Genomic DNA, 57,671 nt, shown 5'->3' with positions numbered 1-57,671 from the left:
AGCGGATTCCGTGGAAGAAGCTGACGAGAAGACACTCGACGCAGCAAGCCGGCTGATGCCCCTGCTTCCACGGGAACTAATCGCGGAATACCTCCGGTTGGGCCCGCACCGCAGTGACGGAAGCGCCACATAGCGAAGGCTGAGCGGTGGCCGTTCCTTCGGGAACGGCCCAACTCTTAGGCTGTGCCGGTCTCCAGGCGTCCGAGTTGCCCGATCATGGATAGAACGGCTTCTCTGCTCGATGGAAGCAGCGCAAGGCACAGGCGAGCTATCTGCGACACCCCCTCATCCTGAAGCGCTTCGAGCACATCCGCTTGGCTCAGGGCGCGCGTGGCAGAAGCGATTTGCTCGTCGGTGAGTCCGGTGGTCGCTTCGACAAGGCCAACCGCGCGAGGGAGCGCGTCGAGTAGCGAAGGGTTACGCGCAATGTCGCCCAGGACGGTACGCTGCTCGGCCGTCAGCCGAGTCGCTTGCAGGGCAACCTTCCGGACGTCGGCGTCGCGCAGAATGTCGAGGGTCTGCAGTCGACCGAGAAGGTCGGTGACCGTCTCAGGAGTCGCGTCGCCTTCCACGTTCTCCAGTCGGACGTGCCGGACGCCCAGTCGACCCAACTGCTCCAGGAGCGCCAGCTGCGCCTGCGCGTCGTCCTCGAAGGCCACCTCGTCCTCGGCGAAGTAGGAGACGCGCCGACCGAAGAACTTGGCGAATGCCTTCAGGTGATTTAGGCGCACGTTTGTTCCCTGCTTGCCGGTCCCCAGCTCCCAGAGGTATGCGTGTGAGATCGCAACCCCGGTCTCTTCGGTGATGGCCTTCGCCAACGCCTCCCAGGACGGCGCCCTGCCGCCTTCGGGTGCACGTTCTTCGCGAAGTCGCGACAGCTTCTCCGCAAGCGTACGTGGCGGCTTGCTGGTGCCGTCACCGACGGTTCCGGGCATCGTCGGTCCCTTCTCCTCTCCCGTAGGGGCCTGATCGGCATGCGTGAGATGCGCGGATTGGTCGCGATCCACGCATGTGGATATCACTTCGAATGCAGGTCGCGTCAAGCGCTCCGGCAATGCAGCTCTGTGGACAAAAATTGGTCTAGTCCACCGATGTTGACCCCGTCTGTCGCAAGCCTCTCACGTGACAGCGAGGCGCAGGTAGGGTGCGTCATTTTCCCTACGAATGTTTATGCGAATCTAGTACGTATCGGGTCATTTATTCCCACTCCTTCCAGCGCAGCGGGAGGGTGTCGCTGTCGAGTGATCCGGCTTCCCTGGAGTGGGCTTCCCGTCGCTCTCGCAGCCTCCGGCGTCTTCATGTGTTTATGAAGGGGGTCGACGCATCGCGTGTCGACGACTATGGTCGGGACTTGTCATCTACGGGTGTTTATGGATGTGGGTGTCGGGAAGCCGTATGCCCGCCACCGAGCGTGCGAACTCGGTTGAGGCGCGCTCAGAGAAGGCCTCGTCCACGGATGCCTCCCGAGCAGCAGGAGGGGACCACCTTGATCGTCCTAAACCGCCCCAGCATCGCGGCAGGGGTATTCGGCCTGGCGCTCGCCGGTGGGTGCCTGGCCGCTGCGCCGGCAGCACAGGCCTACGACACGGCGACCATGAAGGTGTCGTGCAGCGCGGTGAAGTTCCACAAGAGCCCGAGCAAGAGCAGCGTGGTCGTCGGCATCGGATACAAGGGCGACAAGGTCCGAGTCGACCAGTTCGCCTACAAGGTCAAGGAGAAGACCTGGTACTCCCGCGGAACCGTGACGCGCCGATCTGACGGCAAGCGCGTCCGCGGTTACGCCGTCTACTACTGCGTCAATCCCTACGAAGTCTCCCCACCCCCGGCCTACCCGAAGCGTCCGTAACCCCGTCGGCGGTGTCACCCGCTCGGACTACGACAGTGCGATCCCCCCGTCGCAAGGGGCATGGACACCTTCGCCCCGGTACAGCTGCGCTTTCTACGGCAGCACAGACCAGTCGAGGACTCCACCCCCCCCCGTATGGTCCTCGACTCCCTGGAGGGGTGCCGCCGCAGGCTGCGGCGGCACCCCTCTGCCATCCGACTTGGCCCGGCGTCACGGTGCATAGCGCCGCGCGCTCGCCGAGCGGAATCACGGCTGGCTACGCCAGACCCGTATCAGCTACCGAGCGGCATTCTTCCTCTTCATGCGGAGATATCCATGGACGCCCTTCGGCAACGGCGCACCACACGTTTGAAGGTTTCCGCGGTGGCCGCCAGTTCGCCAGTGTTCGGAGCCCCTGTCGGTTCCGGACTGCCGAGCCTGCCCCCCAGGGATCGGCCGCCGGTGAGTGGCCCAGCCGTCGTCGCAGGCCTGCGGGAGTTGGCCCACTCGAAGCGTCAAACAGCGGCGCGCCAACGAAAGTTCGCCCCCAGGTATGTCACAGGCGCGCCGAAAGCGGCTGACCTGCCGACCGGTTCCAGTCTCCCGCCCCTGGAGCCGAGCGGCGCAGTTCTTCGGTTCCCTGGAGTATCGGTGCCCGCAACAGCCTCATCCCCGCAACCACTGTCCATGTCTCCCCTGGCTCCGGCCACAGCCTCGAATCGGTGGCCTCCGATCATCTGGGCACTGCTCGTCGCGACTTTCGTCGTGCGCGCCGCCGGCTTCTCTTACCCGTACCTGCCTTACCGCCTGAATGAGTTGCATCTGGATACGGCAGTTGTAAGCGCCGTCCTGGCGTTGTGGGGTGCTGGCTGGTTCGCCGGGCAACTGCTGTGCGGGTGGCTGGCCGACCGGGTCGGCCGCCGGGCCACCCTCGTCGGCGCCATGACGGTGGCAGCTGTGGCGTTTCCTCTCCTCGCCGAGGCCCACACCCCACAGGCCCTTGGCGTCGCGGCTGCTGTGGCCGGCCTTGTCTACGACGCTCCCCGCCCGATCGTGGCCGCCCTCGTTGCCGACACCGTCCCGGACGAACCGGGGCGCGCACGCATCACAGGCTGGCGGCACTTCGCGGTCAACCTGGGTGCCGCCACCACGGGGCTTGTCGGCGGAGCACTCGCAGAGCCGGTCGGTATCTCGGTCCTGTTCTGGAGCAATGCGGTGGTGTGTGGCGCATTCGCCGTCGTCGCACTTCGGGTTGTTCCACCACCTAGTTCGGGACTGTCTCTCAGGGGCGGGACGCACCGGCAGGCCTTCGCCGACCCGCTGCTGTGGCTGTTGTGGCTCGCGAGCCTGCTGATCCTGATCCCGGTCGCCGCTCTATTTTCCGTTCTGCCGATGATGATGGCCCAGGACGGCCTGCCGCCTTCGGCGTACGGGTGGACTCAAGCCGCCAGCGCCGCCGCCGTGATCGGACTGTCCCCCCTCCTCAATCCTCTGCTCGTGCGCCGCGCCAGGCATCCCGCCCCGATGGTGGGGCTTCTCAGCATGAGCGGGATCATCCTCGGCGCTGGGATGGGCTCCGCCGGACTGGCCTCTTCGACCGTCGGCTACGGCGTTGCCGCTGCGCTGGCGGTACCGGGGGAGATCATTGCCTTTGTCGCCGCCACCGACATCCTCAACCGGATTGCGCCGCAGCAGAGCCGGGGCGTGTACGCGGGCATCTGGGGCACGACGCTCGCGGCCGCGGTTGTGTGCGCCCCCGCCCTCGGCGGATGGGCTCTTGCCCAGGGCGGCCACCGCCTCGTCGCGGTGACCACCTTCATGACCGGTCTGCTCGGCGCGGCCTTCTGCCTGCCCTTGGCCGCGCTGCTGCACTCCTCAGCGCGAGCGTCCGCACGACAGAGCTCGTGAAAGACGGCCATCCCGCCTGCCCCCACCACCACCTCGCAGCCGGCCAAGAGCCACTTGCCGATCTCCCCGGCACACCTGAGCTGCCCCGCAACCCTCCTACCACGGAAGGCGACGACATGACACGCCGTGCCCTCACCACCGACCAGCCGCACTACCGTCTCAACCCCACCGGCACCGACATCCAGGGCGAGGCCGCCGCACTGCGCGAATACGGCCCGGCCACGCGGGTCCTGCTGCCCGGCGACATCCCCGCTTGGGCGGTGACCAGCCAGGACCTCGCCTGCCGGCTGTTGACCCGCACGGACGACATCTCCAAGGACGCCAGGCGGCACTGGCCGGCCCACATCGCCGGTGAGATACCGGCCGACTGGCCCCTGCGCGTGTGGACGGACGTCGTGAACGCCCTGACCGCGTACGGCCTCGACCACAAGCGGCTGCGTCTGCCCCTCGCCCAAGCGTTCCGACCGCGCCGCGTCCGCGCCCTCGTCCCTCACGTAGAGAACATCACCGAACAACTCCTCGACGACCTCCAGGCGACCGGCCCGGACGAGGAGGTCGACCTGAAGGAAGCCTTCACCTGGCGACTTCCGCTCCTGGTCATCGACCAGCTGTTCCACGTGCCCGGCCACCTCCGCAGCGCCTTCCGCGGCGCATGCGGCGACCTGTTCGCCACGAGCCTGTCCCCCGAGGAGATGAACGCCGCCCGGCTGCGGATCAACGCCCTCATCACCGAACTGATTGACTACAAGCGCGCCCGCCCCGGCGACGACCTCAGCACCGACCTGATCGCCGCACACGACGCCGGCGAACTCAACGGCCAGGAGTTGATCGACTCCTTCCTGCTGGTCATCGGCGCTGGCCACGAGACCACCGTCAACGCGCTGGGGCACGGTGTCGTCGGCCTGAGCACCCATCGCGACCAGCTGGCCCTCGCCATGAGCGAGCGGGTCCCCTGGGAACGGGTCGTCGAGGAGATCCTCCGCCACCAGGCTCCCGTTGCCACGGTCGTCGCGCGATTCGCGGTCCGGACGATCCATGATCAGCCCACCGGTCTGACGTTCGAGGAGGGCGACGTCATAGTGGTGAACTACGCGGCCGCCGGACGCGACCGGCTCGTCCACGGCGATACTGCCGACGACTTCGACGTCACCCGGTCCACGGCCCACCGGCACTTGGCATTCGGCGCCGGCGCGCACATGTGTGTCGGCGCCGAGCTGGCCCGCATCGAGGCCCGTATCGCACTGCGGACGCTCTTCGCCAGGTTCCCCCAACTGCGCCTCGTTGTGGAGCCCGTGGACCTGAAGCCCGTGTCCAGCTTCATCTCCAACGGCTACGCGAGCCTGCCCGTCGTCCTCGGCCCCAGCGCCAGCTGACTCCCCGTCGCGTCGCTGCCTCGTTGCGGCCGCCTGCCCCCTGCTCATCACCGGGGCTTCGAGCCCCGGGCCCACCCCATAGGAGTTGTCGTGCTGCGCCAGTCGATCGCGCTGCGTCTCACCACCCCGTTCGCCGTCGTCGCTCTCACCCTCACCGCCTGCGGAGGCAAGGGCGGCGACACCGGCGCCGCGCCGCTGGCCCCGACATCGGCCAAGCCGTCGCCGTCCAAGACCACCTCCACCGACCTCGTCGCCGGGAACAGCGTGAGCGGCAAAATCACGGAGGACGTCGGCACGATCACCTACGGTGTCTCCGCGCTGGAGCTCACGTTCGGTACGGAGGCCCAGGCCAAGGCGGCCGTGCAGGATCCGGCCGACGCCACGGGCAAAGTGATCGCCATCGCCCACGTCCGCTACACGCATCAGGCCGGACCCGCACTGACGAGCGCCACGAACGCCGACGACAGCACCACGGTGTGGGCGGGCGGGCGGGCAGCGCGGCGCGATCCTCCTCGGTTCCCCCACCAAAGCGCCCGGCTGCGACGACCCCTACGACATCCGCTCGTGGACGACGGGCCAGTCCCACACGGTCTGCGAGTGGTACCTGATCCCGGCCGACGCCAAGAAGGCGCAGGTGCACTGGTCGCCCGACGACGGAACTGCCTACGCCTGGACCTTCCCGGGCCCGGGTGCATAGCCCCCGGGCGTTCCGCAGCGACACAGTCCCGGTCCGCGGCCCTGAAGGCCGCGGAGCCGGACAGACGGCACATCACTCAGGCCCCGGCACACCAACCGCGCGAATCCGCATTGCCAGCGCGTCTTTGGCGGCTTGGTCCGCCCCTGTCCCCGTACGACTCGTCCTCCATGCACAGAAGCCTTCCGGAGGAAATCCCGCCATGTCCTTCTCCGCAGAGCGGTTTTCGCACAGACGCTCTCTGACCGTGACCGTCATCGGTGTCACCGCAGTGATCGCCCTCAACGGATGCAGCGGCACCGGCAACCCGGCCGCAGACACCACGACAGCGACGCGCACCGCTCCCCTCCCTCGGGGCGTGATAACCCGCACCGAGGCAGTGGCCGTAGTCGACCACTACGAAGAGGTCAACGCACAGGCAAACAAGACCCAAAACGCCGAACTGCTCGGCACTGTGGAAGGCGGCCAGCTCTACGAGCAGTCCAAGGCCGACTACCAGTTCCTCCCAACCTGGCCGAAGAGGGACCAGGCGTACTACAAGAAGGCCTTCAGCTACCGCGACCGCTCCTACTACATCCCCGAGGGCCAGAGCTGGTTCGCGGTCAAGGCCACTGCCAGCGGCTCGAGGGACCAGGCACTCCTCGTCTTCGACAAGACCACCGACCGGCACTTCAAGATGGTCGCCGCCGTCTACCGCGACTCCACGAGCCCGATCCCCGCCATCGACACCGGCAACCACGGCCTGGCGACCGCCGTCGCCCCTTCCACCCGGGTTGGCGCCCTCGCCCCCGACCAGATAGCCGGCGCGTTCGAGGACTTGTACACGACCGGCGGGAAGAACGCCGGCACCCAGCTCGCCTCCACCACAGCCACCCGGAGCGCCCTCAAGACCTACCGCGAGCGCACCAGCTACAGGAACGCCAAGTACGCCACGCTGCACTGGGAAACCGCCCAGCCTACGAAGCCGAGGGTCTACGCCCTGCGCCTGCGGGACGGCGGGGCGGTGGTGGTCTTCCCCACGGCGCACAACCGGATGGAGCAGCTCAAGGACGGCCACATCTACAAGGGCTATATCAAGCTCGTCCCTGGCGCCCAGCAGGCCGTCTTCGACAAGACCCCGCGCGTGGCGATCCTGGACGAACTCCAGGGCCAGGCCCTCGCCGCCCTCACGCCCTCCGGTAAAGCGGCGGTGCTCGGTGTCGAGTACCGGATGGTGGACTCCCGATGAGGGCGCAGTCCTCCAGGGCGGGGAGGAGCGGTCCCCGCATCCCGGGGCGAGATTACGCCCTGCAGGCCCCGGCGGTGGGGGAGTGGGAGAGCGAGCGTGACGCGCGCTTCGTCGGCTTCTTGGCTGGGCGTCTGGCCGAGGTGGAGGAGACCGGCTGTCTGGCCGAGCGCAAGCTCGCCGCCGGGATCCTCGACCTGCTCACCGCGTGGAACCAGCAACGCGCTCAGGCCCAGGCCGCATACCAGGACACCGGGCTCACCGTGGTCAACGGCATCGGCTGGGCGCTGCGCTGCCTGGCCCACAGCGCCTGGCGGAACACCCCTGGCTGGGAAGAGGCCTTCCACCCCGAGGCCACCGCGCCTGTCCCGCCCCTGGTCGGATGGGGAGGATACGCACCGGGTCGGCAGCAGCCATGACGCTGCGGCAGGCTGCCCGCTCGCCAGCCGGGGTACCGCCGCGGGCGATTCGGTACCGGGACGTGCTGAGGGTGCCGGGTGCGGCACAGATGCTGGCCGGAACGCTGACCGGCAGGCTGCCCTGCGGTATGGCGCCGCTGGCGGTATTCCTGGCCGCCGACGGTCCCGCCGCGGGCGCATCGCTGGCCGCCGTGTATCCGCTGGCCAGTGCCGTCGGTGGCCCGCTGAGTGCCCGCCTGGCCGACCGGATCGGGCAGCGCCGGGCGCTGAGCGCGGGCTGTGCCGTGAGTACCGGGGCGTTCCTACTGCTGGTGGCCGTGCACGGCAGCCTCTGGTGGTCGGTTGCTGCGGTCGCGGTCGCGGGGGCGGGCCGCCCGCCACTGGAGGCGGCGCTCAGATCCCGATGGGGCAGCAGCGCGGTGATGCCCTCGCCCGGCCACCGGCGCACAGCTCTGGCCCTGGACTCGGGTTCGCAGGAGGTCATCTACATAGCCGGCCCCCTGCTGGTGACCGTGATCGCGCAGGCGGCCTCAGCGTCATGGGCGATCGTGGCCACCGCGGTCACGGGGGCCGCGGGCACCGCGCTGTTCGTGACCGCCCTCCAGTCGCGCAACGGCCACGCCAACTCCCGTCGCAGCAGGGGTGATTGGCTGGGTCCGGTCCGTGTAGCGGGTCTTCGGGTGCTGTACGCGGCGATGGCGTGCGCAGGCTTCAGTATCGGCTCGCTCACCCCCGTGGCCGTGCAGGCAGCACACAGGTTCGAGGCTCCGGCGCTGGCCGGGGCTCTGCCTGCTGCTCTGTCGGCCGGCGCCGTGATCGGCGCTCTCCTGTACGGGGCACGTCCGTGGCGAGGCGGCACCGGCCATCTGCTGAGTGTCCTGTCGGCTGTATTCGCTGCCGGATGGCTCCTGCTGGCCATCGCGCCCACTGCCGCGGCCGCGCTGGGCGCAGTCCTCGTGCCCGGTCTGGCCATGGCCCCCCTGCTGGGCACCGGGTTCGTCGTGACCAGCGCCTTGGCGCCGCCCGGGCGTAGCACGGAGGCGCACGCCCTGCTGGTCGCCGCGTTGGACATCGGATGTGCCACGGGGACAGCCGCCGCCGGAATGGCGCACACCCCGCTCCTCCTGCCTGTCGGCGCCGCTGCCGCTGCCCTGATCTGCCACACCGCCCGCCGGCGCCTGACGCCGAGCGCTGCTGTCTCCCAGATCTGACCGTCCACCCCTGCGAAAGGAGCACGTTTTCATGAGCCAGTTCCTGATCACGCGCACGCTGTCCGAGGAGGCCACCGATGCGGCCCTGCGTGCCGATGTCCTGCGCGGCCTGACCCGCAGGCCCAAAGCGCTCCCGCCGAAGTGGTTCTATGACGCGCACGGCAGCGACCTCTTCGAAATGATCACCGAGCTGCCCGAGTATTACCCCGCGCGCGCCGAACACGAACTGCTGATCGCCACCGCCCCCGACATCGCCGCGGCCACCGGCGCCCGCACGCTCATCGAACTCGGCTCCGGGTCCTCGCAGAAGACGGCGCACCTGCTCGACGCCCTGTCCGGCGTGGACACCTACATTCCGATCGACGTGAGCGAAAGCGCACTCACCCAGGCTGGCCACACGCTGACCAGCGAGCGGCCCGCCCTGAACGTCCACGCCCTGATAGCCGACTTCACTACCGGACTGGCCATCCCCGGTGCACCGGGCCCCCGGCTCATCGCCTTCCTGGGCAGCACTATCGGTAACTTGCCGCCCGTTGAGCGTGCGGCGTTCCTCTACTCGATCCGCGCGCTGCTCGAACCCGGCGACTGCCTTCTGCTCGGTGTCGACCTCGTCAAGAAGGAGGAGGCACTCGTCGCCGCCTACGACGACGCGGCCGGCGTCACCGCAGCGTTCAACAAGAACCTGCTCGCCGTCCTGAACCAGAGCCTGGACGCCGACTTCGACCTCGACGCCTTCGACCACGTCGCCCGGTGGGACCCGGCCCACGAGTGGGTCGAGATGCTGCTGCGCTCGCGCACCGACCAGAACGTGAAGATCCCCGCACTCGGCCTCACCGTGGACTTCACCGCAGGCGAGGACCTGCGCACCGAGATCTCGGCCAAGTTCCGCATGCAGGGCATCCGCCGCGAACTCACCCTGGCGGGGATGGAACTGGCCCGCTGGTGGACCGCCGGCCCCGTCTACGGACTCGCCCTCGCGCAGCCCATCGAGGCGCAGATCATCACGCCCCGCCCCTACGCCCCGCGCCGGCCCTCCACCGATACCGGCACGCCATGAGACCGCCTCGCACTACCGCCGTGCGGGATCGGGAGGCACAAAGGCGCGGCCTTGGCCTTGTGGCTGTCGGTGACGTGCCTGCACCGAGCCGCCTGACGACGATCCCCCTTCTTGCCGTTCCACGGATACCGGAGACAGAGCATGCATCGCACCACGCTGCGGGAGCCGGTCACTAGCTCCGGCACGCAACGCCTGCACAACCCCAATCCAGGTGATCGGGTCGGCCGCGTACACCGTGACCTCGTCACCGTGTGCACGGTGGACGGCCGGGCCGCCGTGGCCTGGTTGGAACGGCAGTGGCCCGCGCTGTACGAGCAGGATCCGTCGGCCACCCCCTACAGCGCGCCCGGGTGGCTCGCGGGCTGGGCATCCCAACTGTCCCGTACGGCCACCCCGCTGCTCCTCATCGCGATGGACTCCACCGGGGTGCGGGGCGCGCTGGCTCTCGCACGTGAGCGACGCTCCGATGGCGCCGAGGTTGTCCAGCCGCTGTCTGCGTCCTGCGAGTACCTGACCGTGGTCGGTCCCGGATCCGCAGACCAGCGCGTCGCGCACGCCCTGGTACGCCGACTGACCGGCCTGGCCCGAACCTCCCTCGTCACGCTGCCCCAGATGCCCGCCCGGTCCCCGCTGGCGCAGGCGATACAAGACCAGCCGGGCTGGCAGCACACCACGTCGCCCACCGCCGTCGTGCCGCTTCCGCTCGACGTGGACGCCTTGCCGAAGACCATCCGCCGCCAGCACACCCGGCGTGAACAGAAACTGGCACACACCACCGTCGCCTACCGCAGGACCGGCACCGCGGACGCCCTGCTCGCCGCACTCCCGACACTCGTGGCCCTGCACGCCGCCCAGCACCCCGCCGACGACCTGGCGCCGCAGTCAACACTCGACGCCTGGAGCGGTGTTCTGCGCCACTGTGCCGACAGCGCCTTCATCGCCGAGGCAACCCTCGACAACACCGTGATCGCCTCCCAGCTGTGCCTCTACCGCGCACGGCACTGCTACTCGCTGCTGCCCGCGATGCACCCCGCCTACCGGCACATGGGTCCCGGACACGCCCTGCTGAGGTGGCTCGCTGGCGATCTCGCCGCCGACGGCTACACCCGCCTCAACCTCGGCCCCACCCGCCCCACCCCAGAACAACTCGGCTACAAGGCGCAGTACGCGCCGATCTGGGACAGCAACGTGACGTCAACGTCCGTGGCGGTCGGCACGGCCCCCGGCACACCGGCGCCGCCCGCGTTCCCCACCCACCTCCACCCGTACACCGCTCGCTGAAAGGACAGACCGACATGACGCGACCGGAAGACCAAGCCCCCGCCAACTCCAAGACCCACCTGCCCCTCCTCCTGCTGGGCGCCGGAGCCCCAGAGATGCGGGAGTACCTGCTGCGACAGATCACGCGCGCCAGGCCCGTGGTGCTCGTCGACGAGAACCCGCCGAACTGGGCCATCCCCTACACACACGCACACGCCAGGATCAACCTGCACGACACCGAGTCCGCCACCGCACAGCTCACCACCCTCGCGGCCCGCCACCGCGCGGTCGGCATCACCACCTACATGGAACACTTCGTGCAACTGGCGGCCGGCACCGCGCACCAGCTCGGCCTGCCCGGACTGACCCCCGCGGCCGCGGGTGCTTGCCGGGACAAAGCCACCACGAGGCGCCTGCTGGCCGAGCATGGCGTCCCCTCGGCGCTGTCCTACCTGGCCGAAGATCCGGACCAAGCGGTGAAGATCGCCGACCGGCTGGGCTACCCCGTCGTCGTGAAGCCCCGCGGCCACGCAGGAAGCGCCGGCGTCCTGCGCGCCGACAGCGACGACGACGTCCGCGCCGCCGTCGACCGGGCCCTGACGGACAGCATCCTCGGCCTCGAAGACTGGGCCGTGCCCGGCGCCCTGGTCGAGGAGTACATCCCCGGACCCGAACTCAGCGTCGAGGCCGTCGTTCTCGACAACCCCGAACACGTCCACATCGCCGCCGTCACCCGCAAGTCCCTGGGCCCCGAACCACAGTTCCAGGAAGTAGCACACAGCGTCGACGCGGCCGACCCCCTGCTCACCGACCCCGTCCTCGCCTTCGTCGTCACCGCCGCCGTACGCGCCCTGGGCGCCACCCGGACCGTCCTGCACATTGAGCTCCGGCTCAGCCCGGACGGACCCCGCATCATCGAGGTCAACGGACGCCCCGCCGGCGACCTCATCCCCCTCCTCGTCGAGGAAGCCACCGGCATCAACCTCCCCAAAGCCCTCGCCACCCTCGCCGCAGGCGGCACACCCGATCTGACCCCCACCCGCTCCGACGCCGCCGCGATCGACTTCCTCTACCCCCAACACACCGGCCGCATCGAACACCTCGCCCTGCGCGGAACCCTGCGCGAACAGGTCTGGCTGGAACGGTTCGTGTGGACCCGCGCTACCGGCACCCACGTCTCCGCACCACCCCACGCCAGCATCGACGACCGCATCGCCCACTGGATCGTCACCGGCCCCACCGCCCAAGCATGCGCCCGCCGCCGCGCCCTGGTCACCGACCACCTCTCGGTGCACATCTCCCGACCCACCCACACCACAACCTGCACCACGTGACCTCCAGCTCCGGCCTTCCGGGCAGGGGCCTGGGAGCGGCGCTGACACCCGGAGTCGCCGTCATCGCCCCCCTGGCCGGGTCCAGGCATGCCCACGCCCTCCACGACCGCGACCTGACCCCCGTTGCGGTAGACCCGGTCACCGCCGCAACGCCGCCCTCCCACCGCGGCGCTGCGGCCGACGACGGCTACGCCCACGTCATCACGTACGACGGCGACCTGCGCCGCACGCTCAAGAAGCTCAGGGCGGTCGGAGTGGGGACGGTTCTGGCGGCAAGCCCGGCCGGCGTCGAACTCGCCGAACGGATCGCCTGGCACCTGCACCTTCCCGGCACCGGCGTCCCCGGCTCCGCCAGCCTGCGTACCGACCCCGGCGTCCAGGCCAAGGCACTCGCCCGAGCCGGGATCACCACCCCCCATACTCTGCGCACAAGCCGCCTGCCCGAAGCCATCTCCTGGGCCGACTGCGTCCCGGCCCGCGCCTACCGGCTCATGCCCGCTGCCTTCGGCACGGGCGCCGAAGTGGCCCACTGCCACAGCAGCGATCAGATCACCCGGGCCTGGCCTCGGATCCAGCACGCTGCCCTCCGCCACACCGGCACGACAGCCCTCGTTCTCCAGGAACTGGTGCAGGGCCACGAGTACATGGTCGACTCCATCACCCACCCCGGCCCCGGCGGCCCCCAGCACACCATCACCAGTATCTGGACCCACCAGCCCCCGGCCGCGCCCGGCCGACCGCAGCGACACGACCTCCTACACCGCCGCAATCTCCTGGCCCGCCGGCTGTCCATCGAGGTCTGCCGCGCCCTCGACGCCCTCGGCGTCGAAGACGGCACCATCACCAGCCACCTCGTCTTCGCACCCGACCAAGGCCCCCTCCTGCTCTCCGCCCGCGTCAACACCCACCGCTCCCACGCCGACGAAACGGTCTGGAAGATCACCGGAATGGACCCGCTCGACGCCGCTCTGGAATACACACGACCTGACAGCGGGAGTCCCGGTCCGCGCATCACGCGCATCCGCCTGCAAGTCCCGCGCCCACCCGGACTGAGCACCGTGCCCGTTGGCCGCCTGCAAGCCCTGCCGACGGTCAAGTGCCTCGACACACGTCCCAGCCCGGACCCCTTCACGACCCGCTCGACGAGGCCCAGTTACGAGATCGTCCTCAGCCATGACAGCCGCGACGCGGTCGAGCACGACTACCACCGCATCACAGCTCTGACAGCCCTCGACCACGTGTCCCGTCATCTGCCTGACCGCTAGGTGTCCGGCGGATCATGTAGGAGCGGGAGGCCGTGAACGGTGATCCCGCCCGCTCATGCGGGCACATTGCTCAACTCGCCGATGCGGCATCAAAGCGGATGTGCGCAGCAGAGGTGACCCGCGATGGAGCGTCCGGCGTATTGGATGGTTGACAAGGTCGTGTTGTGCCGGGCGTTGACCTGAGCGGCCGATGGCGCAGCGCTGGACGTAGCCGCGCGAAAGCGCGCTGCGGCTGGTGGAGTCGACGCAGTACCCGGTGGCCACGTGTCGGTGGGTGGCCTCCGCGCCACACCTGAACGGGCGGTACGGCTCATCACTGCCAGGCCTGGGGGTCGCTTAAGATCCGTGCTCGTGGCAGATACCCCCGACAGACCGGGCCTCCCGGACGAGTTGATCAAGCTGGAACGTTCCGCCGAAGCTGAGCGGGCGAAGCTCGCCGGTCTCGACCCTGGCGCGTACGAAGCGCAGCGCGTGAAGTGGCGAGAGGCGAGCGCAGCATTCCACGCCGCGGTGACCGAGTACGCCAAGCGCGAGGACGTGACTATGTCGCGGTACCAGCTGGAGCAGGCGGTGAAGCGCGCTGTGCGGCACACCAGGGAAGACCCGGCCGTGTAGGGCTGGTCAGGACTTGACGGCGTCGTCGACGCTGGGGCGGATGTCGAGAATCGTGTCCGCTCCGGTCAGCTCCAGCACCCTCAGAAACGGCCGTGCCGGTCCGGCCACACGCAGTTCGGTCGTGGTCATGTTGAACTTCAGCAGCACGTTCAGGATGGTGGAGTCCGCGAAGGTCATTCCGGCCGCGTCCACGACCACCAGGGAATACCTCAGGGCAGCCTGCCTCAGCGCTTCGGCCAGTACGGGCGACGAGGCTATGTCGAAGTCGCCGTGTGCCGAGATCACCCACGCGCCGTCCTTCTCACGCTGGGATATCCGAGGCTGGGGTGCCGGCTGCTCACTGCCCCCGTCGATGGAACTCATACCCATCAGTATCTCGCGGAGGCGTGTCCCCAAGGTGCGAGGCAGGTAAAGCCTGCGGGGGCCGCTGTCCGTGGACCGGTGCGGTCCAGAGTGGCAAAATCGAACGAATGAGCGAGCTACCGCCGGACCCCGCGCGCCTGCGCGTGATCCTCGCGCACCTCGACCAGCAGCTGGCCGACCACGAGACGATCGGCACCTACCTGCGACTCCAGCACGCTGCCGTCCAGGCCGCGCTCGATCAGGCCGAGCGGCCGCCGGCGCGGCGGCGCCCGGCCCGGCCCGTGAAGGGCGGGACCGGACTGCCGGGCATGGCCCAGGCGGAGCGGCCGGTCGGCTTCGTCGTCCAGCGGACGCGCAGCCCGCGCGGGCCCGAGCCTGCCCTAATCCACCTGGACGACTGCACGATGATCGAGGGCATGCGTCACGCGATCACTCCGCACGATGCCCGGGCCGCGCTCACTGACCCGAACATCGTGGGGTGCGCCTTCTGCCGGCCGGACACCGAGCTCGGCATCGACGTCGCCTGACAGGACCTGCGAAGCGCGGCCCGTGATCCGACGCTGGGGGCCGTGCGGCGGATCATGTAGGGGCGGGAGGCCGTGAACGGTGATCCCGCCGCTCGTCCGAGCACGTTGCTCAACTCGCCGGTGCGGCGTCAAAAAGGACGTCCGCTACTTCACGACGGTGATCGTGCTCCTCACGGACATCGCCCGCCGCGAGGTCGAGCGGCACCACGCGGAGCAGCAAGAAGCCCGCACTGTCGTACACCTGGGGGCCCCTCTGCACGCCCCCGGGAGTACGGCCCCCACACAGCCCGCCACACCCCTAGGGACCGTGATCACATGAGCGACCGCATCACCCTTGTGCCTGCTGGCGATCGGCACGGCGTGGCAGGCGCTGCAGGACGAGGGCACGCTCCCCAAGGGCAAGCTGATGCCCGGCATCGACCCGATCAACGCCAAGCAAGGCAAGTTGCTCCGCGCAGAGCCGATCGCTCAGCAGATGGTCGAGGACCGCGTCCGGCGCCGCGCGCCTGCATCATCCGGTCGGGCTAGGCTCCGGGGCCCGGACCAGCCGCGCGAGGTGATGACGGATGTGGGAGCAGGACATCGGTGTCTTCCCGGTGCGCTTCCGGGACCAGGGCGATGAGTTCGCCCATCACGTCAGCGCAGAGTTCGGCGACCCGAGGTTCATGACCGCCGAGGGATCCAACGGAAGCAGCCCGGTCGAGCTCGGGCCGCCGCTCTCGGGAGAGGTCAGCACCAGGTTGGTCATCCGCTCTCACGAGGGCGGCGTCGCCTGCACGGTGGCCGGTGACAACGGGACGGTGTCCGTGGAGGAGGTGGAGCCGTGGCGGCGTGCGGTACAAGCCGCCGTCGACGCACTCGGCCGACGTGACCGAGTGTTCGTGTGGGAAGCCATCATCAGCACCTACCCCGGCCCACTTGGCTTCGACCGCGTAGGCGCCCGCGCGGGCCTTCGTGCCCTTGGGCCGGTTGCTCTGGCTCCCGGCGAGGTGCTGATGCGTGAGTTCGTGCCGACCCGGGAACGACTCGATCAAGGTCCAGGGGTTCGGCACACCTTTCCACTGATCGCCTCGGGCGCGGTCAGCTGCTATGCCTGGGATCCCGTGGTGTCTGCCGCCCACTGGGACTTGCGTCGGGCGTGCGCGCTGCTCTCGCTGGTCACTGGCCGGCTGTGGATACCGCGGACCTACCCCGCGCACCGGACCGAGAACTCCGAACGGCTCCACGTCCCCGTTGTGGTCGGACCGCCCGGCAAAACCCTCCCCGGTGAACCCGATTGGGACGGACGGGTGCCGGCCAACGCTATGACCTTCGAACTGCCGGAGTGGGCAGTGCGGGCCTGGCAGATCCTCGACGCGGATCCGGAACTCGATACGGCTGTCGGAGCCCACTACGAGGCGCTGCGACTGGACGCTCACGGACATCCCTCCCTCGCTCATCTGGCTTTCGTGGCCGCCATCGAGGGGTACGGCATGCGCCTTGTCCCGGACGCGCCGTGCCGTTGCCACGCCGAATGCACCCACGGGAAGGGTGTCGCGGCGGCGAGGTTCCGGAAGGCGCTGAAAACCGTCATGACCCAGAAAGAGGTCAAGCAGCTCGCGGGCGTCGCCTACGACCTGCGCTCCTTCACCGGGCACCGGGGCACCCTGTTCGGATCGGAACGCACCTTCGGCTTCTGGCCCATGAGCTTGTTCAAGCCGGATGACGACTCGCTCTTCGACGTGCACGTGGTGGGCGAACTCAGGCGCGCCAGCCGCCAGATCCTGACGAAGGCGCTGGACGATTGATCGTGAAGTTGCCCCGAGTTGAGTGCGGTTCCTGCTGGCGGCAGGTCGCCGGACGCTCAGGACCGCCTACGGGGTGCCGCTGTCCAGCACGAGGTCGGTCATGGGCTGGGTGGTGGTGACGAGGTCAACCAGGGCGTCATCGTCCGCGCCCCGCTCCCGACGTCCCCGCAGCCGGGCCAGTACGGGCGCGGACCGGTCCCGACCGGGCCCGCGTCGGCGTACGGCAGGAGGATCGGCAAGTGAGCCGGAGAGGGAAAAGGCGCCGCCGTTCAAGGCCGTGAGGAGGGTCACACATCGGGATTGCCGGTCCTGGGGGTCTGCCAAGGCCGAGAGGTGAGAGTGAAGTTTCATCGCCCCGGAGGAACCGATGACGCAGTCTTCCGCCGTCCCGCAAACACCCGACGACATCAGCAGCCAAGCGGAGGGGCCAACAACACCCCATCTCAAGGCGATCGCTGCCAAGATGGGGTTTTTCTTCCGCAGTCCGCTCCCGGAGGATCAGTTCGATGTCGTGGATGGAAAGGTCGTGCACCTGAGTACAGAGGAAGCGCTTGCGCGTGACCAGGCTCAGGTAGCGCATGCACAGGCCGAAGTCGCATCCCTCGCCGACGACCCGCAAATGTGGCCGGGGCGACGCGGGCATGGCCCTCGATGGCATGAGGCCGTAGCAACAGCAGTGCAGGGACCTTGGGTCAACCTCCAGGACATCAGCAGCGAATATATGCCACACGCCCTCGACAGGCTGCGCTCCGATGCCCGCGCCATCCACCGCCAGCTGCTGCCCATCGGGCGCCGCAAGGTGTCCGGCGAACGTCTGCTCAGCCTCGACTACGTCATCGGGGACGGCATGACCATTCACGACGTTCTGCAGGGCGCTCCCGACCCGCACGAGATGCTGTTCGGCGTTCTGCCGGACCATCCCCAGATCAACGCTGTGCTCGGCCAGCTGGATCCGTTGGAGCGGGCGGTTGCCGTGGCATACGCGAACCCCAGGACCATGCCGACGTGGACGGAAGCCGCCTGGCAGGCCGCCACGACAGCCCCCGAGCAGTTCGCCGGCGTCGATGTGGCCGCGTTCGGCGAGCGGGTGCGGCGCAAGCTACGGCGGATGGGCACGCATCGCGTAGACCAGCGCATCGCCGGGCGTGGGCCGAGGGGTGAGGAGGCATGAACGTGCTCCTGGATGCGGTGCCCGAGGCTCTCGGTAGCCTCGCTGCCGCTCTCGCCCTCGCTGCGGGCCGGCGCACGGTTCGCTTCGTCCGCGATGCCTCTCGGCGGCGTAAGGCAGGGCGGCGGGCTACCGCTTGCCCGCCCAGCCCGTCACCGGCGTCGGCGTACGGCAGGAGGATCGGCCAGTAGACAAAGCGGAGCCCCGGGCGGCTTGAGACAGAGGCGGCCCGGGGCGTTCGGCGGCCCGAGGGCGTATCCCCGCGTGGGCACGTTGGTGCGCCGTACCGGCGGTCGAAGTCGGTACCAAGCCAGCGCGCGGCACCGGCTGCTGAACACGTGCCGATCAGGCGTCGAAAGCGGTCACGTCCTCCACGCTCAGGTCGTCGCGGACAGCTGGTAACAGGCACGTATTCGGATCGCGCGGTATTCGTTCATGGCAGGTGAACCACCGACGGTAGATCGACGCGCGGGCCCGCGACCCATGATCGACCCGATGGGCCCTATGAGGGGCTGGCCGCACTTCCAGGCTCGCGCGCGGGTTCGCAGATTCTCGGATGGCCAATGGCAGGAGCCTGTGCGCCGAAGTGGCATGGGGGCGTTTGGCGTACGGGTTCGGCGGCTGCGGTGAGCTGGGCTGCTCTGGCTCAGCCGTCCAGGCGGCGCTTGCTGAGCCAGGCGACTCTCTCGGGGCCGTGGTGGACAAAGAACAGGGGCCGTGCCAGTTCGAGTACGACGATGGGGGCCACCTGGTTGTCGCTGAGCGGGAATCCGAAGTCCGCGCAGGTCTAGGAGCGTGGACGGGAAAGCCGCTGGAACGCGGTGGCGTGGGGCCCGGTGACGGCGAGGGTGTAGGTGACGATGGTGAGGCCGGGGTCCGCGGGGATTTCGAGGGCGTCGTAGTCGAGGTCGAGGTCGCCGACGTCGGGGTGGTGGAAGCGCTGCCTACCGCTGCGGTAGTACTCGACGTCGTGGTCGTCCCACCGCTGGGCGAATTCTTCGCTGTGGGTGGTGAGTTCGTCGATGAGGTCGGTGTCGGCGGGGGTGCGGGCTGCTTCGGTGCGCAGACTGCCGACGGCGTCATGGGCGATGCGCTCCCAGTCGCGGTAGAACCGTCGGGCCCGGGGATCGCGGAAGACGAAGCGGGCCAGGTTGGGCGGCTGCTCGGCGCTGTCGAGGGCCTCGGTGTACAGGGCGCGGGCGAGAGCGTTGGTGGCGAGGATGTCGAGGTGGGCGTTGCGGACGAAGGCGGCGGCCCCGGTCATGGCGTCGAGGATCTGTTGGAGGCTGGGCCGTACGTGGTTGGTGCCGCCGTCGCGGTCGGGGATGCGGTGGGGGTTGTTGGCGGCGCGGACGAGTGCGGCGAGGTGGGCGCGTTCGACGTCGTCCAGGCGCAGGGCGCGGGCGAGGGCGTTGAGGATGTCCTCGGAGACGCCGCCGACGTTGCCGCGTTCGATGCGGGTGTAGTACTCGACGCTGATGGCGGCGAGCTGGGCGACCTCTGACCGTCGCAGCCCAGCCACCTGCCGCCGCCCGCCAAAGTCAGGCAGGCCGGCCTCCTTGGGGGTGATGCGGGCCCGGCGGCTGGTGAGGAAGGTGCGGATGTCCTCGCGGACGGTGTCGGCTGGCACGGCTCCAGCGTAGGCCGGTGCCGTTTGCGGGGGTCCCTGGCAGTACCCCTCCCAGCAAGGACTCCCAGGTCAGAAGCGGTGCGTGGTTCTGTGGATGCGTGACCGGCCCATCTGGTCCGGCGCCTCTCCTCTCCGTCGGAAGGACCACGTAGCGTCATGCCTCTCACCGATTCGCTGCACCGGTCGTCGAAGTCGGGCGTGCCCGAGACGCACCGGCACGCCACCGCGACGCTGGCCGCTGCGGTCCTCGGCTTTTTCGTGATCACGTTGGACGCGACGATCGTGAATGTCGCCCTGCCCTCGATCCGGGACGCGCTGGGAGGTGGAATCACCGGCCTGGAGTGGGTGGTCGACGCCTACACGCTGATGTTCGCAGCGCTGCTGCTGTCCGCCGGGTCCCTCTCGGACCGAATCGGGGCGCGCCGCGCGTTCGCTGGCGGTCTGAGCCTGTTCATCCTCGCCTCGGTGGTGTGCGGGCTGGCCCCGACGCTGCCCGTGCTCATCGCTGCGCGTGTCGTGCAGGGTGTCGGCGCGGCGGTCACCATGCCGACGTCGATGGCCTTGGTGCGTCAGGCATTCCCCGACCCGGCGCGTCGGGCGCGCGCGGTGGGGGTGTGGGCGATGGGCGGCGCGGTGGCCGCCGCCGCGGGCCCGGTGCTCGGCGGCGTGCTGAGCCTGGTGTCCTGGCGGATGATCTTCTGGATCAATCTGCCGGTCGGCATCCTCACCCTGCTCCTGCTGTCCCGCACCCAGCCGTCGCCGACCCGCCCCGCCCCGTTCGACTGGATCGGGCAGATCACCGCGATTCTCGCGATGGGCGGCCTGACCTTCGGGGCGATCGAGGCCGGGGACGCCGGATTCACCGTCCCTCAGGTAGTGGCTTCGCTGGGTATCGCCGTCGCCGCGTTCGTCGCCTTCGTGACGGCGCAGGCCAAGGTGGCCCACCCGATGGTGCCGCTGAGTCTGTTCCGCTCACCGACCGTGGTCGTCGCCACCGGAATCGGGTTCGCGTTCATGGTCGGCTTCTACGGGCTGCCGTTCCTGTTCTCCCTGTACTTCCAGCAGCAGCACGGCCTGTCTGCCCTCCGTGCCGGCATCGCGTTCCTGCCCATGATGCTGCTCAGCGCGTTGCTGACGCCGTTCTCCGCGCGGATCGCCGAGCGCACCGGCCCTCGCGTCCCGGTGATTGCCGGACTGGTCCTGATCGCGGCAGGGTCGATCGCCCTCGCGCTGGTACCGGCCTCGGTGCCGGTGTGGGCGAGCGCGCTGCTGCTGATCCCCGTGGGTATGGCCGGCCCGCTGGTGATGCCCCCGACCACCGCCTTGCTGCTGGAGCACGTACCCGCTGAGCAGACCGGCACCGCCAGCGGCGTCTTCAACACCAGCCGCCAGATCGGCGGCGCCCTGGCCGTCGCCGTCTTCGGCGCCCTGATCTCCGGCACGGCCGGCTTCCAGCACGGGCTGCGCGTCAGCCTCGCCCTGGCCGCCGTCATCGCACTCCTGGCGGCCCTGGCCACCGGACGCCTCGGCGCAGCCCGACGCCAGCACGCCTGATCAAAAGTCGGGCCGGTGACATGTCAGGAGGCCTCCGGTCTCATGTGCATGCTTGCAGCCGCACCCACACCGCTTCCGGAGGCCTCCTCATGCCGCGGCAGGCTCACGGCATACCACGAAACTGCATCAGAGCCTGAAACCGCCGTCGACGGCGTAGTCCGCACCTGTAACGTAGCTTGCTTGATCAGAAATCAGGAAGCGGATAACCGAAGTGACTTCCTCAGCGGTACCGAACCGGCCGAGTGGAACGTTGGCAGTCACGGCATCGATATGAGCCTGACGTTCTTCAGCGGACTGGTCAGTCTTCTCGTAGATCGGACTCTCGATCGGGCCAACCGACAGGTAGTTGACACGAACACCGTGGCGGGCCAGATCCTTGGCCCAGACCTTCGACAGCTGGTTTACCGCTGCCTTAGCGGACGAGTAGGCGGCCATGGTGACCAGCGGGTTGTCCACCAGGGATGAGGAGAGGTTAATGACCGAGCCGCGCGACTCCTTCAGCAGGGGCAGTGCCTGGCGGGTGACATCGACCAAGCCGCGCACATTCACCGCATAGACCCGGTCGAACTCGGCCATGTCTAGGTCTTCGAACGGTTGGACCGGAGCCATGCCGGCATTATTGATCACCACGTCGAGACGTCCGTGGTGCTGCGTGATGTGAGTAATCGCTGCCTCGATATCGGCGCTGTTCGTGATGTCGGCAACGACGTATTCGAGAGAGTCGAAACCTTCTGCCGTCGAGACGAGGGCATCCTTGTTACGGCCCACGATGGTGACGTGGTGGCCGTCGCGGGCCAGTCCCTGCGCTGTGACCTGACCGATTCCCGAGCCGCCGCCGGTGAGCAGGATGACTTTGTGATCCATGACTGTGCCCTTCATTTGGTATGTGCGAGCGGTTATCGCCGCTGGAAGTTGCTTCACTGAAAGCGATTGAGGGTGACAAGGGCTTTCCGGGGCCCCAGGGACAGGAAATCGGTATCGACTCAGGGATGGGAGATCCTGCCGTAAGGGGTACTGTCAGGGACCCCATCCTTGAAGGGGTGTCCCTGCGCTGACGGGATGGGCAATCGGGATGAGGTCAGCACGTTGGCTCCCGCTGCAGGCTCGTCCGACCCGCTGTGCGCAAGGATCTGGACGACGCGCAGCGTCACCACGTCCTCATCACCCCCGCGGCGGGGGCGTATCGCACACGCTCAGCGCCGCCGCTACGAGGAGACACGCGGCTGCGCGCCATAGACGAACTAGGCCACGGCTGAACGTCGCCGAGAGCCCGACGGTCGACGACTGAACCCAAGCCGTGCAGGGGCGCAGCCTCAAGGAGTTACTGGGCCAACGGGACAGCCGAAGTCAGGTCCTGGCCCGTACAGAGGTTGCTACCACCTCGATAGACGGGGTGAATGGCCTTGCCGTAGTCCGCGCCCACACCGGCCCCCACGGCGTCGCCGTCGGCGCGTTCGCGAGTTGTGCGGTCGCCCCGACCGGGCCAAAAGAAGTTCGGCGCGAAAGGATGACGAGGGAGAGAGCGTCGATCCCTTCGCACGTCTCTGCTGGCGAACGAGCGTGTCCCGAGCGTGGTGGCGTTAACAGGCACGATCTGACCCGCGCCGACCGCCCGCAGGTAGCCGACGGCAGGACGGCGCAGCGACATCAGCGCCCCGGCGAAGACAGACGGCCGGGCCATCGTCTCTAGGCGCGGACGACCGCGATGTTGAAGTCGAACGTGCCAAGCGCAGCCGACAGTGCGAAGGTCATGGCCCCGTACATTTCGACTCCCCGTGCGGCACGGATGCCACCGAGATCCAGGATCGCCTCCTCGGGCCAGCCGAACTCGCGAAGCAGGATCGTGACGGTCTCCTTGGCGGCGGCGTCCTCACCCGCGACGAATACGTTGTGGCTGCCGGGAATCCTGGCCGGGTCAACCATGATGTCAGCGAGCATGGTGTTGAGCGACTTGACGACGCGGGTGCTGGGGTAGGTGCGCTGGATCCGCTCGGCCAGGCTGTCGGTGTTCGCCACCGTCAGGGTCGGCGGCATGCCCTGCGACAAGTCGAGCGGCATGGCGACGTCGAGGAGCACCTTGCCAGACAGGTTGGCGGCGCCCGTCGCTTCAAGCGCGGTCAAGGAAAGGGCGCCCTGGGTGGCGTTGACGATGATCTCTCCGTAGGCTCCCGCGTTGGCGAACGCCGCGAGTTGCACCGCCGGATGGGTCGGCTGCCACTGGGCGAAGGGCGCATTATCAAGCCAGTCGGGCTCAGTGCGCGCCAGCGTCTGTTCAACGTCGCGCGTGCCGATCACCACGTTGTGGCCCAGCGTGCTCAGCTTGCCCGCGATGGCCCGGCCGACCATGCCCGTGCCTAGAACAGCGATCTTCATGAGTACCTCCCTTGTGATCCGTGAGGTCGGCCCGGCGAGTGCTGCGTGATCTTCGCAGCGCCGACCGGTCCCGTAGAGCGGGACAGGGACCATGCAACGGGAAGCGTTTATGACGTGGGAGTCTTTGCTGTGAGGAGTACTGGCAGGGACCCTCATCCGCCCGGGAGGCCACCAGCCCGGGCTCCCCGCGGGACTACCGCGCAGGCGGTCACGCCCAGGGTCCGGTGCCTGCTTCCTGCTCCTGACCCGTGGTCGCGGACCAGCTGGCGAACAGCTTCAGGGCGTCCACGGCGGCGCTTTGGGGCGATGCACTGTAGACGACCACGCTCAGCCCGTTCCCGTCTGCAGCAGCATGCTTTCGTGGTCGAGGTGTCAGTTCGCCGACGGTGGGGTGGCGGAGGCGTTTGGTGCCGTCGTAGACGTGGGCGTTGTGGGATCCCTACATCGTGCGGAAGGCGTCGCTGCGGGTGGACAGCTCACGGATAAGGTTCGACAGTTCCTTGTCGTAGGGGTTTTTGCCGGCCGCTATACGCAACACGGCCACCGCCTCACGGGTGACGCGTTCCCAGTCGGTGTATATGTGCCGGGCTTCGCGGCTGAGGAAAGCGAATCGGGCGGTAATCGCTCCGCAGGCCGGGCCGACGTACATCGGCGCGAACAGGGCCCGGTCCAGCAGGTTGGCGGCCAGCGTGTCCAATCGCTCGTTCTTCACAAACGCCGGGAGCTGCGGCATGCCCTCGATGATCCGCGCCACGCCCGGCCGCACCATCGGCCTGCGTTTTCCGCTGCCTCGCACGGGCCTGGGGCGCGGACCAGGCGACGAGGGCGAGGTCGTACAGGTGCATGTGCTCGGTGTCGTCCAGCCGCAGGGCGTGACTGAGGGCGTCCAGCACGCTGTCAGAGAAGCCGCGGAAGTTGCCCCGCTCTAGGCGCGGGTGTAGTAGTCGCTCGACGCTCACCCCGGTGAGCCTCGCGACCTTGCCCCGGCGCAGCCCCGAAACTCGCGGGTGACCATGCACCGGCAGACCTGCCTGCTCCGGGGGGATCTTGTCCCTCCGGGAGCGGAGGAATGCACTGACTTCGTCTCGGTTGTCCATACGGTCAGGTAGGCAGAGCTTGCCGCAGGTGGGGGTCCCTGCCAGTACCCCTAACAGCGAGGACTCCCACCGCGCAGCCGGAATCGGTTGTGTGGGAGTTGTCCCGGCTGAAGCGTATGGGACCTATGCCAGAGATCTACAGGAGTGATCCCTTTCATGAAAGTTGTAGGACTGACCGAGTTCGGCGGACCCGAAGTGCTGCGTGTCCTGGACCTGCCGGCTCCCGAGGCCGGGCCCGGAGAGATCCGCATCCGGGTCCACGCGGCCGCGGTCAACCCGGTCGACGCCCTGGTCCGCCGAGGCATCGCCCATGTCTCCGACATCGAGCCCCCTTACGTCCCCGGGATGGACGCGGCCGGCGTGGTCGAGCAGATCGGCGAAGGAACCGACACTGATCTCAGCGTCGGCGACCACGTCATGGCTGTCGTAGTCGTCTCCGGGACACACGGCGCCTACGCGGAGCACATCGTCGTCCCCGCTGAGTCGGTGGTCCGGGTCCCCGCTGGCATGAGTGACATCGAGGCCGCCACACTGCCGATGAACAGCCTGACGGCCCGTATGGCGCTGGACCTGCTGGACCTGCCCGCGGGCGCCACCTTGGCAGTCACCGGCGCGGCCGGCGCGGTCGGCGGCTACGCGGTCCAGGTAGCCAAAGCCGACGGGTACCGAGTCATCGCCGACGCGGCGCCAAAGGACGAACAACTGGTCAAGGACTTGGGGGCCGACGTCGTCCTGCCCCGTGGAGCCGAGTTTCAGGAACTGGTGCGCAAGGAGGCGCCCGACGGTGTCGACGGCCTCATCGACACGGCGGGTATTGCCGAGCAGGCGATCCGCGCGGTGCGCAACGGTGGCCGGGCAGTGTCCTCGGTCCGCAGCGCCGCAGGGGCTGGTGAACGCGGCATCGTCATCCACCACACCTTCGTACCGCGCTATGCACGCGAGCACGCCAAACTCGTCCGACTTCTGCAGCTGGCGGAGGAAGGTCGGCTCATGCCGCGAGTCGGGCGAACCCTGCCGGCCGAGCAAGCCACCGAGGCGCACCGACTGCTGGAAGCCGGGGGCCTGCGCGGGCGAGTGGTCCTCACCTTCTGAGAGGGCGTTCGAAGTGGGTAGATTGCCGTTTGCGTCCTAGTGTGTTCCTCGCCAGGTGGGTGTCGTCTCGTTCGTTATGCGCCTGGCGAGGTTGTCGATCGAGGCGATGTGGATCGTGGCCTCGGAGCTGGCAGTGAAGGTCTCGTAGTCGGGGGCGAGACGGCGGTGCATCATGATCCAACCGATGCTCCGCTCTAGCACCCAGCGCCTTTTCGCGATCTGAAAGGCGCGGATCTCCGGATTCCGGTTGACGACTTCGACATCGATACCGAGGGTGGCGCCGTGCTCGACGACGGCGCACTTGAAGCCGGACCTTGGCCGGCTCTCCGGTTGGCCTGCGGTCGAGTCGGGCCTTTCTCCGGGCCGTCAACGTCGGCTCGATCAGGGCCCATCTGGCGTCGGACAGGTCGCTGGGGTACGGCTTGCGCTCGCTCACGACATAGCGTGATCACGGGCGAGGCGGAGGGTTCAGTTCCGCTGTTCATTGGGCGATTCCGCGGCAACTTCAAAAACCAGGCGGACTTGCCGGTATAGAAGCGAACGAGATGGATGGCCGAGCATCCGCCCCGGGGAGCGCCATTGGTCGTCTATGGGATGAAGGCCCTCAATGCAGGGCAGTGGCGGGAGTCGTACATACGTCTTGACCTGCATGAACGCCCTCTCGGGCGGGTCCGGGCGCTCTCGCGTCGCGTGGGCGCTCGCTCGAAGCCCGGTGGGGGCCCTGGGGTGGGAAGTACTGACAGGGACCCCCACCGTCCGTCTCGTCTCTCTACGCTGGAAATCATGGACAACTGGGCTGAAGTCAGCGCATTTTTGAAGTCGCGCCGGAACAAGATCATGCCCGAGCAGGCAGGTCTGCCGGTGTACGGGCAGCGACGGGTGCCCGGGCTGCGCCGCGGCGAGGTCGCGATGCTCGCCGGGGTGAGCGTGGAGTACTACACGCGTCTGGAACGCGGGAACCTCGCCGGAGTCTCGGACAGTGTCCTGGACGCGCTCGCCCAGACCCTGCGGCTCGACGACACAGAACGGGAACACCTGTCCGATCTGGCCCGCGCGGCCAACACAGGGCAAGCCCGAGTCCAGCGCCGCCCCAAGAAGGCCACCGTACGGCCCAGCGTGCTGCGCCTCATCGAGGGCCTGCATGACCAGCCGGCCTACGTGCGCAACAACCGCATGGACATCCTGGCGGCGAACCCGCTCGCACGCGCCCTGCACTGCCAGGCATTCGAGCACGAGCCGGCCAATCCCTGCCAATTCGTCTTCCTGGACCCACGGGCGCACGTGTTCTACCGCGACTGGGAGCGCGTGGCCCGCGACGGAGTCGGGGTACTGCGGGTCGCAGCCGCCAAGAACCCCTACGATCGCGAGCTGCACGACCTGATCGGCGAGCTGTCCACGCGCAGCGACGCCTTCCGCACCCTGTGGGGGGCACACGACGTACACGTCTACACCGAGGGAACCAAGCGGTTCCGACACCCGGTGGTGGGCGACCTGGAGCTGGTCCACGAGAGTCTTGACCTGCCGGGCGACACGGGTCTGTCCGTCACCGTCTACAGCGCGGATCCCGGTACCCCGACCGCGGACGCGCTCAAGCTCCTGGCCAGCTGGGCAGCCACCCAGAACCAGGCCGAGGCTGCCGCGCAGTCCGACACCCAGCACTGACGCCAGGTAGGACCGTTCTGCGGACTCACCGCCGCAGCGACCACCTGGTGTTCCTTGAACCACCTGAATGCCGGAGGCCAGCCGCCTGGGTCACCTTCGCGGGCCCTCTCACCGCCTCTGGAGGGGGTCCCTGCCGTTACCCCTCACAGGCGTGTCTGTCTGCGGGGCGTAGTCGCTGGTTTCGTGGACTGCAGTCGACGAGATCGTGCTCCCCAGCCCGGTCATCAATCCGGCGGAAGCACCGACATTCGCCCCCGCCCTGGGACCGGCGGCAACTGCCGCTGACCGGGTACCGGGAATCCACCTTCGACGAAAGGAGCGATCATGCGTTACCGCACACTCGGCAGCTCGGACCTGGAGGTCTCGGAGATCTCGCTGGGCTCCTGGCTGACTTACTCCGGCGGCATCGAGGCAGAAAAGACCCGCGCCTGCACCGAAGCGGCCTTCGACGTGGGCATCAACTTCTTCGACACTGCCAACGTCTACGGCCAGGGAGCCGCCGAGGCGGCCTGGGGCGAAATCCTCTCGGCCTACCCCCGCGACTCCTACATCCTGGCCACCAAGGTGTGGGGACGGATGTCGGACGACCCGGCCGACCAGGGCTTGTCCCCGGCGCAGATCGCCAAGCAGATCGACGCCTCCCTCACCCGCCTGAAGACCGACCACGTCGACCTGTACCAGGCACACCGCTTCGACCCCACCGTGCCGATCGAGGACACCATCGAGGCGTTCCAGAAGGTCGTCGAGCAGGGCAAGGCCCGCTACCTCGGCTTCAGCGAGTGGACCCCCGAGCAGATCCAGGCAGCGATCGACATCGCCGGCCCCGACCTGTTCGTCTCCTCCCAGCCGCAGTACTCCATGCTCTGGCAGGCCCCCGAGGCCGAGGTCTTCGGCTTGTGCGCCGCCAACGGCATCTCCCAGATTGTCTGGTCCCCGCTCGCCCAGGGCGTCCTCACCGGCAAGTACCAGCCCGGACAGCCCGTCCCCGAGGGGAGCCGGTTCGCCTCCGCGGACATGGCGGTCTCGAAGGACCTCGTCTACAGCGACGCGACTCTCGAAGCGGTCCAGCGCCTTGTGCCGATCGCCGAGGAAGCGGGGATGAGCATGTCCACCCTGGCCCTGGCCTGGGTTCTGCGCCGCACGGAGGTCGCCTCCGCCATCACCGGCGCCTCCCGCCCCGAGCAGGTCCACGCCAACGCCGCCGTCTCCGGCGTCCAGCTCTCCGATGACCTGCTGGCGGCCGTCGACGAGGCCCTCGGCGACGTCCCCGTCACCGGACCCACGCTCGCCCCCTTCGCCCAGCCCGGCATCAAGCGCCGCTGACCGTATCCGCGCTCACCACCAACCGACCAGAAAGAGAAAGCCCAGCCCATGACCGCACAGATCCCCCAGGTCACCCTCAACAACGGTGTCCAGATGCCGCTCCTCGGCTTCGGCGTCTACAAGGTCGCGCCCGAGCAGGCCGAGCAGGCGGTCACCGACGCACTGGCCGCCGGCTACCGCCTGATCGACACTGCCGCCGGCTACGAGAACGAGGAAGGCGTCGGCCGCGCCATCGCCAAGAGCGGCATCCCCCGCGACGAGCTGTTCATCACCACGAAGCTGTGGGTCCAGGACCACGGCCAGGAGACCGCCAAGCCCGCCTTTGAACGCTCGCTCGACCGCCTCGGTCTGGACTACCTCGACCTGTACCTCATCCACCAGCCCTTCGGTGACTACTACGGCGCCTGGCGGGCCATGGAGGAGCTCAACCGGGAGGGACGCACGCGGGCTATCGGGGTCAGCAATTTCTACCCTGATCGGCTCATCGATCTCATCACCCACAACAAGATCGTTCCTGCGGTGAACCAGATCGAGACGCACGCGTTCTTCCAGCGCACCGATGAGCAGAAGCTGATGGTCGAGTACGGCATCCAGCACGAGTCCTGGGGCCCGCTCGCCCAAGGCGGCGAAGGCTTCTTCGACAATCCCGTGCTCGTCGACATCGCCCGCGCCCACGACAAGTCCGTCGCTCAGATCGCCCTCCGCTGGCTCATCCAGCGCGACATCGTCGTGATCCCGAAGTCGGTGCGGCCCGAACGCATGGCAGAGAACATCGACGTGTTCGACTTCCAGCTCACCGACGAGGAGATGGCGCGCATCGCCACCCTCGACACGGGCCGCAGCCCCATCTTCGACCACCACGACCCGAAGAGCGTCGAGTGGCTCAGTGCGGCCCGTTTCAACACCTGATGCCGCACCGTGTGTCACTCCCGTAATCGCACATCCGCAGTCAGTCCCCGGCCGCCAGTTGGTCGGCCGGGGGCGTCTACAGGCCCCCGCTCCGGGGCAATGCCCGCCTCGGCTGAGCGGCACCAACTCACGGGACTTCGCTCACGGATTTCAGAGACCGAGCCGGGCCACCATCTGCGCGTCGGCGAGAGCACGGGCGGCCTTGCGGGCTTCCTCCGCGCTTTGCGCACCCAGCACCGCCTCGGCGATCGCCTTGCACTGCGCGAGGCTGTGATGGCGCAGTGCGTGGCGTACCGCGGGCAGCGCCGGAGCGGACATCGAGAGGCTGGTGACGCCCATGCCGGTCAGGGCTAGGGCCATCAGCGGATCCGATGCCGACTCGCCGCACACGCCGACAGGTTTGGCCGCGGCCGTGCCGGCGCGGGCGGTTGCGGCGACGAGGCCCAGCACGGCAGGCTGCCACGGGTCGAGAAGGTCCGCCAGTTCGCCGCGGAGGCGGTCGGTGGCCATCGTGTACTGGGCGAGGTCGTTGGTGCCGACGGAGGCGAAGTCGACCTCGTCGAGGATCGCCGCCGCCTGGAGCGCGGCGGCCGGGACCTCGATCATCACGCCGACGGTCTGGATGCCGTGGGCGCGGGCGAGCCGGGCGAAGGTGCGGGCTTCGGCGGGGGTGGAGATCATGGGCGCCATGACCCAGAGGTTGGCCCGGTCCTCCGGTGCCAGCGCGAGTGCGGTCTCGCCCAGGGCTGCGAGCTGTTCCTCCAGCAGCTGGGGCTGCGTCCGGACGAGCCGATAACCGCGCACTCCCAGTGCCGGGTTGTCCTCGTCCTCGTGCACGGCGAATGCCAGCGGTTTGTCGGCTCCGGCGTCGAGGGTACGTACGACCGTCTTGGCGCCCTTCATCGCCGCGAGGGCGCGGGCGTACTGCGGGCCCTGCTGCTCGCGCGAGGGCGCTGTCACCGCATCGAGGAAGAGCACCTCCGTACGGAACAGCCCCACGCCTTCGACCACACCGGCGTCCAGCTGCTCCATCTCCTGCGGGGTGCCGACATTGGCGAGCAGCGGCACCGGGCGGCCGTCCGCAGTCGCACCAGGTGCGATGTCCTCGGCGAGCACGCGTTCGGTCTCGGCTCGGCGGCGAATCGCCGCGGTGAGAGCCGGGTCCGGGTTCGCGGTGACGGTTCCGTTCGCGGCATCGACGGCGACGAGGGTCCCTTCGGGGATCCTCGTCGCCCCCACGGCCCGGACAACGCACGGGATTCCGAGCTGCCGCGCGATGATCGCCGTGTGCCCGGTGGGTCCGCCCGCCTCGGTGATAAGGGCGGCCACCTTCTCCAGGTCGAGTGCAGCGGTGTCGGCGGGCGAGAGGTCGGCGGCACAGACCACGAACATCTGCCGAAGCTCGGGCAGTCCGGGTGCGGGAAGTTGGAGGATCCGGGCGACCACGTGATCGCGCACGCTCCTCAAGTCGGTCGACCGCTCCGCGAACAGGCCGCCGGCGGCGGTGAGCATCGAGATCACCTCCGTCACGGCCCCGTCCACGGCGGCGGCCGCACCCTGGCCGTTCTCGATGCGGGCGCGCACCAGGCCGACGAGTTCGGGGTCGGCCGCCATGCCGGCTGTCGCGAGGAGTACCTCGCCGAGCGCTCCCGGCGCGGCGGCGGCCTGCTCAGCGAGTTCGCCGGCCCGCTCGGCCAGCGCCTTCTCCGCGGTGGCGATCGCCGCGGCGATGTCCGCCGGTTCGGTCAGCCGGTGGGTCTCCTGCGGGACGACGGGCGCGGGCCGGACCAGGGCGAGCGGGGCGATCACGGCGGAGCGGCCGACTCCGACTCCGCACACCACACCAGGTGTTGTCGCGGTGCTCATCACTGCTCGTCGAGTTCCGTGGCCAACAGGGCGGCGAGCTGGTCGAGCGAGGGCCCGGCCGTCTCGTCCTCGGAGGCGAGGACGACGGCTTCGCCTTCCTTGAGACCGAGGCTCATGAGCATGAGCGTGCTCTTCGCGGACACCGGGTTGCCATTCGCTTTCCGGATGGTGATCGAGTGGTTGGTTGCCGCGGCCGCCCGGGCGAAGGCAGCCGCCGGCCGGGCATGCAGGCCCTGGGAACACAGGACGGTGGCGTGTCGCTCCGGCATTCCTGACTCCTTTGTCTCTCGTTTCACACGCGCCACCTGCTTTGGTGACGCCGTCGGGTAAATCCATGGGGATCGGAAAGCAGCTTTCAGATCGCTGCGTACCGGGCCGGAATCGGGGGAACCAATCCCGCCTCAACGACCACGGCGCGAGTTTCGGCGATCTCGACCGTTGTCACGCTGCAATTGCTCAGAGCGGTGCCGCCGGAATATCCGATGAGTGTCAGATAGACGTGCAGCGTGACACCGTGGCTGGCGACGAGGACGTCACCGTCCGGGTGGGCTTGCTCGATCCGGGCGAACGCTTCGGCCACGCGGGTGAGGTAGGCGTCGGCCGGTTCTCCACCGGGCAAGCCGGGATGCTTCCCGGAAATCACATCAGCAAAGAATGAGCGAGGGTTGACCTGCCCGTACAGCTCCGTCTCGGGGCGGCCCTCCCACTGGCCGAACGAGTACTCCCGCAAGCGGTCGTCCGCGTGCAGGCGCAGGCCGCCGTGGTGGAGCAGGATCTCCCGCGCGGTGGCCATAGTCCGCCCTGAGGGACTCGCCCACGCGCCGGTCAGCTCGACGTCGGCCAAGTGGGCAGCTGTAGCGCGCAGTTGTTTCAGGCCGTCGTCGGTCAGGGGGGAGTCGCACCAGCCCTGCAGGCGACCGGCGGCGTTGTACTCGGTGCGGGCGTGGCGCACGAGATGAAGCCTCATGACCGCCGGCCGGCCGGCTCAAGGTGGGACGCGCTGGCCGTGACCGCCTGCCGCCGTATCTCGTCCAGGGCTCCCATCACCTCGACACTCTCGGCCAGCGGCATGAGGGGACTCTCCAACTCGCCTGAACGCAGACGGCGTTCGACTTCAAGAGCCTGGAAGTGCATCCCTCGCCCGGAGATGACCGGCGGGTCGAATCGCCGTACGGGGCTGCCGGGCCGGCCCGCGTCGTACACCGTGAACCCCGTCGGGCCGAACCAATAAGGGTCAAGGTCGATCCACCCGTCCGTGCCGATCACGGCCGCACTGTTCGGGCCGGGGGTGTCCATGGCCGTGAGGGTGGTGGACGTACGGCCCTCACCGTGTCGCATCACCACCGATGCACTCGTGTCGACGCCGGACGGTGTCACGCTGCCCTCGGCAATGATCTCGTGCGGCGCACCCAGGAGGTGAAAAGCGAGCGAAACCCCGTAGACCCCGAGGTCCGCGACGACGCCGCCGCAGAGTGTCGGATCGTAGTGACGGCCCGTGGGGGAGTCGTCCAGCTTCTGGAAGTGGTGGGTGACGACGCCTCTGATCTCCCCGATCGAGCCCCGGGCGAGTTCGGCGCGGACCTGGTCGAACGTGGGCAGGAAGCGGGTCCACATCGCCTCCATTGTGAACACCGAGTGGCGGCGGGCGGCGTCCACGACCCGCTGCGCCGAGGGCGCGTTGTCGGTGAACGACTTCTCGACGAGCACCGCCTTGCCCGCCTCGATCGCGAGGATCGCCTGGTCCGCGTGGAAGGGCTGCGGAGTGGCGATGTACACGACGTCCACGCGCGGGTCTTGGACGAGTTCCTCGTACGAACCGTAGGAGACGGGGATTCCCGTCTCGCGGGCGAACCGCGCCGCACGGCCGAGCTGGCGCGCCGCCACCGCCGACACGGTCAGTCCGGCAGCGGTGAGGTCGGCGACGAAGACACGCGCGATCTTGCCCGCGCCCAGGATCCCCCAGCGGATCTCATCCGTTCGCATTCGTTACTCCTCGCTGTCGTTCGACCGTCCCCGGCGGCTGTGTCGGCACAAAAAAAGACCCGGGTGCTGCTGCCTCACGACAGCTCGTCCCAGGTCTTGCCCGGCTCGCACCGGTAACAATCCGTGAACCGCACCGTAACGTCAGGGCGTGCGGAACGTCAACGGGCCTGCCGCCACAGGTTCCATGTCGGATACGGCGGAAAAAGGTCTTGCCCGATGTCTGGACACGGAAAAATCCGGCGTCTACTGTCCTGCCTCAAGGCGCCGCTCGGCGCCCTACCAAAGCTGGGATTGTTACTGGGCCGCAGGCAAGACCCAAGCTGAGATCCGCTGTTCTTCCGTGTTCTTCCGGTGTTCTCGGGCGTTCTCGGAAACAGCATTCAGGATCCCGGCTTGGGTCTTTTTGTTGCACGAGCACCGTCTCGGCCAGTCCAGTACAGCGGGGCTCGAGGAGGAGCCGTGGCAACAAGCAGCAAGTACGAAGTGATTGCCGAGGATGTCCTGCGGGGCATCGGCGGCAAGGAGAACGTGAGATCCGTCGCCCACTGTGCGACGCGGCTGCGTTTCGTCCTCGCCGACCGTTCCAAGGCGGACAAGGACGCCGTCGAAGCAACGCGCGGCGTCATCGCCGTCGTCGAGTCCGGCGGCCAGTTCCAGGTCGTCATCGGCAACACCGTCGGCAATGTCTACCAGGCGGTCGTCGCACAAGGGGTGGAGGAACGCGACGGCGGCGGCAGCACCCCTGGCGGCTTCCTCCCTCGCGCGATGGACATCGTCACCAGCATCTTCACCCCGTTCCTGTGGACCCTGGCGGCCGTCGGACTGCTCAAGGCGTTCCTCGCGGTCGCCGTGAAGATCAGCCCCGGCTTCCAGGGGACGTCGACCTACGCCATCTGGTTCGCGGCGGCCGACGCCGTGTTCCAGTTCCTGCCCATCCTGCTGGCCATCACCGCAGCCAAGCGGTTCAGGGCGAACCAGTTCACGGCAGTCGCGATCGCCGGCGCGCTCATCTACTCCGCCACCATCCCCGTCATGGCGGGCAAGGACGGCACCAGCCTGACCATGCAGGCGTTCCACCAGGCGGGCGGCCATCTGACCTTCCTCGGCATCCCGGTCGTCATGACCAGCTATCTGTCCGCCGTCATCCCCACCATCCTGGCGGTGTACTTCCAGTCGTACGTGGAGCGCTTGCTGGAGCGGGTGATGCCAACGGTCATACGCAACTTCACCGTCCCCCTGGTCACCCTCGCGATCGTCGTCCCCGTCGTCTTCCTTGCCATCGGCCCGGTCTCAAGCCGGGTCGGCGACGTGATCGCCTCCGGGATCCAGAACCTGTGGGACGTGGCCCCCTGGGCGGCCGGCGGCTTGTTCGGCGGCGTGTGGCAGTCCATCGTCATCTTCGGCGTGCACTGGGGCTTCGCCCCGATCGTGACCCAGGAAATGGCGTCGACCGGCCACTCACTCTTGCTCGCCACGGTGTTCCCCGCGATCCTGTCCCAGGGCGCCGCCACCTTCGCCGTCTTCCTCAAGACCCGCAACCCCGACCTCAAGGCCGTGGCCGGACCGGCCAGTCTCTCGGCCTTCGTCGCGGGCGTCACCGAGCCGGCGATCTACGGTGTCACCCTGCGGCTCAAGCGCCCCTTCGTCTTCGCGTCCATCGGCGGCGCCGTGGGCGGTGCGATCGCCGCGGCGGGAGGCTCCGGGACGGACGGCTTCGTCCTGCCCGGTGCCATCACACTCGCCTCGACGCTGAATGTCGGCAACTTCGCGCTCCAGCTGATCGGCTGTGGGGCCGGCGTGGCCCTTGCGTTCGGATTGACGTTCATCGTGGGCTTCAAGGACCTGCCGACGGCGGCCGAGGGGGCTGCCGTGGACGGTGCCTCCGCCGACGCAGATGGCACGGTGGTCACCCTCGCGGCACCGGTCGCCGGGAAGGTCGTACCGCTGTCCGAGGTCCCCGACAAGGTGTTTGCCTCCGGCGCGTTGGGTTCCGGCCTGGCGGTGATCCCCTCCGAGGGCAAGGTCTACGCGCCCATCGGCGGCACCCTCGTCAGCGTCATGCCGCATGCCTTCGGTATTCGCAGCGACACCGGCGTGGAAGTGCTCGTACACATCGGGCTGAACACGGTCGAGCTCAAGGGCAGAGGATTCACCGCCGCGGTCACCCAGGGCCAGAAGGTCAGCGTTGGCGACCTGCTGACCGACGTCGACCTGAAACTGATCACCGACGCGGGCTACGACCCGACGACCGTGCTGATCGTGACCGACCCGGGCAGCCACTCCGCCGTGGTGCCAACCGCTACCGGTGACGTACAGCCCCGGCGCGCTGCCCTGGACCTTATCGGCTGAACCGCAGTCGGCCGCCCCGTTCTCCATCGCGGGGCGGCCGGCGTACTCGCAGTACGACAGCCCTTGATGACAACCGGAGAAAGACACATGACAGGTCCCACCTCCCAGCCCTTCCCCGAAACCTTCCTCTGGGGCGGCGCAACGGCCGCCAACCAGATCGAAGGCGCCCATGACGCCGACGGCAAGGGCCTCTCCATCCAGGACGTCCTGCCCCAGGGCATCGTAGGCCCGCGGACGGCACACCCCACGCCCGACAACCTCAAGCTCGAAGCCATCGACTTCTACCACCGCTACGCGGCGGACATCGCCCTCCTCGCCGAGATGGGCTTCAAGGTCTTCCGCCTCTCGATCGCCTGGAGCCGGATCTTCCCGAACGGCGACGACGAGAAGCCCAACGAGGCGGGACTGGCCTTCTACGACCGCGTCCTGGACGAGCTGGAGAGGCACGGGATCGAACCGCTCGTGACCATCTCGCACTACGAGACGCCCCTCGCCCTCGCCGAGAAGTACAACGGCTGGGCGAGCCGGAAGCTGATCGGCTTCTACGAGCGGTACGTCCGTGTCCTGTTCGACCGCTACGGCCACCGCGTCAGGTACTGGCTGACCTTCAACGAGATCAACTCGCTGCTGCACTTCCCGATCATCGGGGGCGCGATCCTGACCCCGAAGGAGGAACTGTCTCGCCAGGACCAGTTCCAGGCCGTCCACCACGTCCTCGTGGCCAGCGCTCTGGCCACCCGGATCGCCCACGAGCAGATACCGGACGCGCGAGTGGGATGCATGGTGCTCGCCATCCCCGTCTACCCCCTCACACCTGCACCGTCCGACGTCCTCGCAGCCCTGGACGCCGACCACACCAACCTCCTGTTCGGTGACGTGCACGTGCGCGGCGCCTACCCGGGCTACGCGATGCGGTACATGCGGGAGAACGGCATCGAACTCGACATCACCGATGAGGATCGCGAGATCCTCACCAACACCGTCGACTTCGTGTCGTTCAGCTACTACATGAGCGTCTGCGAGACCGCCGACCCCGACCAGCGGCACACCGGGGACGGCAACATCATCGGCGGTGTGCGCAATCCGACCTTGCGGGACACCGAGTGGGGCTGGCAGATCGACCCGGTCGGCCTGCGGATCGTGCTGAACCAGTTCTGGGACCGGTGGCAGAAGCCGCTGTTCATCGTGGAGAACGGTCTGGGCGCCAAGGACGAGCTGGTCCACGTCGACGGCCGGCCCACCGTCGACGACGACTACCGCATCGCGTACCTCAACGACCACCTTCTCCAAGTCGCCGAGGCAATCGCCGACGGCGTCGACGTCCTCGGCTACACCCCGTGGGGCTGCATCGACCTCGTCAGTGCCAGCACCGCCCAGATGAGCAAGCGCTATGGCTTCGTCTACGTCGACCGCGACGACGACGGCACCGGCACCCTCGCCCGCTACCGGAAGAAGTCCTTCCACTGGTACGCCGACGTCATCCGCAGCAACGGCGCAAGCCTGCGGCGCGGCGACGGGAGACCGTGACCCCGGCAACACCCACGGCCCCGCGCCCTGAGAGGAATTACCCTTTTCCTTCCCGGGCGCGGCCAGATAGGACTCACGCAACGATGCGCGTCAAGAAGGTGTTCAACAACAACGTCGTTCTCGGCGTCGACGAGCAGGACACCGAAACCGTTCTCATGGGCCGAGGGCTCGGCTTCCAGGTCAGGCCGGGAGACCAGGTCGACGCCGACAGGGTCGAACGTCACTTCGTGCCGCAGGCCATGCTCGCCGAACGGCTCGCCGCCCTTGCCGCCGAAATCCCCCTGAACGTCATCGAAGTGATGGAAGAGGTCGTAGCCGCCGCCCGGGCCCGCCTCGGCTCGAGGATCAGCGAGCACGTTCTGCTGCCCCTGGCCGACCACGTCCACCTCGCCCTGGCCCGCGCCCGCGCCGGAGTCCAGATCGAGTACCCGCTCAAATGGGAGATCGAGAACCTGTACCCGGCGGAGGCGGCCACCGGCAGAGTCGCGCTGGACATCATCGAACGGCGGCTCGGCCTGCGCATGGACGAGGACGAGGCTCTTCCCCTCGCCCTCCACTTCGTCAACGCTCAGATCGGCTCCGGCGACATCGCAGCGACCATGCAGATGACGCAGTGGCTGAGGGTCGCGCTCGAAACGATAGGCGACGACTACGGCGTCGAGATCGACCAGCACTCCCTCGCGGCGGCGCGCTTCATCACCCACCTGCGCTACCTCTTCCTGCGCGCCCGGGACGGCAAGCCGACCCCGGAGGTCGGCGACGAGATCGGCGAGGCGGTCAGACAGGCCAAGCCACTCCAGTACGCCACCGCCGAACGCCTGGCGCACAAGATGGAGGAGATGTTCGCCTGGAACGTCGGCCGTGAAGAGATCCTTTACCTGGCACTGCACGTCAGCCGGCTGACAGCACAAGACGACACCGGGGAGGGCACCCGTGCCGGCACCTAACGATGGCCAGACCGCGGCAGCAATTCTCCAAGGCGTCGGCGGCCAGGAGAACGTCACACGGCTGACGCACTGTTTCGTCCGCCTCCGCTTCCGGCTGCGCGACCCGGCAGCCGCCGACATCGAGACCCTTACCGCGCACTCAGTAGTCGCCTACGCCGTATGGCAGTTGGACGAACTCCATATCGCCCCAAGGGGGGACCTTTTTCGCCTGTTCGAGGAAATGCAGGAGGTGCTCGGCGACGCGGCTTCGCCCCAGGGCCTTCCGTGAGAAACAACGGCATTGCTGGGACGCGGGTATGGAAGGCCCACCTCCCCGATTCTTCGGTTCCACGGCCGGTGCCTGCACGTTCAATGCTGCCAGGGGTCACCGTCCACGACGCTGAGCGCCAAGGAGCCCGCGCCTGTCGATGAGTTCGGGCTCTGGTCCACTTCTTGGGCTCTGTCGCTGATTTCGGGGTGTCAGTCGCTTGATCAGGTGACAGGAGGATGCGGCGTCGTAGGAGGTCGAAGTTGGGCCAGCCGTACATCTGTCTCTTCAGCCGCTTGATTCTGGTGACGTTGCCCTCGACCGCTCCCGAGGTGAAGGTGGTGGTCAGGGCAGCGAGCAGTGCTGCGAGGTCACCGCGTACTACCGCGGCATCAACCGTGCCACCGTCGGCCACGAGTACGTCGGCGTCGTCGAAGAAGTCGGTGAGGACGTCACCATCGTGCGGCCGGGCCAGTTCGTCGTCGGTTCCTGCTTCGCCAGCGACGGAACCTGCGCCAACTGCCGCAACGGCTACCCCAGCAACTGCCTCAACCCGGAGTTTATCGGCGGCCGGCAGGCCGAGTACATCCGCATCCCGTGGGTCGACGGCACCTTGGTCGCCATCCCAGGACTACCCACCGAGGCCGAAGCGCCCGACCTGCCGGCCTGCTTCGACGTCATGGGCAGTGACGAACTGGAAAGCATCTCCACGCTGAGGAACCTCACATCGCGCCCCGGCGCCCGGACGGAAGCCAGCGCCCACCGACCACCATATGGGTCGTGGGCTGCGGCGTCGCCACTGTACGTGCGTTCCTGGCGCGGTACACGGGGCGCCTGGTGGAGCACGGTACAGGCCACGCACACCGCAAGCATCAACGTCGGTGGTGTCCGCAGTGAGGTCACGCTCACCAGGGAAAGCGATCCGGCCGCCAATGACTGTATCGACGGGCCTACCGTGCCATATACGGCCGCCTGCCCCAGCTATGTCGAACCCATGGTCAGCGAACACGGCACGCGCCACCCCGCTGCGGCTCATCCCACAGCGGTGTCCCCGGCTATCCCGCCACCCTGTCCGGTGGCTCACCGCCTCCAGGGGCCCACTGAGTCACCGGACACCCGGCGGCGGCCGGAAGCCAACCCCGGCGCGCTCCGAGCTTGTGGGCGCTCTGAGGGGGGTAATGACAGGGACTCTCAGTCCGCGCATTCCGCTCCTACGCTAGATGAGTGGACAACCATAGTGAAATTAGTACATTCCTTAAGAGTCGCCGCGATAAAGTCACCCCAGAGCACGCCGGACTGCCCGTCATCGGTAACCGCCGGGTGAACGGGCTGCGCCGGGGCGAGGTGGCCATGCTGGCCGACGTAAGCGTCGAGTACTACACCCGCATGGAACGCGGCAACCTTGCTGGCGTGTCCGACAGTGTCTTGGACGCCTTGGCCGCCGCTCTGCAATTGGACGAGACCGAACGGGACCACCTGTTCGCCCTGGCCCGAGCAGCCAACACCAGCCCCACTCGTGCCCGGCGCCGGGCGGTCAAGACGACCGTGCGGCCCAGCGTCCTACGCATCATCGACGGTATGTCCGACCTGCCCGCTTTCGTACGCAACAACCGTTTCGATGTCTTGGCGGCCAACCCGCTCGCCCGAGCCCTGCACAGCGAATGGTTCGACGGCCAGCAGGAGATCGTCAATACTGTCCGGTTCGTCTTCCTCGACCCCCGGGCCACCCGCTTCTACACCGACTGGGAGCACGTGGCCCGCCAGGGTGTCGGATCACTGCGTGTCGAGGTCGTCAAGAACCCGTACGACCGTGACCTGTCCAACCTCATCGGTGAGCTGTCCACCCGCAGCGACGTCTTCCGCATGATGTGGGGCAGCCACGACGTGCACGTGTACAACGAGGGCATTAAGCGGTTCCGCCACCCAGCCTTGGGTGAAGTTGAACTGGTTCACGAGGCCCTGGCTCTTCCCGCGCCCAGGGACGCCGGACTGTCCCTCACCGTCTACAGCGCCGATCCCGGCACGCCGTCCGAGGATGCACTCAGGCTCCTGGCCTCCTGGGCCGCCACTCCTCAGAACATGCCGGCCGTCCACACCGACTCCGACCAGAGCTGACGCCGCCCCGCGCGCCAACTGGGCGCCGGATCTCGCGGAGTGCTTCACATGCCGCACTTCATCCCTCGTGGAGCCCCCGCTCAACCGGCTGCGCCCAAGATGGGGGTCACTGCCATTACTCCTTTTGACCGTGCCTGTTATTGGATGCCGGTTTTTGTTTTCCTTGTTAATGGCGGCACTTGAACCGCTCCGCCCGCACATCACTTCCGCGCACTCACCGACTCCACCTCATCTCCGGGGAGCGACGCGCGCCTCACTCCGGGAAGGACATCCGGTGACCACCACCGCATCCCCGTCTGGCAAGCCAGATACGGGCGCCGCACCCCACCCTCACACCGTCAGCGCCGCCGATCCGGCCGGCACGACCAAGCTCCCGCCTGTGGTGTGGCTGCTGGGCGCGGTCGCGTTCCTCATGGGCACCACCGAGCTCGTCGTGGCCGGCCTGCTGCCGGAAATCTCCACCGCCCTCGGAGTGAGCGTCGCTCACGCCGGCCTCCTGATCACTGTCTTCGCCATCGGCATGATGCTCGGCGCCCCAGCCATGGCCATGGCCACCCTTCGCCTGCCACACCGCTCCACCCTGATCACAGCCCTACTGGTCTTCGCCGCCGGGCACATCGCCGGCGCCCTGAGCCCGACGTTCGCCATCGCTCTGATCGGCCGGTTCGCCGCGGCCCTGGGCACTGGCACGTTCTGGGCCGTCGGAGCGGTCGTCGCGACCGCCGCGGCCGGACCGGCCGCCAGCACGCGCGCCATGGGCGTGATGATCGGCGGGGTAACCCTCGCCAACATCGTCGGTGTCCCTCTGGGCACCGCCGGCGGCCAGCTCCTCGGCTGGCAGGGCCCGTTCTGGGTGCTCGCCGTGCTCTCGCTCATCGCCACCGTCGTTATTGCCCGCCAACTGCCTGCCGATAAGGGCGGCAGCGACACCTCCGTTCGCGCCGAACTCTGTTCCGTTAAGCACATCCGCCTCTGGCTGGTCTACCTCGCCATCGCTCTGGTCCAGGGCGCCGTCCTGGCGACCTACAGCTACGTCGCCCCGCTGCTGACCGAGCGGGCCGAACTGCCCCAGGCTCTGGTGCCGCTGGCGATGCTCGGCTACGGCGCAGGCGCCCTGGCCGGGACCACCTTCGCCGGACGCCGCGGCGACAGCCGCCCTTACGTCACCGCCATCCCAGCCGCCGCCGTGACCGCCGTCATGCTGGGCGCCATCACCCTGTGGGCGACCAACAGCATCGCGGCCGTCATCTTGATCGTGCTCCTGGGGGCCGCTGGCATCATGACCAATCCCATCTTGGTCGGAGAGGTCGTCCGTATCGCTGGCCCTGGCCGAGCGCTGCCTATGGCATTGGCCACCTCCGCGTTCAACGTCGGCATCGCGGCCGGTTCGTGGATCGGCGGCATAGCCCTCACTTCTTCTCTCGGCCTCCGAGGCCCGTCGCTCGCAGGTTTTTTCCTCGCGCTTGTGGCCCTGCTGCCTCTGGGTATCCTGGCCGCCTCACGGCGGAACACAGGAGGTCTCGACGACGGCCGAACGCTGGTTCTGGATCACTTTCAGTGCCGGGGCGACGGAGGGTCACCACAAGCGCGATCATGAACGGCCTCGCGCCGCGAGGAGGATGCGCTTGCGGAGGAGGTCGAAGTTGGCGCGACCGAACATCTGCCGCTTGATCATCTTGATTTTGTGTGGCCTTCGACGGCGCCGGAGCTGTAGCGGAGGCTGTGGCAGGCCACGACGGCGTCGAGGTCCTGGCCGAGGCCGGTGACGAAGCCGTGCAGGGCGGGCACGTCGTCAGCCTGCACGCGTTCCATCCACTGACCGAGGTCGCGGCCCCGGCGGTCGTTCATCAACGCGGCGAAGGCGCGGACGTGTTCGGCGGTTCGGTGGAGGGCGGGGCAGCGGGCGAGAATCTGCATGAGCTGCTGGGCCTGGTCGTCGTCGAGACGGTCGGGGTGGCGGGTGATCCAGCTGGTCAGGTCGCGCACGGACGGCGCTTTGCGGGGCGGATCGTCCTGCGGGAAAGCTTCGCGGAGCCGCTGGACGTACCTCTTCACCACGCGCTCTCCGCCGGGATAGCCGCGCTCGCGGACTTCATCGAACAGGCGGCGGGCCACGGTGCAGCCTTCCGCCCGCCGCTGATGGAGGTGGGGCTTGTACGGGTCGAGGAGGCTGGCCCGGCCGGTCCACCGTCCGACCAGGAGCTCGTCCGCGGTGGCCGCATGGGCGAGGCGGCGGACGGTGTTGCGGGCCAGGCCCAGTCGGCGGGCGATCGGCCGCAGCCCGAGCCCCTCATCCAGCAGGGCGTGGACGGCCGCGTGCTATTCGCGCACCCGGTCGGACAGACGGCCCGACTGCCGTGGTTCATCCAGGGAAGGCGGCGCAGGCTCCGGGCTCTGAAGGGGCTCGGTGGCACGGACCGGGGCAGTGCTCTCCGGCTCGCGCAGCAGGGCGCGGTGCTGGATGACCGTCTTCTCGACAGCCTCCGCCAGGTTTTTCCAAATACTCGTTCAAGCCGTCCTGGTCCTCCAGCTCACTGCCACGGGCTGAGATCAACCGGCAGAATTCACCAAATCCGTCAACTCGGCTTCCGTTGTCCCAGCCCGCAGACGAACGTCGAAGGTGTAACCCTCATCGCAGAACACCAGGTCAAGGTCCGTGGGTGCCAGCCTGCGGAAGACGATCGCCAACCAGATCGCGTCTTCCTCCCAGACGTCCATGTACAGGCAGGTACCGTCCTCGTGCAGATAGGCCTCAGCTGGGCCGTTCTCGGTCTCGAACTGCCATATGAGGCTGCGCACTTCGCTGCGTTGCGTCGAGTCGATCTCGACCCCGGACCACCGGGCACGGATCGCGTCTGTCAGACCATCCCGATCGATGCGCCATCCGCCCGCATCACCCTCGACCACCGCCAAGAACGTCATAGCCAGGGTCTACCAGACCTCCGTGGCACAGCGTCGACCGGCTGTCGCCTGAAGTTGGAATGGGCTCACTGATCCACCCCCCCCAGCAAGATCCATCAGAAACGACCTAGTGGAGGGGTTCGTGTCGCCTGGCACCCCGCACGACCAACTCGGCAGGCTCGTGCGTCGGTTCGGGCTGCGCTGAAAATCTCAGTGAATGCAGTCCACTCGATGCTTTCATGAAGCGGGACCACAAGTGTCGTCCCAAACCCGTCTGAATGGACCGGTCCACCGCGCCGTGTCGACACCCGGGGACCTGCTCTTCCACATCCGCGCCGCACGCCTGGACCTGTGCTTCGCACTCGCCACGGAGATCATGGCCCGGCTCGGCACCGCCGTGACCGTGCGCGATGAAGTCCACGGCTTCCAGTACTTTGACAAACGCGATCTGCTCGGATTCGTCGACGGTACGGAAAACCCCACCGGGGCCCCAGCGAGCGCCGCAGTGCTGATCGGAGACGAGGACCCGGCGTTCGCCGGCGGAAGCTACGTCATCGTCCAGAAGTACGTACACGACCTTCAGGCGTGGAACGCGCTGCCGGTCGAGGCTCAGGAACGCATCATCGGCCGACGGAAACTCAACGACATCGAGTTGGACGACAGCGTCAAACCGGCCGACTCGCACGTCGCCCTCACCGCTGTCACCGACCCCGATGGGACAGAACTCGAAATCCTCCGCGACAACATGCCCTTCGGCACCGTCGGCCGAGGCGAGTTCGGCACCTACTTCATCGGCTACGCCCGCACCCCCACGGTGACAGAGACGATGCTGGAGCGCATGTTCCTGGGCACGCCGGACGCGGCACACGATCGGATTCTGGACTTCTCCACGCCGCTCACCGGTTCTCTGTTCCATGTGCCCACCGCGGACTTCCTGGAAGATCTCCCTGACCTACCCGCTGCGGAGACGGACGGCTGAGACCGGAACATTGAGGTGGTGAGCCGGGCGCGTGTCCGGCGCACAAACAATCGTGCGCTCTCCGTGTCGCCAGCTCCCGCGGAATGGAACGGGGCCCTCTGACCTCCGGCCAGAGGAATGAACCAGGTAAAAATCCCTCCCCCCCAACCGTTGTTGCCCCAGCAAAGTCCGATGGCGAGGATGGTGACGCTCCAGGACCGTGTAGCCAGTGGCCCCGGGGTGCGGCTTTCAGCTGCTTCGCAATGAAGGGCTCAGCCCGGCGACGGCACTGGTGGCGCGGCGCCTCGCCGGGGCCGCGCCGCTAGGATGGGATACCAGGTATGCAGAAGATGACGACCGATGAGTGGCACTCCTTCGTGTCGGCGGGTACTCGCAGCGGCAAGGTGGCCACCGTAGGGTCCGACAACACACCGATGATCGCGCCGGTCTGGTTCGTCCTTGACGGCGGCGACATCGCCTTCACCACTGGCGTAAAGAGCGCCAAGGCCAGGAATCTGCGACGCAATCCCCGAGCCTCGGTCTGCGTGGCGGACGACATCCCGCCCTTCTCTTACGTCGAGATCCGAGGCCTTGCCACTCTCAGCGAGGACCCGGACGAGCTGATCCGGATCGCGACTCTGGCGGCAGCCAGGTACATGGGCCCGGACAAGGCCGAGGAGTACGGGAGGCGCAACAGCGGCCCCGGCGTGGTCCTCATCCGCGTCCGCCCGGAAAAGGTTCACGCCTTGTCCGGCATCGCTGACTGACCGGGGACCGCCTGCGGTCGGCTTGCGCTTCTCCGCTGAGACGGCAGCCGCATGAACCGGCAGTTCAGCAGGCTCATGAGAATCAGAGCCTGCGCGCTAGCTCTCTGGCGGTGGGCCGACGGTAGGTCCTTGCAGGTGCCGGGCCGGATCTTCGGCGCCGGAGGCGTCCGCGATCGCCGGAAGTACGGTGATGGTCTGCCAGCCGCGACTGGGTCGTGGCCGGTGCGTAACTGCACGCCGAGTGCGGTGACGCGGTCAGACCGACACCACCGCCGCGAGGTGCGATGGGAATCAGGTGACGTTCCTGGAGGCGCGGAGGTCCTGGTCCGCGGCCCAAGAAGCGAGCAGCCGCAAGGCGTCGTGGGCGGGTGAGCCGGGTGGGGCGGTCCAGACGATGAGCTTCTGGTCGGGATCGCTGGCCGAAGTGAAGGTGTTCCAGTCGAGGGTGACTTCCCCGATGACCGGATGACGCAGCCGCCTGATTCCGGTGGTCCTGCCGGCCACCTGGTGCTCGGTCCACCACTGCCGGAACTGCGCATCGTGTGCCGAGAGCTCGTTCACGAGGGCGGTGAGCGTCGGGTCGCCCGGATAGCGGGCGCTCTCCATGCGGACCTGAGCGATGGCCACGTGGGCGACTTCTTCCCAGTCCGCGTACAGGGCTCGCAGAGCGGGATCGGTGAACAGCATCCGAATGAAGGTCCGGCGTTCCTCCGGGATGTTTCCGTAGTCGGCGATCAGGGCGGCTGCCAGCCGGTTCCAGGCCAGAACATCCGTACGGCGGCCAGAGACGACCGCAGGGGTGGTGGCGAGGTCGTCGAGGAGGAACTGCAGCTGTGGATCCACCTGCTGCCGAGCACCGTGAGCGGGCAGTTCGTTCTTAGCGGCGAGCTCGAAGAGGTAGGCGCGCTGGTCCGCGTTGAGTCGAAGCACCCGGGCGAGGTCGGCCAGCACGGGAGTGGACGCCTGCAGACGGCCCTGCTCGATCCGCGCGTAATACTCGGTGCTGATGGAGGCCAACAGTGCAACCTCCTCGCGGCGCAGGCCGGCTACCCGCCGTGGTTGTCCGGGAGTGGCGGGGAGGCCTACGTCAGCCGGATTGAGGCCGGCACGCCGCGCCTTGAGGAACTCCCCCAACTCGTTCAGATGCAGGTCACGACCCATGTCCCCCAGGGTCGCACATGGCCCAGGCCCGCGAGGAGGGAGGCTCTCCCGGCGCACCCTGGCAGTTGCAGAAGAAGTATCAGGGAACATCGCCAGGATTCGTCCTGGCGGTCGTACGCCCGCAGCAGGGAAAACCACGTATCCGGCAAGCACGGCCGGCGAGCCGGCCTCTGGGAACGCAGACCCGCCGTCCAGCCCTGGCGTCAGACGCGGTGCCACCACTCCACCGATGGCACCAAGACTCGCTCGTCGCCGGAGCACATGCCCGGTTCACGCCTCCCTCTGCTCAGCTGACAGACTCCAGGCGCTGGCCCTTGGTCTCGGATACGACTTTGACAACGAACACTCCGGAGAGCACCGCGCAGCCAGCGTAAATGGCATACGTGGCTGAGAGATTCCACTTCGCCATGCTCGGGAAGCTCTCCGTGACTGCCCAGTTGGCGATCCAGTTGAAGGCGGTCGCCACAGAGATCGCCGCGGCGCGGATCCGGAAGGGGAACATCTCACCCACCATGACCCAGAGGATGACGCCCCAGGAGACCGCGAAGAACAAGACGAAGGAGTGTGCGGCGATGAGAGCCACCACACCCTGAGCCTGCGGGATCGAGATGCCCGTGCCCACGCCGGTCTTGTAGGAGAAGGCCCAGGCTGCCAGGCCGAGCGAGACAGCCATACCCGCGGAGCCGATCAAGGCGAGCGGCTTGCGGCCGATACGGTCGATGAACATCATCGCCACGAGAGTGCCGATGATGTTGATGACCGAGGTGGAGAGGCTGATAAGCAGTGAGCTGGACTGGTCGATGCCGACGGACTGCCAGAGGATCGACGAGTAGTAGAAGATCACGTTGATACCGACGAGTTGCTGGAACACGGCGAGTCCGATGCCGGCCCAGACGATCGGCAGCAAGCCGAAAGCGCCCCCGAAGAGGTCCCCGATTCTCGGCTTGCGGGCCGTGCGCACGGCATTCTCGATCTCGGCGACGCGAGTATCCACGTCACTGTCCGCGCCCTCGACCTCAAGGACTGCCCGCCTGGCGTCATCGGTTCGGCCGACGGCCACCAGATAATGCGGTGACTCCGGAATCCGCGAGGTGAGAACGAAGTAGAGGACCGCAGGGACGACAGCTGCCAACAACATCCACTGCCACGCGTCGAGCGGTCCCAGACTGTCCTCGCTTCGCCCACCGGCGCCCTGAGCGATCGCCCAGTTCACCAGCTGAGAGGCGGTGATGCCGAGAACGATCGCAGCTTGCTGGAACGACGCGAGGCGACCCCGGTACGCCGCGGGGGCGATCTCGGCGATGTAGGTGGGCCCGATGACGGAGGACATCCCGATCGCGATACCGCCCAGGAGACGCCAGAGCGCGAGTTGCCATACAGCCCCAGAGAGCCCCGATCCGAGAGCACTGACCGCGAAGAGCGCCGCTGCAAGGTGCATCACCCGCAGACGCCCGAAACGATCGGCCAGCCGTCCGGCCGCCGCGGCGCCCACGGCCGAGCCGAGGAGTGCCACAGCGACGACCGTGCCGGTTTCGCCGGAAGAGACGTGGAAATGATGCTGGATTCCAAGCACGGCGCCATTGATGACGGCGCTGTCGTAACCGAACAGGAAGCCGCCGATCGCGGCGACTGCTGCTACGAAGACGCTGCGCCCCAACCTGCCGGTGGCCGCAAGGGGGGCCTGTGCGCTTGTGCGGTGGGGATCTCTGCTCGTGGTCATGGCGCGCTGATCCGATCCGGGCGGGGGGCGGGAGTGAAAGAAGGAGGCGGGGCAGCCGAGGCGTTCCAGCCGCGGATCACCGGGCGGTCGTGTTCGGTGCCCAGCCGACTGATCGTGCCGGTGTCCAGGGCGAACAGCGAGCCAGCCGCGGGCGGCAGTCCGAGGCGGCGGGCGGTGAGGACGCGCAGGAAGTGCGCGTGGGCCACCAGGACCACATCGCCTGTGGCCGCAGCGGTCAGGAAGTTCTCGATGTGCGCGAGCAGCCGGTCGGCACGGGCCCCGATCTGCTCGGGGCTCTCTCCCGGGTGCTCGGCAGGCCCGGGGGCCACTCCGTCGGTCCACAGGTTCCAGTCAGGACGGGCCCGGTGAATCTCCGCCGTGGTCTTCCCCTCATAACCACCGTAGTCCCATTCGTGCAGGTCAGGGTGTGGTTGGGCATCGGCAAGCCCGGCCAGCCGGGCCGTGTGTACCGCGCGCTGCAACGGACTGGTCAGGATGAGAGCGATGTCGCGGCCGGCCAACGTAGGAGCGAGAGCGGCGGCTTGCCGCTCTCCTTTGTCGGTGAGCGGCAGGTCGGTGTAGCTGGTGTGGCGGTGGGACACGGCCCACTCGGTCTCGCCGTGGCGGAGCAGCAGCAGCTCACCCATGATGGCTCCTCCCTTGCTGAAGTGATGCGGCGTCAGACGAGGCGGGCGAGTGCTGCGGCACCGATGAGCCCGGCGTCCGGCCCGACCCTGGCGGTGACCACCTCGCACTGGACACGGTTCTCTCCTCCGCCGAGGCGGGCGGGGCAGACGGCTTCGGCCGGTCGGCGGAGCAACGAGGTCCACCCCCGATCGTCAGGCTCGGGAATCGGGACTCACGCGCCGCCGTCCGAGGTCTCGACGGCGTGCCCGCCGAACTGGTTGCGCAGGGCCGCGATCATCTTCATCTGCGGGGAGTCGTCCTGGCGGGAGGCGAACCGCGCGAAGAGGGAGGCCGTGATGGCGGGCAGCGGCACCGCGTTGTCGATGGCCGCCTCGACCGTCCAGCGGCCCTCACCGGAGTCTTGGGCGAAGCCCTTGAGCTTGTCCAGGTGCTCGTCCTCGTCCAGGGCGTTGACCGCGAGGTCGAGCAGCCAGGAACGGACGACCGTGCCGTCCTGCCAGGAGCGGAACACCTCCCGGACGCTGTCCACCGACTCGATCTTCTCCAGCAGCTCCCAGCCCTCGGCGTAGGCCTGCATCATGGCGTACTCGATGCCGTTGTGGACCATCTTGGAGAAGTGCCCGGCGCCGACCTTGCCCGCGTGGACGTAGCCGTACGGGCCCTCCGGCTTGAGTGCCTCGAAGATCGGCTGGAGCCGCTCGACGTGCTCCTTGTCACCGCCGACCATCAGCGCGTAGCCGTTCTGCAGGCCCCACACACCGCCGGAGACACCCGCGTCGACGAAGCCGATGCCCTTGGCGCCCAGCTCCTCGGCGTGCTTCTCGTCGTCCGTCCAGCGGGAGTTGCCGCCGTCGACGACCGTGTCGCCGGGGGAGAGGAGGCCGCCGAGCTCGTCGACGACCGACTGGGTGGGCGCGCCCGCCGGGACCATCACCCACACCACGCGCGGCGCTTCGAGCTTGTCGACCAGTTCGGCGAGGCTCGCCGCGTCGGAGAGGTCAGGGTTGCGGTCGTAGCCGATGACGGTGTGGCCGGCGCGGCGGATCCGCGCGCGCATGTTGCCACCCATCTTTCCCAGGCCGATGAGTCCGAGTTCCATGTCAGCCGCTCCTGTGCAGTTCGTAATCGGCGATCATCGCAATGCGGCGGACGTGCCGCGGGTCCTCGCTGAACGAGGTCTTGAGAAAGATCTCGACCAGGTGCACGGCTTCTTCGATGGAGTGCATCCGGGCTCCGACGCTGATGACGTTGGCGTCGTTGTGTTCCCGGCCGAGCCGGGCCGTGTCCTCGTTGTGAGCGAGCGCTGCCCTGACGCCGCCGACCTTGTTCGCCGCGATGGCCTCGCCGTTGCCCGAACCGCCGATGACGACGCCGAGGCTGCCCACGTCCTCAGCCACGCGGCGCGCCGTGTCGAGGATGTACGGCGGGTAGTCGTCGCCCCCGTCGTAGCTGTGCGGACCAACGTCCACGGGGACATAGCCCCACTCCGGAAGGCGTGTGACGAGTACCGTCTTCAATTCGTATCCGGCGTGGTCCGAGCCAAGATAGACACGCATCAGCGGCCTCGCCGAGAACGGTAGGCAGCTACGAGAGCGGTGGTGGAGGGGTCGAGGCCGGGGACGTCCGCGCCTTGGGTCAGTGCGGGCTCGACGCGCTTGGCGAGGACCTTGCCGAGCTCGACGCCCCACTGGTCGAAGGAGTCGATGTTCCAGATCGCGCCCTGGACGAACACCTTGTGCTCGTAGAGGGCGATCAGCTGGCCGAGGACCGATGGCGTCAACTCGGGGGCCAGGATGGTCGTGGTGGGGTGGTTGCCGTGGAAGGTGCGGTGCGGCACCTGCTCCTCGGGGACCCCCTCCGCGCGTACCTCGTCGGCGGTCTTGCCGAAGGCCAGCGCCTGGCCCTGTGCGAACAGGTTGGCCATCAACAGGTCGTGCTGGGCGGTCAGCTCGTCGCTCAGCTCGGCCGCCGGACGGGCGAAGCCGATCAGGTCAGCGGGGATGAGCCGGGTGCCCTGGTGGATCAGCTGGTAGTAGGCGTGCTGCCCGTTGGTGCCGGGCGTGCCCCACACCACCGGGCCGGTCTGCCAGCCCACCACATGTCCGTCGCGGTCGACCGACTTGCCGTTGGACTCCATGTCCAGCTGCTGCAGATACGCCGTGAACTTCGACAGGTAGTGGCTGTACGGCAGCACCGCATGGGACTCGGCGCCGAAGAAGTTGACGTACCAGATGCCCAGCAGGCCGAGGATCAGCGGGGCGTTGGCCTCCGCGGGAGCCGTCCGGAAGTGCTCGTCGACGGTGTGGAAGCCGTCGAGCAGCTCCCGGAAGCGGTCCGGGCCGATCGCGATCATCAGCGACAGGCCGATGGCCGAGTCGAAGGAGTAGCGGCCGCCGACCCAGTCCCAGAACTCGAACATGTTGTCCGGGTCGATCCCGAACTCGGTGACCTTGCCGGCGTTCGTGGACAGGGCCACGAAGTGCTGGGCGACCGCCTTCTCCTCGCCGAGCCCGCCGGGGCCGTTCAGCAGCCAGGAACGGGCCGAGGTGGCGTTGGTGATGGTCTCGATCGTGGTGAAGGTCTTTGAGGCGACGATGAACAGGGTCTCCGCCGGGTCCAGGTCCCGTACCGCCTCGTGCAGGTCGGCGCCGTCCACGTTGGAGACGAAGCGGAACGTCAGCTCCCGGGCCGTGAAGGTCCGCAGCGCCTCGTACGCCATCGCAGGTCCCAGGTCCGAGCCGCCGATGCCGATGTTGACGACGTTCCTGATGCGCCTGCCGGTGTGGCCGGTCCAGGCGCCGGAACGTACCCGCTCGGCGAAGTCGCTCATCTTGTCCAGGACGGCGTGCACCTGCGGCACCACGTTCTCGCCGTCGACCTCGACCACCGCGTCCCGCGGGGCGCGCAGCGCGGTGTGCAGCACGGCACGGTTCTCGGTGACGTTGATCTTCTCGCCGCGGAACATGGCGTCGCGCAGCCCGAACACATCGGTGGCGGCGGCCAGTTCCTGCAGCAGCGCCAGGGTCTCGTCGTCGACGAGGTGCTTGGAGTAGTCGATGCGCAGGTCACCGACGCGCACGACGTACCGCTCGGCGCGGCCGGGGTCGCTTGCGAACAGCTTACGCAGCACCGGCTGGCCCTGGGCGCGATGGTCCTCCAGAGCGGTCCACTCGGGGCGCCGGGTGAGCCTGGGGGAGCCGGACGAAGAGTCAGACATGAGAGGGAGTCTCCTTGGTGGCCTCGCCCCGCAGGGCGACGGCGTACATCTCGTCGGCGTCGAGGCGGCGGAGCTCCTCGGCGATGAGTTCGGAGGTGGTGCGGACCTTCAGCGCGAGGGTACGCGAGGGCTGGCCCGGCAGGGTGAGCGTGGCCAGCGGGCCCTCGGGGCGGTCGATGACGATCTCGCCGTCCGCGGTCCCCAGGCGCACCGCCGTGACGACCGGGCCCGCGGTGACCACACGGTCGATCTGCACGTTCAGCCGTGCCTCCAGCCAGCGCGCCAGCAGCTCGGCCGCCGGGTTGTCGGCCTCCGCCTCCACGGCCCCCGACACGATCCGGGTGCGGGCCTGGTCCAGGGCCGCCGCCAGCATCGAGCGCCACGGCGTCAGCCGGGTCCAGGCCAGGTCGGTGTCGCCGGGCGCGTAGGAGCGGGCCCGCTGCTCCAGGGTGCCAGCCGGGTTCTCGACGGCGTACAGGTCGGTGATCCTGCGCTGCGCGAGGGCGCCGAGCGGGTCCTTGGCGGGCACCTCGGGCGCGTCCACCGGCCACCACACGACGACCGGCGCGTCCGGCAGCAGCAGCGGCAGGACGACCGAGTCGGCGTGGTCGGAGACCTCGCCGTAGGTGCGCAGCACGACCGTCTCGCCGGTGCCGGCGTCCGCGCCCACCCGGACCTCGGCGTCCAGCTTGGAGGCCATGCGGTCGCGCGGGGTGCGGGCGTGCCGCTTGATGACGACCAAGGTGCGCGAGGGGTGCTCGTGCGAGGCCTCCTCGGCCGCCTTGATCGCGTCGTAAGCGTTGTCCTCGTCCGTGACGATGACCATCGTCAGGACCATGCCCACGGCCGGTGTGCCGATGGCGCGGCGGCCCTGCACCAGCGCCTTGTTGATCTTGCTTGCCGTGGTGTCGGTCAGGTCTATCTTCATGGCCGGCGCCAGCTCCGTCCGTCTCGTGCGAGCATCTCGTCGGCTTCCTCGGGCCCCCAGGTGCCGGACGGGTACTGGGCGGGCCTGCCGTTCTGGTCCCAGTACTGCTCGATCGGGTCGAGGATCTTCCAGGACAGCTCGACCTCCTCGGTGCGCGGGAAGAGGTTCGAGTCGCCCAGCAGGACGTCCAGGATCAGCCGCTCGTAGGCCTCCGGGGAGGACTCGGTGAAGGACTCGCCGTAGGCGAAGTCCATCGACACGTCCCGGATCTCCATCGAGGTGCCCGGCACCTTCGACCCGAAGCGGACCGTCACGCCCTCGTCCGGCTGGACGCGGATGACGATCGCGTTCTTGCCGAGCTCCTCCGTCGCCGTGTGGTCGAAGGGGGAGTGCGGGGCCCGCTGAAAGACCACCGCGATCTCGGTGACGCGCCGGCCCAGCCGCTTGCCGGTGCGCAGGTAGAACGGCACACCCGCCCAACGGCGGTTGTCCACCTCCAGCTTGATGGCCGCGTACGTGTCCGTCTTCGACTTGGCGTCGATGCCCTCCTCCTGGAGGTACCCGACCGCCTTCTCGCCGCCCTGCCAGCCCGCCGCGTACTGACCGCGCACGGTGTCCCGGCCCAGGTCCTTCGGCAGCCGTACGGCCCCGAGCACCTTGGTCTTCTCGGCGGCCAGCGCGTCCGCGTCGAAGGAGGCGGGCTCCTCCATGGCCGTGAGAGCCATCAGCTGCAGGAGGTGGTTCTGGATGACGTCACGGGCGGCGCCGATGCCGTCGTAGTATCCGGCGCGGCCGCCGATGCCGATGTCCTCGGCCATGGTGATCTGCACATGGTCCACGAAGGACCGGTTCCAGATCGGCTCGAACATCGTGTTGGCGAAGCGCAGCGCCAGGATGTTCTGGACGGTCTCCTTGCCCAGGTAGTGGTCGATCCGGAAGACCTGGTCGGAGCCGAAGACCTCGTGGACGACCTTGTTGAGCTCCTCGGCCGACTTCAGGTCGTGGCCGAAGGGCTTCTCGATGACCGCGCGGCGCCAGGAGCCGCCGGTCTGGTCGGCAAGGCCGTGCTTCTTCAGCTGCTGGATGACCACGGGGAAGGAGCGCGGCGGCACCGACAGATAGAAGGCGAAGTTGCCGCCCGTGCCCTGTGCCTTGTCGAGCTCCTCGATGGTGCCGCGCAGCCGCTCGAACGCGTCGTCGTCGTCGAAGGTGCCCTGGACGAAGCGCATCCCCTGGATGAGCTGCTGCCAGACCTCCTCACGGAACGGCGTACGGGCGTGCTCCTTGACCGCGTCGAGGACCTCGGCCGCGAAGTCCTCGTGCTGCCACTCGCGGCGCGCGAAGCCGACGAGGGAGAAGCCCGGCGGCAGCAGACCCCTGTTGGCGAGGTCGTACACGGCGGGCATGAGCTTCTTCCGTGACAGGTCGCCCGTGACGCCGAAGATGACCAGGCCCGACGGCCCCGCGATACGCGGGAGCCGTCGGTCGGCGGGGTCACGCAGCGGGTTGCTCCATGGTCCCGAAAAGGTCGCGGACATCTCGTCAGGCCTCCTCTGCTGCAAGCCGCTTCAGTTCTTCGTCGGTGGAGGCAAACAGGTCGTTCCACGCCTGCTCGAACTTCTCGACCCCCTCGTCCTCGAGCACCTGCACCACGTCGTCGTAGGAGATGCCGACCTTCTCCAGTGCGTCCAAGTGGGCACGGGCCTTGCCATAACCCGTAGTGACGGTGTCGCCGTGGACTTCTCCGTGGTCGGCGGTGGCGTTGAGCGTGGCCTCCGGCATGGTGTTGACAGTGTTCGGAGCGACCAGTCCAGTGACGTACAGCGTGTCCGGGTACGCAGGGTCCTTCACGCCGGTCGACGCCCACAGCGGACGCTGCTTGTTGGCGCCCGCGTTTTCCAACACACTCCAGCGGTCCGAGGAGAAAACCTCCTCGTACGCCTGGTAGGCGAGCCGCGCGTTGGCGACGGCGGCCTTGCCGCGCAGCGCCTTGGCCTCGTCGGTGCCCAGCGCGTCGAGCCGCTTGTCGATCTCGGTGTCCACGCGGGACACGAAGAAGGACGCCACAGAGTGGATCTTCGACAGGTCATGTCCAGCCACGTGAGCCTTCTCCAATCCGGAAAGGTAGGCGTCCATCACCTCGCGGTGACGCTCCAGCGAGAAGATCAGGGTCACATTCACGCTGATGCCCTTCCCGATCACCTCGGTGATCGCGGGCAATCCCACCCGCGTGGCCGGGATCTTGATCAGCACGTTCTCGCGGTCAACCAGCCAGGCCAGCTGCTCGGCCTCGGCAACGCTGGCCTTGGTGTCGTGGGCGAGACGCGGATCGACCTCGATGGAGACCCGGCCGTCCTGGCCGTCGGTGGCGTCGAAGACCGGGCGCAGGATGTCGGCGGCGTCGCGGACGTCCGCCGTGGTGACCATGCGGATGGCCTCGTCCACGCTCACTCCGCGCAACGCCAGTCCACGCAGTTGCTCCGCGTACCCCTTTCCCTCGCTGATGGCCTTCTGGAAGATGGCCGGGTTGGTGGTGACGCCGCTGACGTGCTGCTGGTCGATCAGCTCGGCGAGGTTGCCGGACGTGATCCGCTTGCGCGACAGGTCGTCCAGCCAGATCGCGACGCCTTCCTCGGTCAGGCGTTTCACTATGTCGGTCATGGTGGTTGTTCTCTTTCAGTGACGGGTCAGCGTGCGGACGCGGAGGCCAGGGACTCCTGGGCGAGGGCCACTAGGTTGTCGGCGATGAAACCGAACTCGCGGAAGAGGACTTTGGCGTCGGCGGAAGCACCGAAGTGCTCCAGGGAAACGATGCGACCGGCGTCCCCGACGTACTTGTGCCAGGTCAGGCCGATGCCGGCCTCCACTGCCACGCGTGCGGTCACAGAAGGCGGCAGGACACCATTGCGATACTCGCGTGACTGCTCCTCGAACCACTCCACGCACGGCATGGACACGACCCTTGTCGGCACGCCGCAGGCCTCCAGCTGCTCGCGCGCCTCCACGGCGACGTGCACCTCGGAACCGGTGGCGATCAGGATGACCTGAGGCTTGCCGCCCTCTGCCTCGAGCAGGACGTAACCGCCGCGCGCCGCCTCGTCGTTGGGCTCGTAGGTCGGCACGCCCTGACGAGTCAGAACCAGGCCGTGCGGAGCAGCCTTCGTGGCGTACCGCTTGAGGATCTCGCGCCAGGCGATCGCGGTCTCGTTGGCGTCGGCCGGGCGGACCACGTTCAGGCCCGGGATGGCACGCAGGGACGCGAGGTGCTCGACGGGCTGGTGCGTCGGGCCGTCCTCGCCCAGGCCGATGGAGTCGTGCGTCCACACGTACGTCACCGGCAGGTGCATCAGCGCCGACAGACGCACGGCGTTGCGCATGTAGTCGGAGAAGACCAGGAACGTACCGCCGTAGATACGGGTGTGGCCGTGCAGCGCGATGCCGTTCATCTCCGCGGCCATGGAGTGCTCGCGGATGCCGAAGTGGATGGTGCGCCCGTACGGGCTCGCCTCCGGCAGCGGGTTGTCCGCCGGCAGGAACGAGGAGTTCTTGTCGATGGTCGTGTTGTTCGACCCGGCGAGGTCGGCGGAGCCGCCCCACAGCTCCGGGACGACCGCACCCAGGGCCTGCAGCACCTTGCCGGAGGCCGCGCGCGTGGCGACACCCTTGCCGGGCTCGAAGACCGGGACCTTCTCCTCCCAGCCGGCGGGCAGCTCGCCCTTGCTGATGCGGTCGAAGTCGGCCGCGCGCTCGGGGTTGTTCTGGCGCCACAGATGGAAGGACTTCTCCCACTCGGCCTTCGCCTCGCGGCCCCGCTCCAGCGCCTGCCGGGTGTGCTTGATGACGTCGTCGGAGACCTCGAAGGACTGCTCCGGGTCGAAGCCGAGGACGCGCTTGGTGGCGGACACCTCGTCGTCGCCGAGCGCCGAGCCGTGGGCGGCCTCGGTGTTCTGCGCGTTCGGGGCGGGCCAGGCGATGATCGAGCGCATCGCGATGAAGGACGGCCGGTCCGTGACCGCCTTGGCCGCCTCGATCGCGTTGTAGATGGCGTGCGGGTCCAGGTCGCCGTCCGGCTTCGGGGCGATCCGCTGCACGTGCCAGCCGTACGCCTCGTACCGCTTGACGGTGTCCTCGGAGACGGCCGTCTCGGTGTCGCCCTCGATCGAGATGTGGTTGTCGTCCCACAGCAGGATCAGGTTGCCGAGCTTCTGGTGACCGGCCATCGAGGACGCTTCGGCGGAGATGCCCTCCTGGAGGCAGCCGTCACCGGCGATGCAGTAGATGTAGTGGTCGAAGGGGGACTCGCCCTGCGGGGCGTCCGGGTCGAACAGGCCGCGCTCGTAGCGGGCGGCCATCGCCATGCCCACGGCGTTGGCGACACCCTGGCCGAGCGGGCCGGTGGTGGTCTCCACGCCCCTGGTGTGGCCGTACTCCGGGTGACCGGGGGTCTTCGAGCCCCAGGTGCGGAAGCCTTCGAGGTCCGACAGCTCCAGGCCGAAGCCGGCCAGGTACAGCTGCGTGTAGAGGGTCAGCGACGAGTGACCGGCGGACAGCACGAAGCGGTCGCGGCCCACCCAGTCGGGATCGGACGGGTCGTGCCGCATCACCTTCTGGAAGAGGGTGTACGCGGCCGGCGCCAGGCTCATCGCCGTACCCGGATGGCCGTTGC

General features: G+C 68.2%; 50 protein-coding genes and 3 pseudogenes. 30 read left to right on the top strand and 23 right to left on the bottom strand.

Translation table 11 applies throughout. The annotated features are described in order from the left end of the window. Nucleotides 1–176: 176 nt before the first annotated feature. Complete coding sequence (locus MB828_RS00410) at nt 177–935, bottom strand: hypothetical protein (RefSeq protein ID WP_301646407.1); 759 nt, start codon at nt 933–935, stop codon at nt 177–179. Nucleotides 936–1,486: 551 nt separating this feature from the next. Between MB828_RS00410 and MB828_RS00405 the strand changes: the two genes are divergently transcribed. The 12 genes from MB828_RS00405 to MB828_RS00350 all read left to right on the top strand — a co-directional run bounded on the left by MB828_RS00405 (nt 1,487) and on the right by MB828_RS00350 (nt 14,186). Further along, nucleotides 1,487–1,846: a hypothetical protein gene (locus tag MB828_RS00405; protein WP_301646406.1), complete on the top strand. Its 360-nt coding sequence runs from the start codon at nt 1,487–1,489 to the stop codon at nt 1,844–1,846. A 666-nt stretch (nt 1,847–2,512) separates the two neighbouring features. Next, nucleotides 2,513–3,733 (top strand): MFS transporter, encoded by a 1,221-nt coding sequence (locus tag MB828_RS00400; RefSeq protein WP_301646405.1) that lies wholly within the window; start codon nt 2,513–2,515, stop codon nt 3,731–3,733. Between the two features lie 116 nt (nt 3,734–3,849). Then, nucleotides 3,850–5,106: a cytochrome P450 gene (locus MB828_RS00395; protein WP_301646404.1), complete on the top strand. Its 1,257-nt coding sequence runs from the start codon at nt 3,850–3,852 to the stop codon at nt 5,104–5,106. Between the two features lie 90 nt (nt 5,107–5,196). Continuing rightward, complete coding sequence (locus MB828_RS00390) at nt 5,197–6,045, top strand: hypothetical protein (protein ID WP_301646403.1); 849 nt, start codon at nt 5,197–5,199, stop codon at nt 6,043–6,045. 2 nt (nt 6,046–6,047) lie between these two features. Then, a complete protein-coding gene (locus tag MB828_RS00385; RefSeq protein ID WP_301646402.1) occupies nt 6,048–7,028 on the top strand; it encodes a hypothetical protein in 981 nt (326 codons plus the stop codon). A gap of 119 nt (nt 7,029–7,147) precedes the next feature. Beyond that, nucleotides 7,148–7,444 carry a hypothetical protein gene (locus MB828_RS00380; RefSeq protein ID WP_301646401.1) on the top strand — a complete coding sequence of 99 codons (297 nt, stop codon included), beginning with the start codon at nt 7,148–7,150 and terminating at the stop codon, nt 7,442–7,444. Nucleotides 7,445–7,533: 89 nt separating this feature from the next. Further along, entirely contained in the window at nt 7,534–8,655 is a 1,122-nt protein-coding gene (locus tag MB828_RS00375) for an MFS transporter (RefSeq protein ID WP_301646400.1), read from the top strand. Nucleotides 8,656–8,686: 31 nt separating this feature from the next. After that, the gene (gene egtD, locus MB828_RS00370) at nt 8,687–9,712 is read left to right on the top strand and encodes an L-histidine N(alpha)-methyltransferase (protein WP_301646399.1); all 1,026 of its coding nucleotides are present in this window, start codon (nt 8,687–8,689) and stop codon (nt 9,710–9,712) included. Between the two features lie 141 nt (nt 9,713–9,853). After that, a complete protein-coding gene (locus MB828_RS00365; RefSeq protein WP_301646398.1) occupies nt 9,854–10,993 on the top strand; it encodes a GNAT family N-acetyltransferase in 1,140 nt (379 codons plus the stop codon). 14 nt (nt 10,994–11,007) lie between these two features. Further along, nucleotides 11,008–12,306 carry an ATP-grasp domain-containing protein gene (locus tag MB828_RS00360; protein WP_301646397.1) on the top strand — a complete coding sequence of 433 codons (1,299 nt, stop codon included), beginning with the start codon at nt 11,008–11,010 and terminating at the stop codon, nt 12,304–12,306. Then, a complete protein-coding gene (locus MB828_RS00355; RefSeq protein ID WP_301646396.1) occupies nt 12,303–13,571 on the top strand; it encodes a hypothetical protein in 1,269 nt (422 codons plus the stop codon). Before MB828_RS00360 ends, MB828_RS00355 begins: the two co-directional genes overlap by 4 nt. 351 nt (nt 13,572–13,922) lie before the next feature. Further along, nucleotides 13,923–14,186: a hypothetical protein gene (locus MB828_RS00350; protein WP_301646395.1), complete on the top strand. Its 264-nt coding sequence runs from the start codon at nt 13,923–13,925 to the stop codon at nt 14,184–14,186. A gap of 6 nt (nt 14,187–14,192) precedes the next feature. Here the strand turns inward: MB828_RS00350 and MB828_RS00345 are convergent, their stop codons facing one another. Beyond that, complete coding sequence (locus tag MB828_RS00345) at nt 14,193–14,549, bottom strand: STAS domain-containing protein (protein WP_301646394.1); 357 nt, start codon at nt 14,547–14,549, stop codon at nt 14,193–14,195. A 107-nt stretch (nt 14,550–14,656) separates the two neighbouring features. Here MB828_RS00345 and MB828_RS00340 point away from each other — a divergent pair, with 107 nt between their 5' ends. From MB828_RS00340 to MB828_RS00330, 3 genes are all read left to right on the top strand, one after another. Continuing rightward, nucleotides 14,657–15,076, top strand: a complete 420-nt coding sequence (locus MB828_RS00340; protein WP_301646393.1) for a DUF6233 domain-containing protein — start codon at nt 14,657–14,659, stop codon at nt 15,074–15,076. A 566-nt stretch (nt 15,077–15,642) separates the two neighbouring features. Beyond that, a complete protein-coding gene (locus tag MB828_RS00335) occupies nt 15,643–16,863 on the top strand; it encodes a hypothetical protein (protein WP_301646392.1) in 1,221 nt (406 codons plus the stop codon). Nucleotides 16,864–17,230: 367 nt separating this feature from the next. Continuing rightward, a complete protein-coding gene (locus MB828_RS00330) occupies nt 17,231–18,034 on the top strand; it encodes a hypothetical protein (RefSeq protein ID WP_301646391.1) in 804 nt (267 codons plus the stop codon). Nucleotides 18,035–18,818: 784 nt separating this feature from the next. On the opposite strand, the gene MB828_RS00325 is transcribed toward MB828_RS00330, so the two are convergent. Continuing rightward, nucleotides 18,819–19,661 carry a helix-turn-helix transcriptional regulator gene (locus tag MB828_RS00325; RefSeq protein WP_301646390.1) on the bottom strand — a complete coding sequence of 281 codons (843 nt, stop codon included), beginning with the start codon at nt 19,659–19,661 and terminating at the stop codon, nt 18,819–18,821. Between the two features lie 156 nt (nt 19,662–19,817). Between MB828_RS00325 and MB828_RS00320 the strand changes: the two genes are divergently transcribed. Further along, nucleotides 19,818–21,215 (top strand): MFS transporter, encoded by a 1,398-nt coding sequence (locus MB828_RS00320; protein WP_301646389.1) that lies wholly within the window; start codon nt 19,818–19,820, stop codon nt 21,213–21,215. 126 nt (nt 21,216–21,341) lie between these two features. On the opposite strand, the gene MB828_RS00315 is transcribed toward MB828_RS00320, so the two are convergent. From MB828_RS00315 to MB828_RS46620, 3 genes and pseudogenes are all read right to left on the bottom strand, one after another. Continuing rightward, nucleotides 21,342–22,079 (bottom strand): SDR family NAD(P)-dependent oxidoreductase, encoded by a 738-nt coding sequence (locus MB828_RS00315; RefSeq protein ID WP_301646388.1) that lies wholly within the window; start codon nt 22,077–22,079, stop codon nt 21,342–21,344. A gap of 822 nt (nt 22,080–22,901) precedes the next feature. Then, nucleotides 22,902–23,588 (bottom strand): NADPH-dependent F420 reductase, encoded by a 687-nt coding sequence (locus tag MB828_RS00310; protein ID WP_301646387.1) that lies wholly within the window; start codon nt 23,586–23,588, stop codon nt 22,902–22,904. Between the two features lie 208 nt (nt 23,589–23,796). Beyond that, nucleotides 23,797–24,321, bottom strand: a pseudogene (locus tag MB828_RS46620) (hypothetical protein). A 520-nt stretch (nt 24,322–24,841) separates the two neighbouring features. Here MB828_RS46620 and MB828_RS00295 point away from each other — a divergent pair. Then, a complete protein-coding gene (locus MB828_RS00295; protein ID WP_301646385.1) occupies nt 24,842–25,777 on the top strand; it encodes a quinone oxidoreductase family protein in 936 nt (311 codons plus the stop codon). Between the two features lie 36 nt (nt 25,778–25,813). Here the strand turns inward: MB828_RS00295 and MB828_RS00290 are convergent. Continuing rightward, nucleotides 25,814–26,089 (bottom strand): annotated as a pseudogene (locus tag MB828_RS00290) (transposase); the annotation flags it as partial. A 471-nt stretch (nt 26,090–26,560) separates the two neighbouring features. Here MB828_RS00290 and MB828_RS00285 point away from each other — a divergent pair. The 3 genes from MB828_RS00285 to MB828_RS00275 all read left to right on the top strand — a co-directional run bounded on the left by MB828_RS00285 (nt 26,561) and on the right by MB828_RS00275 (nt 29,671). Then, complete coding sequence (locus tag MB828_RS00285; RefSeq protein WP_301646384.1) at nt 26,561–27,439, top strand: helix-turn-helix transcriptional regulator; 879 nt, start codon at nt 26,561–26,563, stop codon at nt 27,437–27,439. A 324-nt stretch (nt 27,440–27,763) separates the two neighbouring features. Continuing rightward, nucleotides 27,764–28,762, top strand: coding sequence for an aldo/keto reductase family protein (locus MB828_RS00280; RefSeq protein WP_301646383.1), 999 nt, complete (start codon nt 27,764–27,766; stop codon nt 28,760–28,762). A gap of 60 nt (nt 28,763–28,822) precedes the next feature. Continuing rightward, nucleotides 28,823–29,671, top strand: a complete 849-nt coding sequence (locus MB828_RS00275; protein ID WP_301646678.1) for an aldo/keto reductase — start codon at nt 28,823–28,825, stop codon at nt 29,669–29,671. A gap of 150 nt (nt 29,672–29,821) precedes the next feature. Here the strand turns inward: MB828_RS00275 and MB828_RS00270 are convergent, their stop codons facing one another. The 4 genes from MB828_RS00270 to MB828_RS00255 form a co-directional block, all read right to left on the bottom strand. Continuing rightward, the gene (locus MB828_RS00270; protein WP_301646382.1) at nt 29,822–31,537 is read right to left on the bottom strand and encodes a putative PEP-binding protein; all 1,716 of its coding nucleotides are present in this window, start codon (nt 31,535–31,537) and stop codon (nt 29,822–29,824) included. Then, complete coding sequence (locus tag MB828_RS00265; RefSeq protein WP_301646381.1) at nt 31,537–31,806, bottom strand: HPr family phosphocarrier protein; 270 nt, start codon at nt 31,804–31,806, stop codon at nt 31,537–31,539. The genes MB828_RS00270 and MB828_RS00265 overlap by 1 nt, the downstream gene beginning before the upstream one ends. An 86-nt stretch (nt 31,807–31,892) precedes the next feature. Further along, entirely contained in the window at nt 31,893–32,489 is a 597-nt protein-coding gene (locus MB828_RS00260; RefSeq protein ID WP_301646380.1) for a histidine phosphatase family protein, read from the bottom strand. 11 nt (nt 32,490–32,500) lie between these two features. After that, complete coding sequence (locus MB828_RS00255; RefSeq protein WP_301646379.1) at nt 32,501–33,520, bottom strand: Gfo/Idh/MocA family protein; 1,020 nt, start codon at nt 33,518–33,520, stop codon at nt 32,501–32,503. Between the two features lie 459 nt (nt 33,521–33,979). Between MB828_RS00255 and MB828_RS00250 the strand changes: the two genes are divergently transcribed. The 8 genes and pseudogenes from MB828_RS00250 (at nt 33,980) to MB828_RS00215 (ending at nt 42,302) form a co-directional block, all read left to right on the top strand. Continuing rightward, nucleotides 33,980–35,869 (top strand): beta-glucoside-specific PTS transporter subunit IIABC, encoded by a 1,890-nt coding sequence (locus MB828_RS00250; protein ID WP_301646378.1) that lies wholly within the window; start codon nt 33,980–33,982, stop codon nt 35,867–35,869. Nucleotides 35,870–35,956: 87 nt separating this feature from the next. Continuing rightward, complete coding sequence (locus tag MB828_RS00245; RefSeq protein ID WP_301646377.1) at nt 35,957–37,396, top strand: glycoside hydrolase family 1 protein; 1,440 nt, start codon at nt 35,957–35,959, stop codon at nt 37,394–37,396. 83 nt (nt 37,397–37,479) lie between these two features. Continuing rightward, nucleotides 37,480–38,343 carry a PRD domain-containing protein gene (locus MB828_RS00240; protein ID WP_301646376.1) on the top strand — a complete coding sequence of 288 codons (864 nt, stop codon included), beginning with the start codon at nt 37,480–37,482 and terminating at the stop codon, nt 38,341–38,343. Beyond that, nucleotides 38,330–38,611, top strand: a complete 282-nt coding sequence (locus tag MB828_RS00235) for a PTS transporter subunit EIIB (protein WP_301646375.1) — start codon at nt 38,330–38,332, stop codon at nt 38,609–38,611. The genes MB828_RS00240 and MB828_RS00235 overlap by 14 nt, the downstream gene beginning before the upstream one ends. 361 nt (nt 38,612–38,972) lie before the next feature. Next, nucleotides 38,973–39,278, top strand: a pseudogene (locus MB828_RS00230) (alcohol dehydrogenase catalytic domain-containing protein); the annotation flags it as partial. Continuing rightward, nucleotides 39,270–39,914 (top strand): DUF2255 family protein, encoded by a 645-nt coding sequence (locus tag MB828_RS00225; RefSeq protein WP_301646677.1) that lies wholly within the window; start codon nt 39,270–39,272, stop codon nt 39,912–39,914. The pseudogene MB828_RS00230 and the gene MB828_RS00225, both read left to right, overlap by 9 nt. Beyond that, nucleotides 39,815–40,705 (top strand): helix-turn-helix domain-containing protein, encoded by an 891-nt coding sequence (locus MB828_RS00220; RefSeq protein ID WP_301646374.1) that lies wholly within the window; start codon nt 39,815–39,817, stop codon nt 40,703–40,705. Before MB828_RS00225 ends, MB828_RS00220 begins: the two co-directional genes overlap by 100 nt. A gap of 274 nt (nt 40,706–40,979) precedes the next feature. Further along, complete coding sequence (locus tag MB828_RS00215) at nt 40,980–42,302, top strand: MFS transporter (protein ID WP_301646373.1); 1,323 nt, start codon at nt 40,980–40,982, stop codon at nt 42,300–42,302. Nucleotides 42,303–42,376: 74 nt separating this feature from the next. On the opposite strand, the gene MB828_RS00210 is transcribed toward MB828_RS00215, so the two are convergent. Continuing rightward, complete coding sequence (locus MB828_RS00210) at nt 42,377–42,820, bottom strand: DesA/ISL3 alpha bundle tail domain-containing protein (RefSeq protein WP_301646372.1); 444 nt, start codon at nt 42,818–42,820, stop codon at nt 42,377–42,379. Between the two features lie 435 nt (nt 42,821–43,255). Then, nucleotides 43,256–43,627 (bottom strand): hypothetical protein, encoded by a 372-nt coding sequence (locus MB828_RS00205; protein WP_301646371.1) that lies wholly within the window; start codon nt 43,625–43,627, stop codon nt 43,256–43,258. 196 nt (nt 43,628–43,823) lie between these two features. Between MB828_RS00205 and MB828_RS00200 the strand changes: the two genes are divergently transcribed. Together MB828_RS00200 and MB828_RS00195 are read left to right on the top strand one after the other, a co-directional pair. Beyond that, complete coding sequence (locus MB828_RS00200; protein WP_301646370.1) at nt 43,824–44,585, top strand: Dyp-type peroxidase; 762 nt, start codon at nt 43,824–43,826, stop codon at nt 44,583–44,585. Between the two features lie 329 nt (nt 44,586–44,914). After that, on the top strand, nt 44,915–45,331 hold the full coding sequence (locus MB828_RS00195) for a PPOX class F420-dependent oxidoreductase (protein WP_301646676.1): 417 nt from the start codon (nt 44,915–44,917) through the stop codon (nt 45,329–45,331). A 291-nt stretch (nt 45,332–45,622) separates the two neighbouring features. On the opposite strand, the gene MB828_RS00190 is transcribed toward MB828_RS00195, so the two are convergent. The 10 genes from MB828_RS00190 to tkt all read right to left on the bottom strand — a co-directional run. Then, nucleotides 45,623–46,492 carry a helix-turn-helix domain-containing protein gene (locus tag MB828_RS00190; RefSeq protein ID WP_301646369.1) on the bottom strand — a complete coding sequence of 290 codons (870 nt, stop codon included), beginning with the start codon at nt 46,490–46,492 and terminating at the stop codon, nt 45,623–45,625. Nucleotides 46,493–46,778: 286 nt separating this feature from the next. Then, on the bottom strand, nt 46,779–48,212 hold the full coding sequence (locus MB828_RS00185; protein WP_301646368.1) for a sugar porter family MFS transporter: 1,434 nt from the start codon (nt 48,210–48,212) through the stop codon (nt 46,779–46,781). After that, nucleotides 48,209–48,859, bottom strand: coding sequence for a histidine phosphatase family protein (locus MB828_RS00180; protein WP_301646367.1), 651 nt, complete (start codon nt 48,857–48,859; stop codon nt 48,209–48,211). Before MB828_RS00180 ends, MB828_RS00185 begins: the two co-directional genes overlap by 4 nt. Nucleotides 48,860–49,071: 212 nt before the next feature. Continuing rightward, nucleotides 49,072–49,959, bottom strand: coding sequence for a phosphogluconate dehydrogenase (NAD(+)-dependent, decarboxylating) (gene gnd, locus MB828_RS00175; RefSeq protein WP_301646366.1), 888 nt, complete (start codon nt 49,957–49,959; stop codon nt 49,072–49,074). Between the two features lies 1 nt (nt 49,960). Next, nucleotides 49,961–50,416: a ribose-5-phosphate isomerase gene (locus MB828_RS00170; RefSeq protein WP_301646365.1), complete on the bottom strand. Its 456-nt coding sequence runs from the start codon at nt 50,414–50,416 to the stop codon at nt 49,961–49,963. Beyond that, a complete protein-coding gene (gene pgi / locus MB828_RS00165; protein ID WP_301646364.1) occupies nt 50,416–52,077 on the bottom strand; it encodes a glucose-6-phosphate isomerase in 1,662 nt (553 codons plus the stop codon). Before pgi ends, MB828_RS00170 begins: the two co-directional genes overlap by 1 nt. Beyond that, nucleotides 52,070–53,005, bottom strand: coding sequence for a glucose-6-phosphate dehydrogenase assembly protein OpcA (gene opcA, locus MB828_RS00160; protein ID WP_301646363.1), 936 nt, complete (start codon nt 53,003–53,005; stop codon nt 52,070–52,072). Before opcA ends, pgi begins: the two co-directional genes overlap by 8 nt. Then, on the bottom strand, nt 53,002–54,543 hold the full coding sequence (gene zwf, locus MB828_RS00155; RefSeq protein ID WP_301646362.1) for a glucose-6-phosphate dehydrogenase: 1,542 nt from the start codon (nt 54,541–54,543) through the stop codon (nt 53,002–53,004). The genes opcA and zwf overlap by 4 nt, the downstream gene beginning before the upstream one ends. A gap of 4 nt (nt 54,544–54,547) precedes the next feature. Then, on the bottom strand, nt 54,548–55,666 hold the full coding sequence (gene tal / locus MB828_RS00150; protein ID WP_301646361.1) for a transaldolase: 1,119 nt from the start codon (nt 55,664–55,666) through the stop codon (nt 54,548–54,550). Nucleotides 55,667–55,692: 26 nt separating this feature from the next. Beyond that, nucleotides 55,693–57,671: transketolase (tkt, locus tag MB828_RS00145; protein WP_301646360.1), on the bottom strand; the 1,979-nt coding region annotated here is incomplete at its 5' end.

The organism is Streptomyces arenae (genome assembly GCF_022343545.1).
Lineage (GTDB): Bacteria > Actinomycetota > Actinomycetes > Streptomycetales > Streptomycetaceae > Streptomyces > Streptomyces humi.
Note: the sequence above shows the minus strand (reverse complement) of the source record. Positions and strands in the feature narration are given on the sequence as shown.

Excerpts from the sequence above, each read along its gene's own strand:
- MB828_RS00400 (WP_301646405.1), top strand. The coding sequence starts at position 2,513 with ATGTCTCCCCTGGCTCCGGCCACAGCCTCGAATCGGTGGCCTCCGATC.
- MB828_RS00295 (WP_301646385.1), top strand. The coding sequence starts at position 24,842 with ATGAAAGTTGTAGGACTGACCGAGTTCGGCGGACCCGAAGTGCTGCGT.
- MB828_RS00360 (WP_301646397.1), top strand. The coding sequence starts at position 11,008 with ATGACGCGACCGGAAGACCAAGCCCCCGCCAACTCCAAGACCCACCTG.
- MB828_RS00255 (WP_301646379.1), bottom strand. The coding sequence starts at position 33,520 with ATGCGAACGGATGAGATCCGCTGGGGGATCCTGGGCGCGGGCAAGATC.
- MB828_RS00330 (WP_301646391.1), top strand. The coding sequence starts at position 17,231 with ATGACGCAGTCTTCCGCCGTCCCGCAAACACCCGACGACATCAGCAGC.
- pgi (WP_301646364.1), bottom strand. The coding sequence starts at position 52,077 with ATGTCTGACTCTTCGTCCGGCTCCCCCAGGCTCACCCGGCGCCCCGAG.
- MB828_RS00285 (WP_301646384.1), top strand. The coding sequence starts at position 26,561 with ATGGACAACTGGGCTGAAGTCAGCGCATTTTTGAAGTCGCGCCGGAAC.
- MB828_RS00280 (WP_301646383.1), top strand. The coding sequence starts at position 27,764 with ATGCGTTACCGCACACTCGGCAGCTCGGACCTGGAGGTCTCGGAGATC.
- MB828_RS00320 (WP_301646389.1), top strand. The coding sequence starts at position 19,818 with ATGCCTCTCACCGATTCGCTGCACCGGTCGTCGAAGTCGGGCGTGCCC.
- MB828_RS00205 (WP_301646371.1), bottom strand. The coding sequence starts at position 43,627 with ATGACGTTCTTGGCGGTGGTCGAGGGTGATGCGGGCGGATGGCGCATC.
- MB828_RS00310 (WP_301646387.1), bottom strand. The coding sequence starts at position 23,588 with ATGAAGATCGCTGTTCTAGGCACGGGCATGGTCGGCCGGGCCATCGCG.
- MB828_RS00185 (WP_301646368.1), bottom strand. The coding sequence starts at position 48,212 with ATGACCACGAGCAGAGATCCCCACCGCACAAGCGCACAGGCCCCCCTT.
- MB828_RS00335 (WP_301646392.1), top strand. The coding sequence starts at position 15,643 with ATGTGGGAGCAGGACATCGGTGTCTTCCCGGTGCGCTTCCGGGACCAG.
- MB828_RS00375 (WP_301646400.1), top strand. The coding sequence starts at position 7,534 with ATGCTGGCCGGAACGCTGACCGGCAGGCTGCCCTGCGGTATGGCGCCG.
- MB828_RS00270 (WP_301646382.1), bottom strand. The coding sequence starts at position 31,537 with ATGAGCACCGCGACAACACCTGGTGTGGTGTGCGGAGTCGGAGTCGGC.
- MB828_RS00195 (WP_301646676.1), top strand. The coding sequence starts at position 44,915 with ATGACGACCGATGAGTGGCACTCCTTCGTGTCGGCGGGTACTCGCAGC.
- MB828_RS00190 (WP_301646369.1), bottom strand. The coding sequence starts at position 46,492 with ATGGGTCGTGACCTGCATCTGAACGAGTTGGGGGAGTTCCTCAAGGCG.
- MB828_RS00170 (WP_301646365.1), bottom strand. The coding sequence starts at position 50,416 with ATGCGTGTCTATCTTGGCTCGGACCACGCCGGATACGAATTGAAGACG.
- MB828_RS00245 (WP_301646377.1), top strand. The coding sequence starts at position 35,957 with ATGACAGGTCCCACCTCCCAGCCCTTCCCCGAAACCTTCCTCTGGGGC.
- tal (WP_301646361.1), bottom strand. The coding sequence starts at position 55,666 with ATGACCGACATAGTGAAACGCCTGACCGAGGAAGGCGTCGCGATCTGG.
- MB828_RS00315 (WP_301646388.1), bottom strand. The coding sequence starts at position 22,079 with ATGGATCACAAAGTCATCCTGCTCACCGGCGGCGGCTCGGGAATCGGT.
- MB828_RS00180 (WP_301646367.1), bottom strand. The coding sequence starts at position 48,859 with ATGGGTGAGCTGCTGCTGCTCCGCCACGGCGAGACCGAGTGGGCCGTG.
- opcA (WP_301646363.1), bottom strand. The coding sequence starts at position 53,005 with ATGAAGATAGACCTGACCGACACCACGGCAAGCAAGATCAACAAGGCG.
- gnd (WP_301646366.1), bottom strand. The coding sequence starts at position 49,959 with ATGGAACTCGGACTCATCGGCCTGGGAAAGATGGGTGGCAACATGCGC.
- MB828_RS00345 (WP_301646394.1), bottom strand. The coding sequence starts at position 14,549 with ATGAGTTCCATCGACGGGGGCAGTGAGCAGCCGGCACCCCAGCCTCGG.
- MB828_RS00200 (WP_301646370.1), top strand. The coding sequence starts at position 43,824 with ATGCAGTCCACTCGATGCTTTCATGAAGCGGGACCACAAGTGTCGTCC.
- MB828_RS00340 (WP_301646393.1), top strand. The coding sequence starts at position 14,657 with ATGAGCGAGCTACCGCCGGACCCCGCGCGCCTGCGCGTGATCCTCGCG.
- MB828_RS00225 (WP_301646677.1), top strand. The coding sequence starts at position 39,270 with ATGGGCAGTGACGAACTGGAAAGCATCTCCACGCTGAGGAACCTCACA.
- MB828_RS00395 (WP_301646404.1), top strand. The coding sequence starts at position 3,850 with ATGACACGCCGTGCCCTCACCACCGACCAGCCGCACTACCGTCTCAAC.
- MB828_RS00240 (WP_301646376.1), top strand. The coding sequence starts at position 37,480 with ATGCGCGTCAAGAAGGTGTTCAACAACAACGTCGTTCTCGGCGTCGAC.
- egtD (WP_301646399.1), top strand. The coding sequence starts at position 8,687 with ATGAGCCAGTTCCTGATCACGCGCACGCTGTCCGAGGAGGCCACCGAT.
- MB828_RS00265 (WP_301646381.1), bottom strand. The coding sequence starts at position 31,806 with ATGCCGGAGCGACACGCCACCGTCCTGTGTTCCCAGGGCCTGCATGCC.
- MB828_RS00365 (WP_301646398.1), top strand. The coding sequence starts at position 9,854 with ATGCATCGCACCACGCTGCGGGAGCCGGTCACTAGCTCCGGCACGCAA.
- MB828_RS00410 (WP_301646407.1), bottom strand. The coding sequence starts at position 935 with ATGCCCGGAACCGTCGGTGACGGCACCAGCAAGCCGCCACGTACGCTT.
- zwf (WP_301646362.1), bottom strand. The coding sequence starts at position 54,543 with ATGTCCGCGACCTTTTCGGGACCATGGAGCAACCCGCTGCGTGACCCC.